Raw genomic sequence first — 55,301 nt, 5'->3', positions numbered from 1 at the left:
CGCAGCAATTGTGCCGCTGACGGGGTGATTTGGTCCGCCACTTTGGCGATCGCCTGTTTTGCTTCCTGGGTGCGGGCTTGTAATTGCTGCTCGGTGATCTGATCGTTGGCGACCATTTGTCGGACTTCATCGATCCAGGCCACGTACCCGGGCAGTTGCGTGCGGCAATGCCAGGCCAGGTGCTGTTTGAGGCGCTGGTTGAGCCAGGTCTTTTGCTGGCGGTCCATGTTCAGATAATCATTGAGCGACCATGGCACCAGCACGTCGAGGTTGCGATACGCCAGGTCGATGCGGCTGCAGGACAGCACCAGCAGGGTCGAGAGCACCAGCAGTAGCAAAGGGCGCAAGTACTTGGGCAGGCAGGCGTACATGAGCGGATCCTTGCAAAGGCTTGCATGTCTTTATAGAACAGCCTGAGCCCTCGGGGGTTCCTTTTACCGATGGGTAACCAACGGCAACCGGGCGGTTTTGTCGGTTCAGGTGTAGAATGCCGGCCTCGCAACGAGGATTTCCGGAAATGGCTTTAGTTGGGCGTTACAACAGTTTGCAAATCGTGAAACACACGGACTTCGGCCTGTACCTGGACGGCGGCGCGGATGGCGAAATCCTCCTGCCCAACCGTTACATTCCCAAGGACACGCCCACCGAAGTCGAAGATTGGCTGAACGTCTTCGTCTACCTGGACAGTGAAGACAAGCTGATCGCCACCACCGAGAAGACCAAGCTGCAGGTCGGTGAATTCGCCAGCCTCAAGGTCAAGGAAATCAACAGCATCGGCATTTTCCTCGATTGGGGTTTGCCCAAAGACCTGTTGATGCCGTATTCCGAAGAAAAGCGCCAGATGCGTCAGGGCGAGTACTGCGTGGTGCATGCCTACCTGGACAAGCGTACCCGCCGGATTACCGCCACTGCACGCCTGGACCGCTACCTGGACAAGGTGCCGGCCAACTACACGACCGGTCAGGAGGTGGATCTGCTGGTGGTCGAAGAAACCCCGATGGGCTTCAAGGCGATCATCAACAACAAGCACTGGGGCTTGATCCACAAGAACGAAGTGTTCAAGTTCCTGCGTTCGGGCAAGCAGGAGAAGGGCTACATCAAAGAGCTGCGCAGCGACGGCAAGATTGCCCTGAGCCTGCAGCCGATTGGTCAGGACCTGGCCAATAGCCTCAACGACAAGATCCTGGCCAAGCTCAAGGATGCCAACGGCGTACTGCCGGTCAGTGACAAGAGCGACCCGCAGTTGATCAGCGATCTGTTCGGGGTCAGCAAGGGCAACTTCAAGAAGGCCATCGGTGCCTTGTACAAGGATGGCCGTATTGTCATCCACGCTGACCGCATCGAACTGATCTGATCAGACTTGCCTGAAGCCTGCAAAACTCAGGTTTTCGCCACCTGGGCGCAGGTCCTGGAGCATTGAGTCGCGGTCAGCACTCAAGGCCAGGCTGATGGTCGAGCGCCGCTTGCCGGGGTGGCGCACTTCCATTTTCTCCAGATGGGCCTTGAGGAAGTTCACCGGCACCTTCAGGTGCTGCAACTCGTCGGTCTCGGGGCTGTGCAGTAGCAGGTTGACCCAGTCAGGCGTGTCTTTGCGCAGTACCAGCTTCACCGGCACATCAAACCACCACAGGCTGCGCTTGGTGTCGAGCACGGCAAACAGGGTGTTGTCGCTGGAAAGTACCGGCCTTTCCAGTTCCTGGTTGCGACGGGCAATGGCGGTGGGTTTGTCGAGTTTCATGCAGGTTCCTACGGGTGACGCTTGAAAGGTCGCTCATTGTGCTGGGATTGGCTGGAAACATAAAGCGGCACTGCGACGAGCGCTCGCTTGGGCGTTCAACAGGCAAATAATTGAAACTCTCGCCAACCGCCACAAGTCCACTGACTGTCGACTCTGACAGCCCGTTTTTCCCCTTCAGGAGAACTCCCATGAGTGGCACCAAAGATAAAGTCAAAGGCATGGCCAACGAAGCGGTTGGCACTATCAAGCAAGGCGTCGGTAAAGCCACCGACAATGAGCGGCTACGCGCCGAGGGTGAGCTGCAGGAACGCAAAGGTGAAGCCCAGCAAGTGGTCGGTAAGGTCAAGGATGCTGTGAAAAAGCCTTGATTGCTGTAGGCGTAGTGTAGCGACGGCCACTTGAGGTGGCCGTTGTGCTATCTGCAGCAATCAATCGTAACTTAGAGTCGAACGTCGTTTAGACTTTAGTGCAGACCTTTAATGAGGCGCCTTGCCCATGACCCTCAAGTGGCGAAAGGAGACGCTATGATTTTCCCTGACCTGCGCGGCTTGCCGTTGCATCGCGTGCTGGTGCGCACCGTCAAAGAATTTCTCGATGACGAAATGTCCACCTATGCCTCGGCATTGGCCTACCAGATGCTGTTCTCGCTGTTTCCGTTCCTGCTGTTCTTGATCGCGTTGATTGGTTTTTTGCACCTGCCTGACTTTTTCTCCTGGTTGCGCCTGCAGTCGGAACTGGTGTTGCCGCCCCAGGCCCTGGAGCAGGTCAACCCGGTGATCGATCAATTGCAACAATCCAAGGGCGGCTTGCTCTCAGTGGGTATCGTGATTGCCTTGTGGACCGCGTCGGCGGGTGTGCGGCTGATGATGAGCGCAATGAATGCGGCCTATGACGTGGTCGAAGGTCGGCCGGTGTGGAAGCGCATACCGTTGTCGGTCATTTATACCGTGGGTATCGCCGGCATGCTGCTGGCAGCGGCGGCATTGATGGTGCTGGGGCCGCAAGTCATGGAGTGGATTGCCTCGCAGATTGGTATGCAGGAATTTATCGTGACCTTGTGGACGGTATTGCGCTGGCCGGCAATCATTATTCTGATGATGGTCGCGGTGGCGTTGATTTATTACGTGATGCCGGATGTGAAACAGGAGTTTCGCTTTATTACTCCGGGCTCGGTATTGGCCGTGGTGGTGTGGATTATTGCCTCGTTGGGCTTTGGTTATTACGTCAAGACCTTCGCTGACTACAACGCCATGTATGGCAGTATCGGTGCGATTATTGTCTTGTTGTTATATTTTTATATTTCTGCTGCAGTGCTTTTGCTCGGCGCAGAAATGAATGCAGTGATTGAGCATATGTCCAACGAAGGCAAGAATCCTGGTGAAAAACAAGCCGGTGAACAGGTCGTTGAACATGAGAAACAACATGTGTCCGGGTTGGGCCGCGATCATTCGCACGATCACTCGGACGTGTCTGAAGATCAACCTGTGAGCCGTACATCCCATGATTCGTGACATCTTGAAAATGGGCGATGAACGCTTGTTGCGCATCGCCCCGCCGGTGCCGCCGCAGCTGATTGGCAGTGCTGAACTTGAACAATTGATTGCCGACATGTTCGAGACCATGCGCCATGTCGGTGGCGTGGGCCTGGCCGCGCCGCAGATTGGTGTTGATCTGCAGCTGGTGATTTTTGGCTTTGAACGCAGCGAGCGTTACCCGGACGCCGAACCAGTACCGCAAACCATACTGCTCAACCCGTTGATCACAGCATTAGGTACCGAAGTCGAAGACGGCTGGGAAGGTTGCCTGTCGGTGCCGGGCTTGCGCGGTGTGGTAGCGCGTTTCCGGCGAATTCGCTATGAAGGCATCGATCCGCAGGGGCAGGTGATTGACCGCCTCGCCGAGGGCTTTCATGCGCGGGTGGTGCAGCATGAGTGCGACCACTTGATCGGGCGCTTGTACCCTTCGCGCATCCATGACTTCAGCAAGTTCGGCTACACCGAGGTGCTGTTTCCAGGGTTGGACCCGGCCAGTGACGACTGAGGCCTGATCATTGCCAGCAGCGGCTTGTTGCGTTGGTAGCGGGCCAGGCGTTCGGCCAAGGCGGCGGGCAGGTCAGGGCAGGGCCTGAACCCTTGCTGTTGGTAAAAAAGTATCAAGTCGGGGTGGCAGAACAACCAGGTGGCCCCTTCGTTGCGTTGCACCGCGGCCTCAAGCAAGTGCCGGGCAATCTGTTGCCCTCGGCAACGTTCAGCCACCCATAGCCCGCTCAGCCAGTAGCCGTCGGCCACTGGGCTCAAGCACAACGCCGCGACGATTTCCTCAGCCCGAGCAACCCAGAGCTGCCCTTGAGCGGTCGCGCGCATGGGGGAACCCTGGCTTTTATAGAATTTGTTCAGCAGCGGCCGTTCGGCTTCGGATAGCAGACTGTAGCGTATTGTGTTCACGGAAAGCGTCCAGCAGAGGCTCTGGTCCGGGCTTTTACACCGACGCAAGGCGTCTGTCGAGGGAGACAGTTCTGGTCCATTGTTACGGTTTTGGTAACAGTGATTGTCCGGAGTAGGGATTTAACCCCGTCGGGCAACTTGTAAACTATGACTGTCCCCGCAAAAAATTAATAGTGGGACCGGTACTTCGTGTTATGTCGTAGTGTCTGATGTAACAACTTCTCCGCGCCATTCTCGGCCAATGAAGTCAATCGATTAGTTTGATTGCTTTGCAGGCTTATTTTTATGAAAAGTTTACTTGTCCTTGCGCTGGTGGGTGTTTCTTCTTTTGCCCTGGCAGATGAAGTTAAGGTGGCCAATACTCAACCAGTCACTGAGCAGTATGATTATTCGACTAACTTGGATATTGCCAAGGTCATCAGTTTGTCGACTATTCCGAATGTCTGTGAAGTGGTGCCAGCAACCATGGTGTATGAAGACCACCAAGGTCAGCGCCATACCCTTGAGTATCGCGCCATGGGTAATGGTTGCACCAACGGCTAAACGTCGCGTCTGTTCCAACAGCTGGTATCCCGCCTTATTGGCGTTCGCGCTCCAACAGCTGACGTTTACGCTCAACGCCCCAACGGTAACCCGAAAGGTTGCCGTCGCTGCGCACCACCCGATGACAAGGGATGGCCACCGCCAAGGCGTTGGCCGCACAGGCCTGAGCCACGGCGCGTACTGCTTTGGGTGAGCCAATCCGTTGCGCGATTTCGGCATAGCTGGCGGTGCTGCCAGCGGGAATGTTGCGTAACGCCTGCCAGACCCGCTCCTGAAAGGCTGTACCGCGCAGGTCCAGTGGCAAATCCAGACCTATCCCCGGTTCTTCGATCAAGCCCACCACCCTGGCCACCAGAGTTTCGAACTCAGCATCGCCGCCGAGCAAGTTGGCCTTGGGGAATTTGTCCTGCAGGTCGCGCAGCAATGTCTGCGGATCGTCGCCGAGCAGGATCGCGCAAATACCGCGGGCGCTTTGCGCGACGAGAATGGCACCCAAGGAACATTGGCCAATGGCAAAGCGGATATCGGTGTTGGCACCGCCATCGCGGTAAGCGCCAGGGGTCATACCCAAGCGCGCATTGCTCGATTCGTAAAAGCGGCTGTTGGAGTTGAACCCCGCTTCATACAGGGCGTCGGTGATGGTGCCGGAGTGCTGCAATTGATGACGAACCTTGCTTGCCCGGTGTGCAGAGGCATAGGCCTTGGGTGTAACCCCGGTGATCGCTTTGAATACGCGGTGAAAGTGGAACGGGCTCATGTTCAGTTGCTCCGCCAGTTGATTGAGGCTGAGCGTCGATTCGGCACTCTCGATCAACTGGCAGGCGCGGGTGACCTGGGCCCGATGCTGTTCGGCCAGCAATGTCTGGTCGGCCCCGCGGCGTTTGCTGGGGCGATAACCAGCGGCTTCAGCTTGCGCCGCAGTGTCGAACAACTCGACGTTGTCGATCCGTGGCAGGCGCGAGCTGCTGCTCGGTCGGCAGTACACGCCGGTGGTGCGTACGGCATAGACGAAGGCGTGGTCGGCAGCCGGGTCGCGGGCCAGAATCGCTTGCCAACGTGGGTCGGATTCGCTGATGCGGGGTTTGCCTTGGCTCATACCAGTCGTCTCATGCGCAGGATCAATGCGTTCAGGTTGCGGGGCAGGGTGCCTGAAAGAACTCCGGGTCTTGCGTTCAAACTCGCGAACTCGGCACCCGCCACAGGTACCAGGAAGCAATGGTGCGGTAAGGCCGCCAGGCATTGCCCAGCTCGGCCATCTTCCGGCGGGTGGGTTGGCTATCCAGCCCTTGCAGGCGCCGGTAGCCCTCGCGTACGCCAAAGTCATCGGCGGGCAGGATGTCCATACGTTCGAGGGTATAGATCAGTAGCATCTCAACCGTCCAGCGGCCGACACCACGCAAACTGACCAGACGCTCGATCAACTGCTCGTCATCCAGGCTCAGGGCCTCTTGATGGTCTGGTACCAAACCGTCCTGACGCGCCTTGGCGATGCCTTGGATAGTGGTCATCTTGCTGGCAGAGAATCCGCAGGCGCGCAGCTGTTCGGTCGACGTGGCCAAGACCTGTTCGGGGCTCGGGAAGTCCGTGCCAGGGTAAAGCGCGAGAAACCGCCCGAGAATCGCGTCGCCGGCCTTGACGTGCAGTTGCTGATAGGCGATGGCGCGCACCAGCGCTTGATACGGATCACGCTCGGGACGCGGCTGATGCAGGCACGGGCCAATGGCCTGTACATGGCTGGCCCATTTCGGGTCGAGCGCGGCGAGAAACTGCTCGGCCTGACGGAAAAACTCACTCATTGCACCTCCATGGCCTGGACCACGCGCTCCAGGGCCTGCTTCAGTTCTGCACGGCTGTTGGCAGCAGACAGGCTGATGCGCAGCGCTTGCACGTCGTTCTGTTTTACTGCAAATACATCAGCGGGGACTACCTCGACGGCAGTGGCCCGGCAGCGCTGCACCACGGATTGCGCCGGGATCGGGCAGCTTACCCAGATGTGCGGTGCAGGCTGCTGACCGAAGATCCGTTCACTGCCCAGCAGTTTGCGCGCCAGGCGCCAGCGTTGTTCAACTTCGGCACGTTGCCAGGCCAGGCGGCGGCTGGCGCTGCCATCGCTGATCCAGCGGCAGGCGATCTGCAGGTTCAGCGGCGACACCTGCCAGTGTGTGGCCTGGGCGTGCGGATCGATTTTGCTCAGCAGCGCGGGGTCAGCGACAATCCAGCCCAGGCGCAAACCAGCTGCAACGGTCTTCGACAGGCTGCTGATCAGCATTCCGTACGGGCCCAACAACGGCCACAAGGGCGGCTGGTCGGTCAGGGCGCCATACACATCATCTTCGATCAGCAGCAGGCCATGGCGATGCACCACTTCGGCAATGGCCTGCTGGCGCTCGCGACTCATGCAGGCGCCGGTAGGGTTCTGCAGGCTTGGCGTCAGGACCACAACCCGGGCGCCGGTTGCCCGTGCGACCCGATCCAGGTCGTCAGCGAGGACCCCTTGCCGGTCCTGGGCAATGCCGTGCAGGGGCAGGCGCAACTGGCGACAGGCGGCCTTGATGCCTGGCGCTGTCAAGGCTTCGACCAGCACCGGCTCGCCAGCCTGGCACAGCGACAGCAGCAAGCTGAACAGCGCTTGCTGGGCACCGCCACACAACAGCATTTGGCTTGCGTTCAGGTGCAGCCCGCGATTGCTCAGCCAGGCAGCACCTTGTAGGCGCGCCAACAGCAGCATGTCGGCGCTCAGGTAGTGCTCCAGGCTGCGCACCTCTCCATCCGCTAGCAGTGCCTGCAGGGTGGATTCGATGTCGTGGTTGTCGGGATCGATCACTGGCACATTGGTCGACAGGTCGATCAGTTGTGGTTGCAATGGCGTGTGCTTGAGCTGAAACAGCGTGGCTTCCTTGCTGCCCGCCAGCACATAAGTACCGCGACCCACCTCGCCGCTGACCAGATGCCGGGCGGCGGCCTCACGGTAAGCCTGCTGGGTGGTGCTGGGGTTGAGACCCAGCGCCCAGGCCAGACGCCGTTGTGGTGGCAGCCGTGCTCCGACCTGCAGTTCTCCACGCTCGATGGCCTGGGCAATGGCATCGACCAGGGCCAGGTAGCGGGGTTGTTTGGTGTCGGCGAGCGTAGGGGTCCACATTTATTGTCGGCCATGCAATATAAGGTTTTACCCATACAATGGCCCGGCGCTAGGATCAGGTCAAACCCATTGCTGCCGAGGTGATCCATGTTCGACCTGACTGCCCTGCGTGAAGCCGCTCATCTGGTACATGCCAGTGTGCCTGCCACTGCTCAGTATGCTTGGCCACGGCTGGCCGAGCGGCTGGGTTGCGAAGTCTGGGTCAAGCATGAGAACCATGCGCCGACCGGTGCCTTCAAGGTGCGTGGCGGCCTGCTGTATGTGCAGTGGCTGCTGGCACAAAAGCCACAGGTGCGCGGGCTGGTCACCGCCACCCGTGGCAATCATGGCCAGAGCATGGCCCTGGCGGCACGTAACGCCGGGCTGCCGATCATCATTGTTGTGCCGCACGGCAACTCTGAAGAGAAAAACGCGGCGATGCGAGCCCTTGGCGCAGAGTTGATCGAGCATGGCGCCGATTTTGACCAATCCCGAGAAGAGGCTGCGCGCCAGGCGCAACAACACAATTACGAAATGGTCCCCTCGTTCCACCCGCAGCTGGTGCGCGGGGTGGCCACTTATGCCCTGGAGCTGTTTGAAGCGGTTGCCGATCTTGACTGTGTCTACGTACCGATCGGCATGGGTTCGGGCATTTGCGGGCTGATCCAGGCGCGTAACCTGCTGGGCCTGCGCACCGAAATCGTTGGTGTGGTGTCCAGCGCTGCTGATGCCTTTGCCTTGAGCGTCGAGCAAGGCCACATCGTTACCACCGCCACGGCCAACACCTTCGCCGATGGCATGGCCTGCCGCCTGCCAGTGCCTGAAGCCTTCGAAATCATCCATCAGCACGCGGCGCGGATCGTGCGGGTCAGCGACGCGGAAATCGCCCAGGCCATGCGCATCTATCACGAAGATACCCACAACACCGCCGAAGGCGCGGGGGCGGCAGGCTTGGCCGCGTTGGTACAAGAGCGTGAGCGCCAGCACGGGCGCAAGGTAGCGGTGATCTTGAGTGGAGCCAACATTGATCGGCAGCGTTATGCGCAGATACTGGGTGTTTAGAGGGGCCGGCGAAGTTACCAGGAGCCGTGTGGCCCCAGAGCGCGAAGGGCAATTTCTTCCAATACAGCTCACATCATTCCCGCTTTAATAGCGCCTGCCCTCAATGCTGTGTATGGAACGCCCGATGCCTTTCTCCAACGGATTTCTCCTCAGTCTTTCCCTGTGCCTGGATATCGGCATTGCCAATATCGCCATGATCACCTTGGCCATGCAGCGCGGTTTTCTCCAGGGCTTCTGGCTAGGATTGGGTACCTGCGTCGGTGATCTGGTCTACGCCCTGGCGGCCTTGGCCGGGATGACGGTGCTGCTGCAGTTCGAAGCCGTGCGCTGGGTCTTGTGGCTGGGCGGATCGATGTTGCTGGTGTGGTTCGCGGTAAAGATGTTGCTGGCAGCCTGGCGCGGGGATGGGCAGGTGCAGCCAGGCGAGGTGGTCGTGGAATCGTCCTGGCGGGAGTTTCTGCGCGGGATCTTTCTGGCCATGTCGTCACCCAGTGCGATCCTCTGGTTTGCCGCAGTAGGCGGTGTGCTGATTTCCCGTTCCGGTGGCGGCAGCGTGATGGAGGCAAGTTTGTTCCTGTCCGGTTTCTTCGCCGCAGGGCTGCTCTGGTGTCTGTCTCTGTGCCTGATTGCCAGTCATGGCGGCCGGTTGCTGGGGCAGCGATTGCTGACCTGGTCCTATCTGCTTTCGGCGGCGATTTTCTGCTACTTCGCGGTGTACGTGATTGTTTCCGGTTACCGCGAGTTCATCCTCGCCCTACCGGCTGCCACCGCGGGTCTATAATCAGTCGGAGCACCCATGTGCAGGTGCCGTCAGGCCGGAGGATCTTTGAGATGAAAGGTCTTGATGCGAAAAAGATGGCCAAGAAGAAGCCGCTGAGAAGCGCCGATGAAAAGCGTGCCGCTAAACGCGCCAAGCGTTCAGCCGGCAGTGGCTTCCTTCCATGATATTGAGCGAGAGCCCCACCCGGGGCTCTTGTTTTATTCAGCCGCGCCGAAAAGTCGCTGAATACGCCTGCGGGGTGGTGCCCATCACCCGGCCAAAGGCATTGATGAAGTGGCTTTGGTCATAAAAGCCCAGGGCCAAGGCAACCTCCCTGGGGTGGGCACCTGCGCGCAACCGCCGGCGGGCTTCGATCAGGCGCAGCTGCATGTGGTACTGCAACGGTCCCAGGCCTGTGGCTTTCTTGAAACAGCGCACGAAGTGGAACTTGCTCATTTGCGCCGCTTGCGCCAGCTGATCCAGCGCCACACGCTCATGTAAGTGGCCGCGCATAAACGTCACACTGTGTTCAATGGCCGGTACCTGCTCGCCATTGGCCGCCGGCGCTTGTGCGAACAGTTCGGCCAGCAGCTGCAGCAACGCTGCTTCCTGTTCATCCTCGGTGGAGGCTGTGGCAAAGCCTACGATCGAGCGGTACAGCGCCGGTTGTTGCAACACCCCTTGTTCGAAGGTTGGACAACCCTGGGTGGGCCCCAGGTTGTTGTCACCGATAAATCGCTGCAAGGCGCTGACATCCAGGTGCAGGCTGATGTACTCGACACCTTGCGGGCCAAAGGTCGAGCCTTGCACTGCAAGTGGGTTGTACAGGGTCACGGCGCCGGGCGGTACTTCTAGCTCGTTACCATCCAGCCAGATGCGCTCGTGCCCGCACAGATTGGCACCTAGCACCAGCTCATCATGGGTGTGGCGGGCAAAGCTCGCGGCACTGGCACGCACCCAGGATGACTCGACCAGGCCGCAGCGGTGCAAAGGTTCGGCAATCAGGGCCATGGCTCGGTTCCGCATAAGCATAATTGCGACTACGCTAGCGGACGACCCCGCTGCCCTGCAATGCCTGGGTAGCTCAACGCATCATTGAATGAGGCAAAGGATATGTCTAACGCCAATCAGCAAGCACTCGAGCCCGCCCGTTATGAAAACGCTCAGGCCATTATCATCGCCGGTATTGGCGGGCGCTTTAGCCAGTCCACGACTGATGGGATTCCTGCGCTGTGGCAGCGCTTTGAACCTTACATCGGACGGGTGCCCGGACAAGTCCAGGAACACACTTACGGCGTGTGTTGTAACGCCGATGGCAAAGGCAATTTCGACTATATCGCCGGGGTCCAGGTGGCGAACGTCGAGGTGTTGCCCGCCGACTTTCAGCACGTTGAGCTCACGCCCCAGCGCTATGCGGTGTTCGAACACCATGGCAGCGTCGACACCCTTAAGGCGACCTTTCAGTCGATCTGGAACGATTGGCTGCCGACGTCTGGCGAGCGGGTTGCACAAGCGCCTGAATTCGAGCGCTATGGCAAGGATTTCAAGCCGTTTGACAGCCGTAGCGTGATGGAGATCTGGCTGCCGCTGGAGCGCCGCTAAGCACAACAGGAAAATATTGCGCAGCGGCTGTCGATTCCTCGCGCCGACATTCGACCATCTGTGAACGCGTCGATTTACTCGGCGCTATGTACCTGTCGAATTTCAGAGGACACGACCATGAGCAGTGCCGCCGAGAACGAAATCCGTCAACTCATCGAAGCCTGGATTCCCGCCGTCCGCGCCCGCGATATTCCCAAAATAACCGCACCTTACGCCGACGATATTCTCGCCTTCGATGCCATCAAAGAACTGCAGTTCAAAGGCAAGGCTGCCTACACCGCCCATTGGCAAAGCTGTATGGAGCATTGCCCCGGCGAGATGGTCTTCGAGATGGAGCAACTGCAGGTGCATGCCACGCCAGACCTGGCGTTTGCCCACTGGCTCAATCGTTGTGGCCCGCCGGTAGAAGAGGGCGGTGAGGATAAAAGCTGCTACATGCGCGCCACGGTCGGCTACCAGCGTATCGGCGGGCAATGGAAGGTGATTCACGAACATTGGTCAGCGCCTTTCGACATGGAAACCGGCGCCGCCCTGTTTTCGCTCAAGCCTTGAGCTGAAAGCGCCGTGGATTATGCCAATTCGCGCTTTCACCAACAGCGCGATCTACAGTCATAGTGAGCATCTGCTGTGGAGACGACAATGAAATACCTTTGCCTGGTCTACTGTGAAGAAGGTCTGCTGCACAGCTTGCCTGACAGCCCCGCCGACGCCGAATGTATGGCGTACGCCGAGTCGATCCAGGGCAGTGGCCGGATGCTCGCCGCCGAAGCGTTGAAACCGGTACAGACGGCTACCACGGTGCGCATGCGGGGTGGTCACATGAGCCTGACCGATGGTCCTTTTGCCGAAACCAAAGAGCAACTGGCCGGTTTCTATCTGGTCGATGCCCGCGACCTGAATGAAGCCTTGAACATTGCCAAGGGCATACCTGCCGCCAGGGTCGGCAGTGTTGAAGTGAGGCCGATCCGCGACTTGCAATCATGAACCGAAGGAGACCAACACATGAGCCTTCACCCGCCCGGGACTGTCCTGCATGAACTGGCCCTCACCCGCCTGATCGATGCGCCACGCAGCAAGGTTTTCAGGGCCTGGACCGAACCCGATTTGTTGGCGCAGTGGTGGGGGCCCAATGGCATGACCACACCCTTGTGCGAAATGCAGTTGTGGGTGGGGGGCTTGTTTCGCACGGTGATGCGCGCACCTGACGGCACCGAATACCCCAATCAGGGTGTATTCCTGGAAATTGTTGCTCCGGCGCGAATTGTCTTCACCGATGCCTTCGGGCCGGGTTGGGTACCTTCGAATCGAGCCTTTATGACTGCGGTGGTGACCTTCGAGGATGTCCAGGGCAAGACCCAGTACAGCGCACGTGCCTGGCATTGGAATGCCGCAGATTGCTTGGCCCATGAAGAAATGGGCTTTTATCGCGGTTGGGGGGAAAGCCTGGATCGCCTGGTGGCATTGGTTACCACCCAGATGCCAGGCTGATGACCACGCAGGTTCAGGTGCAGGCCGAGGTCGAGTCGGTCTACAAGCATGAGTCGCGACGTATCCTGGCGACGCTGATTCGCTTGCTGGGTGATTTCGACCTGGCCGAGGAAGCCATGCATGAAGCGTTTTTTGTTGCAGTGGAGCGTTGGCAGCGCGACGGCATCCCTGCCAATCCGCGGGCCTGGCTGGTGTCTGCCGGACGCTTCAAGGCCATCGATAGCTTGCGTCGGCGTGCCCGTTTCGACCGCTCACAGGGGCAATTGATGGTGGCGCTGCAAGCTCAGCAGGAGGATGACGTGAAAGACGAGGAGCTGGAAGATGATCGCCTGCGCCTGATCTTCACCTGTTGTCACCCGGCACTGGCTGCCGATGCCCAGGTACCACTGACGTTGCGTGAAGTCTGCGACCTGACCACCGAGGAAATCGCCCGGGCATTCCTGCAGAGCCCGGCGACCATTGCCCAACGCATCGTCCGCGCCAAGGCCAAGATCCGCGATGCGCGGATTCCCTATCAGGTACCGTCGCTGGGCGAATTGCCCGAACGCCTGGACAGCGTATTGCGCGTTATCTATCTGGTCTTTAACGAGGGCTATTCAGCGTCGACGGGCGACCTGCTGATGCGCAATGATCTGAGCGACGAGGCGATCCGTCTGGGGCGTTTGTTGCAGCAATTGCTGCCTGACCCGGAGGTGCTGGGTTTACTCGCCTTGATGCTGTTACAGGCCTCGCGCCAGGCGGCGCGCAGCGATGAAAAGGGCGAACTGATCGTGCTCGATGAGCAAGACCGTAGCTTGTGGAATCGCCAGTTGATTGCTGAAGGTAGCCATCTGGTGCAACAGGCTTTGCGCAGCCAGCAATTCGGGGTGTACAGCCTGCAGGCAGCGATCGCTGCGGTGCATGCCGAAGCGGCCAGTGCGCAAGAGACCGATTGGCAGGAGATTGTCGGTTTGTACGACGTCTTGCTGCGTGGCTGGCCTTCACCGGTGGTGGAGCTCAATCGCGCAGCGGCGCTGGCGCGTCGCGATGGACCCCAGGCAGGATTGCTGGCGGTCGAGGCGATTCTGGCGCGCGGTCAGTTGCTGGACTATCACCTGGCTCATGCCGCCCGTGCCGAGCTGTGTCGGCAGTTGGGGCGGCGCGAACAGGCGCGAGAGGCGTACCAAACCGCTTGGGGGCTGACCTCGCAAGGTGCCGAACGACGTTACATCGAGCGGCGCCTGAGCGAGCTGTAAGCCTTAACCGATGGTGATCGGTGGCGGGCTCACCAGTTCAACGGTCTGCTGTTTACGCGGGGCGAGGATCTCAGCCTCGCCATCGACTACCAGCTCATCGTTCTGGTTGAACACACGGGTGGCGATGCGCACCCTGAACTTTGGCAATTTCTCGAGGATTTCCAGGCGCACGGTCAGGGTGTCACCGATCTTGACCGGCTTCTGAAAGCTCATCTGCTGACCCAGATAAATGGTGCCTGGCCCTGGCAGTTCGCAGGCCACCGCAGCACTGATCAGCGCACCGCTGAACATACCGTGGGCGATGCGCTCCTTGAACATGCTCTTGGCGGCGAACTCGGCATCCAGGTGCACCGGGTTATGGTCACCGGACATGGCAGCAAACAGCTGGATGTCACGTTCTTCGACGGTCTTGCTGAAACTGGCGGTCTGGCCGACTTCAAGGGCTTCGTAGGGCGTGTTGGTGACCTGGGTCATCGATTCGGTTCCTGCTGGGGGCGGGGGCGGCCGTCACTCGCTGCGGGCAGGGCGGCCAAGGGCCAGGGCCTGCTCCAACCAGTCGATGATTGCGGCCGTGACCTCGTCACGGTTGGTTTCATTGAGCAGTTCATGTCGTGCGTTAGGGTACAGCTGCAACTGAACATGCTGGTTGCCGGCCAGGCGCAAAGCACCGGCCAGATCCTTGAGACGTTTGCCGGCACTGACCGGATCACATTCACCGCCCATCACCAGGATTGGCAGGTTAGGATCGATCTGTTTGAGGTTGGCCGGCAGGCTGATTTGCTCAAGGCCCATCAATAGATCAATCCACAAGCGGTTGCTGCAGCGAAAGCCGCACAGCGGGTCGGCCACGTAGCGGTCGACCTCGGCGTTGTCGCGGCTGAGCCAGTCGAAGGCAGTGCGGGTTGGTTTGAAGGCCTTGTTGAACGAGCCAAACGACAACCACTCGATCAGCGCACTGTGGCCCAGAGGCCCCTGGCGCCAGGCCTCGAAGCGGGCAATCACGCAGGCCGTGCGGTACAGCGCCGGTGGCTGGAAGTTCGAACCGCTGAGAATCGCCCCTTGCAGGCTGGCACCGTGGTGCATCAGGTAGGCCTGGGCAATATAGCTGCCCATGCTGTGACCGAAGAGGAATACGGGCGTGCCGGGGAATTGCTGGCCAATGTGTTGGCTGAGCAGTCCCAGGTCGTTGACCACCGCGCTCCAGCCATCGCGCCTGGCGAACAGGCCAAGGGTGCCGAGCTCGGCGGTGCGGCCATGGCCGCGCTGGTCGTGGGCAATCAGTGCATAGCCGGCCGCGCTCAACGCTTCGCCCAGGCGCTGGTAGCGCCCGGCATGCTCGGCCATGCCGTGGGCCAGCAGTACCACCGCTTTGATCGGCGTGCTGGGCAGCCATTGGTAGACATACAGGCTGCAGTGATCGCTGGCCGGTAGCCAGAACGCATCGTGGTGCATGGCGAGTCCTTGTGCGCACAGAGTGTCGAGTCAGCTCAGTGTATAACCCACACGTGCGATTGCAGGGCAGCGACAAACAAGATTCATAATGTAAATGACAGCCCTTGGCATATTTGCCACCTGCGGCATACCTGCTAACGTCGGCACAACACCTCCTTCGCCAAGCAGGGATAGGGGGCCGGAACGGCTCAGGTATGAGGACAAGAATAAATGCAGGCTGATTTCTGGAATGACAAGCGCCCCGCAGGCGTGCCTTCGAATATTGACATGAATGCTTACAAGTCTGTTGTCGAAGTCTTCGAACGCTCGTGCAAGAAATTTGCTGACCGCCCGGCGTTCAGCAACCTTGGGGTGACCCTGAGCTACGCCGAACTGGAACGTCACTCGGCGGCCTTTGCCGCCTATCTGCAGCAACACACCGACTTGGTGCCTGGCGACCGTATCGCGGTGCAAATGCCCAATGTGCTGCAGTATCCGATCGCGGTGTTCGGCGCCCTGCGTGCTGGGCTGATCGTGGTCAATACCAATCCGCTGTACACCGCCCGGGAAATGCGCCATCAGTTCAAGGACTCCGGTGCCCGTGCGCTGGTGTACCTGAACATGTTCGGCAAATTGGTACAGGAAGTTCTGCCCGATACCAACCTTGAATTTCTCATCGAAGCGAAGATGGGCGACATGCTGCCGGCGGCCAAGGGCTGGCTGGTCAATACCATCGTGGCCAAGGTCAAGAAGATGGTCCCGGACTATCAGCTGCCTCAGGCCGTACCGTTCAAGGCCGCGCTCAGCCAAGGGCGTGGGGTGGTGCCCAAGCAGGTGGCGCTGGGCCTCGATGATATTGCCGTGTTGCAGTACACCGGCGGTACCACGGGCCTTGCCAAAGGCGCGATGCTGACCCATGGCAACCTGGTCGCCAACATGCTCCAGGTGCTGGCGTGCTTCTCTCAGCATGGCGATGACGGCCAGCGCCTGATCAAAGAAGGGCAGGAGGTGATGATTGCACCACTGCCGCTCTACCATATCTATGCTTTTACCGCCAATTGCATGTGCATGATGGTGACTGGCAACCACAACGTACTGATCACCAACCCCCGTGACATTCCCGGCTTTATCAAAGAGCTGAAGAAGTGGAAATTCTCCGGGTTGCTCGGCCTGAACACTTTGTTCGTCGCGCTGATGAATCACCCTGAATTCAAGAACCTGGATTTCTCTGCGCTGAAAGTCACCAACTCCGGTGGCACCGCCTTGGTCACCGCCACCGCTGAGCGCTGGGAAAGCCTGACGGGTTGTCGCATTGTCGAAGGCTATGGCCTGACTGAAACCTCGCCGGTTGCCAGCACTAACCCGTATGGCAAGTTGGCGCGCCTGGGGACCGTGGGTATTCCGGTGCCGGAAACGGCGTTCAAGGTCATCGATGATGAAGGTCACGAGCTGGCGATGGGGGAGCGTGGCGAGCTGTGTATCAAAGGCCCGCAAGTGATGAAAGGCTACTGGCAGCATCCGCAAGCCACCGCCGAGTCGCTCGATAGCGAGGGCTGGTTCAAGACCGGTGACATCGCCGTGATCGACCCAGACGGCTTTACCCGGATAGTCGATCGCAAGAAAGACATGATCATTGTTTCGGGTTTCAACGTGTACCCGAACGAGATCGAAGAGGTGGTCATGGGGCATCCGCAGGTGGCCAACTGCGCAGTGATCGGCATCCCGGACGAACGCTCCGGTGAAGCGGTGAAACTCTTTGTAGTGCCGCGTGAAGGCGGGGTCAGCCTGGAAGAGCTCAAGGCCTACTGCAAAGCCAACTTCACCGGCTACAAAGTGCCCAAGCACATCGTCTTGCGCGACTCGTTGCCGATGACCGCGGTGGGCAAGATTCTGCGCCGGGAACTGCGCGATATCGCCTGACGGCTGGGGCAGGCGATACGCCGCAAGCTGCAAGATGTGCAAGCCTGAACAACGTGCTCAGCTTGCAGCTTGCAGCTTGAAACTCGCCGCTTTAGTCTTTTTACTCTAAAAATGACTATTAAATGATCAAGAGTCACTTTTGTGACTGTTTGGGCTGCTTTGGCTCTAGGCGACCCTTGGCAAAGCTGCTACTCTCGGCCCGCTTCTGATTATCTGTTTGCAATAAACCGTAATCTTATATCAATAATAATCGCATCGACTGCGGTGAAGAATTCGCTGGTGCTGGAGGAGTGGGCTTCCATGATCGAAAATTTTTGGAAGGATAAGTACCCAGCCGGGGTTGCGGCGCAAATCAACCCCGACGAGTACCCGAATATCCAGGCAGTATTGAAACAGTCCTGCCAACGCTTTGCTGACAAACCAGCCTTTAGCAACCTGGGCAAAACCATTACCTACGGCCAGTTGTATGAGTTGTCGGGGGCCTTTGCCGCCTACCTGCAAAATCATACCGACCTGCAGCCCGGCGATCGCATCGCCGTGCAACTGCCCAACCTGCTGCAGTACCCGGTGGCGGTCTTTGGCGCCTTGCGTGCAGGCCTGATCGTGGTGAACACCAACCCGCTGTATACCGCACGGGAAATGGAGCACCAGTTCAATGATGCCGGCGCCAAAGCGCTGGTGTGCCTGGCCAACATGGCGCACCTGGCGGAAAAGGTAGTGCCCAAGACCCAGATCAAGCACGTTATTGTCACCGAAGTGGCCGATATGCTGCCACCGGTAAAACGCCTGTTGATTAACAGCGTGATCAAGTACGTGAAGAAAATGGTCCCGGCCTATCACTTGCCCAAGGCCCTGAAGTTCAACGACGTGTTGAGCAAAGGTGCTGGCCAGCCGGTGAAGGATGCCAGCCCCGACAGCAATGATGTTGCCGTGTTGCAGTACACCGGCGGCACCACCGGGGTGGCCAAGGGCGCCATGCTCACCCACCGTAACCTGGTGGCCAATATGCTGCAGTGCCGGGCGCTGATGGGCTCCAACCTCAATGAAGGTTGCGAAATTCTGATCACCCCGTTGCCGCTGTATCACATCTATGCCTTCACCTTTCATTGCATGGCAATGATGCTGATCGGCAACCATAACATCCTGATCAGCAACCCGCGCGACTTGTCGGCGATGGTCAAGGAGTTGTCGAAGTGGAAGTTCAGCGGCTTTGTCGGCTTGAATACCTTGTTCGTTGCCCTGTGCAACAACGAAGCGTTCCGCAAGCTGGATTTCTCGGCGCTGAAAATCACCTTGTCCGGTGGCATGGCCTTGCAGTTGAGTGTCGCCGAGCGCTGGAAAGCGGTAACCGGTTGCGCGATCTGCGAAGGTTACGGGATGACCGAAACCAGCCCGGTAGCGACCGTCAACCCGGCCACGCATAATCAGATCGGGACCATTGGCATTCCGGTGCCTTCGACCCTGTGCAAGATCGTTGATGACGCGGGTATCGAGCTGGCGCTGGGCGAGGTCGGTGAGTTGTGCGTCAAAGGCCCACAGGTAATGAAGGGCTACTGGCAGCGTCAGGATGCTACCAGCGAAATCCTCGACAGCGAAGGCTGGTTGAAGACCGGTGACATCGCTTTCATCCAGCCTGATGGCTACATGCGCATTGTCGACCGCAAGAAGGACATGATTCTGGTGTCCGGCTTCAACGTCTATCCCAACGAGCTTGAAGACGTACTGGCAGCGCTGCCAGGTGTACTGCAGTGTGCGGCCATTGGCGTGCCTGACGAGAAGTCCGGTGAAGTGATCAAGCTGTTTATCGTCGCCCGACCGGGTGTGACGTTGACCAAAGAGCAGGTGATGGAGCACATGCGTGCCAATGTCACCGGCTACAAGGTGCCGCGTTACATTGAGTTCCGTGATGCGTTGCCGACCACCAACGTTGGCAAGATCCTGCGTCGCGAACTGCGTGATGAAGAGCTGAAAAAGTTGGGTCTGAAAAAGATCGCCTGATAGTTGTCGGGGCGGATTCACCGGGACGTCGGACCGGTGAATCTGCCCCAGCGACTTCAGCGCAGCTTTTCAAGCATCTGGTAGTACCACATCCCCGCCGCCAATATCGGATTGCCCAGCACATCGCCCATGGGCACCTTGATGTGTTTGCAGCCGGCAAAGGTATCGAATTTCTCCAGCGTTCCGGTCAGGGCTTCGGCCATGATTTCGCCCATGATGTGGCTGGTGGCAATGCCGTGCCCGGAGTAGCCCTGGCAGTACCAGACATTGTCAGAAAGCTTGCCCAGCTGCGGAATTCGATTGACCACAATACCCATGGCACAACTCCACTGGAACTCGATCGGCACGCCCTTGAGTGCCGGGAACGTGCGCTCGATGCACGGGCGTAGTTCGCCTGCGATATCCCGCGAATCACGGCCTGAATAGTTGGCGCCACCGCCAAACAACAAGCGCCCATCCGCCGTCAGGCGGTAATAGTCGAGGACAAAGCGGCAGTCATACACCGCCAGGTCCTGAGGGTTGATCTGCGCGGCCAGATCGCCCAGTGGCGCGGTGGTGACGATGCCACCCATGGCCGGGAAGATTTTGCCTTTGAGCTGAGGCTTTTCCAGTTTGTGATAGACGTCACCGGCCAACAGAATCTGCTTGGCTTCAACCCGACCCTGAGCGGTGACAATTGCCGGCTGATCGCCATGGATAATCTCCAGCACCTCGGAGTTTTCGAAGATCAACGCCCCCAGGCTGTGCGCCGCGCGCGCTTCGCCTAGGCACAGGTTGAGCGGGTGCAGGTGCAGGTTGCGCAGGTTCTTCAAGGCGCCCAGGTACAGTGGGCTCTGCAGGTGTTCGGCCATGGCCTTTTGGTCGAGCAGTTGCACCTGATCGCCCATGCCCCGGCGCTGCGCCTCAGCTTCGAAGGCTTGCAGTTCACCCATGTGTGAGGCTTTCATCGCCGCATGCAGGTGACCGCGCTTGAGGTCGCAGGCAATGCCGTAGCGTTCGACCCGTTGTTCGATTATCTGATGCCCGCGCCAGCGCAAATGCCAGATGAAGTCATCGACGTCTTCGCCAAGCTTTTCGCGCATCTGTTTACGCATGGCTTCGTCACCCGACAGGCTGCCGGTGACCTGGCCGCCATTGCGCCCGCTGGCGCCCCAACCAATCCGGTTGGTCTCGACAATAGCGACCTTCAGGCCGCGTTCAGCCAGCTCGACGGCGCTGGCGACACCGGTAAAACCACCGCCGATGATTGCGACGTCGACCTTGACCGTGCCTTTGAGCGTCGGGTACTGGGTGGTGTCGTTAAGGCTGGCGGTGTAGTAGGAGGCACTGCGTAGGGCAGTGCTGGCGTTCACGGCTGCGTTCATAAAAAGTCCTTGGCGCAAAAATAAAAGGGATCAGGCCTGGGTCAGGTACCAGCGCCAGTCCTGTTCGCCGACTTCGGCCATGAACTGTCGGTACTCGGCACGTTTGACCGCCAGGTAGACACCAAGGAAGGCTTCACCGAAGGCTTCACGCGCCCACTCTGAGCTTTCCAGGGCCTTGAGCGAGGTGAGCCAGTCGGTGGGCAGCAGTTCCTTGGCCTGGGCGTAGCCGTTGCCTTCGATCGGCGCACCTGGGTCGAGCTGCTGGCGGATGCCGTGGTGGATACCGGCGAGGATCGCCGCTGCCGCCAGGTAAGGGTTGGCATCGGCGCCGCAAATACGGTGTTCGATATGTCGGCTGTTGGCCGGGCCGCCGGGAACGCGCAGGCTCACGGTGCGGTTGTCGACGCCCCAGGTCGGTGCCAGGGGCGCATAACTGTTGGCCTGAAAGCGCCGGTAGGAGTTGGCGTTGGGGCAGAAAAGCAGCAACGAATCGAGCAGGTGTTTGAGCATGCCGGCTACCGACTGGCGCAGCAGCGGCGTGCCGGCCTTGTCGTCACTGGCGTAGAGGTTGTTGCCCTGGGCATCGGCCAGGCTCACGTGCATGTGCATGCCGGTCCCGGCCAGATGGTCGAAGGGCTTGGCCATGAAACAGGCCTGCATACCGTGCTTGTGTGCTACACCTTTGACCAGGCGCTTGTAGCGCACGGCCTGGTCCATCGCCAGCAAGGCATCGCCATGCTCCAGGGTGATTTCAACCTGGCCGGGGGCGTATTCGGAAATGGCGGTGCGCGCCGGGATGCCTTGGGCCTTGCAGGCGCTATAGAGATCGGCGAGGAACGGTTCGATCTGTTCCAGCTCGCGCAAGCCATAGACCTGGGTGCCACGCGGACGTCCGCCGTCACTGTCCAGCGCCGGTTGCGGGTGCCCTTGATGGTCGCGTTGCTGATCGAGCAGGTAAAACTCCAGTTCGCAGGCCATGACCGGGTGATAGCCCTCGGCCTTGAGCGCATCGATGACCTTGACCAGCAGGTGGCGCGGGTCAGCGATGGTCGCTGGCATGCCTTCGGTCGGGTGCATGCTCACTTGCAGCGCCGCGGTCGGAATCTGCCGCCAGGGCAAACGCACCAGGCTGTTTTCCAGCGGATAGGCACGGCAGTCGATATCACCGACGTCCCAGACCAAGCCGGAGTTTTCGACATCGTCACCATTGAGGGTCAGGCCGAGAATGGTGCTGGGCAGAGGCCGACCGCTTTCATACACGGCCAGCAACTCTTCGCGGTGCAACAGCTTGCCGCGCGGCACACCGTTGGCGTCGAGGATGAACAGCTCGATCATCTCGATGTCAGGGTTGGCAGCCAGAAACGTTCGGGCCTGTTCGATGGGGGCAAAGTGCATGATGTTCTCGCTCGCGCCTGCAGGCGCACAGGACTGTCTGTGCCAAAGGGCGACAGTCATCGACAAGGAAGGTCGGCTAAAGCTTAGCCGTACGGTTCAGTGCAGAACGAGAAAGGCGTCAGGTGGGCGGGCATGGCGGCAATGCCACAAGGCCCAGAAGGCGAGAATTACGTGAACCAGCGGGTTTTCCCCAGAGCGAGCCCGCACCTTCGGGAACGAAGGGCGCAACAGCGGGCGGGGCAAGCACAGGGGCGAAGTCATGGCTGGATACTCCCATGCCAGCGAAGGTTCATTAAATCAGCCTTTGTATACCTTCAGATTGCTCACGACTAAACAATCATCTGGCGAGCAGCAGCCGTGCCGAGGCGGGGCAAATCTGCGACAATCGCAGCCCTTTATATGCCGATCATGAAAAAGCAGGCTCACCTGCACGACTAAAAAGCCCCCATGACTGACCACGCTATCGATCAACTGCTGAAAAACCTCGACCACGCCATGATTGCCGAGCGTCATCGCTTACGGCGGCAGTTGCATGAACTGCGCAAGCGCCCGGACGAGGCCAAGCTGGCCCAGTGGGTCGAGAAAGTCCAGGCGTCATGCGCCCAGGTCACCGCGCGCAAGCTCAGTGTGCCGAGCATCCGCTACGACGACAGCTTGCCGATTGCCGCCAAGCGTGATGAGATCAAAAAGGTGCTGGCCGAGCATCAGGTACTGATCATCGCCGGTGAAACCGGTTCGGGTAAAACCACCCAGTTGCCGAAGATCTGCCTGGAACTGGGGCGCGGCCAACATGGCCTGATTGCCCATACCCAGCCACGGCGTATTGCCGCGCGTAGCGTCGCCACACGCGTGGCTGAAGAAATCGGCACGCCGTTGGGGGCGCTGGTCGGTTACCAGGTGCGTTTCGAGGATCAGAGCGACGCCAACACCCTGGTCAAGCTGATGACTGACGGTATCCTCCTGGCCGAAACCCAGCATGACCGTTTTCTTGAGCGCTACGACACCATCATCGTCGACGAAGCCCACGAACGCAGCCTCAACATCGACTTCCTGCTCGGGTACCTGAAGACCCTGCTGCCACGGCGTCCGGACCTCAAGGTCATCATCACCTCGGCGACCATTGACCTGGAGCGTTTCTCCAAACACTTCAACGATGCACCGATCATCGAAGTGTCGGGTCGCACCTACCCGGTGGAAACCTGGTACCGGCCACTGACCAGCGAGCAGGACGAAGAGGGCAACCGGGTTGAGGATGACCTGACGGTGGATCAGGCGATTCTCGCCACCCTCGACGAAATTGCCGCCTTCGAGCGCAGCGAACGCAAGAGCCCTGGTGACGTGCTGGTGTTTCTCCCCGGTGAGCGCGAGATTCGCGACGCTGCCGACATGCTGCGTAAGGCGCAACTGCGTCACACCGAAATTTTGCCGCTGTATGCGCGGCTGTCACCGGCTGAGCAGCAGAAGATTTTCCAGTCCCATCCGGGGCGCCGTGTCGTGCTGGCGACCAACGTGGCGGAAACCTCATTGACAGTACCGGGGATTCGCTACGTGATCGACAGCGGCACTGCGCGGATCAGCCGCTATAGCTACCGTGCCAAAGTCCAGCGCCTGCCGATCGAGGCGGTCTCCCAAGCCAGTGCCAATCAGCGTAAAGGTCGTTGTGGCCGGGTCGAACCGGGCATTTGTGTGCGCCTGTACAGTGAAGAAGACTTCAATGCGCGGCCAGCATTTACCGACCCAGAGATTCTGCGCACCAACCTGGCGGCGGTGATCCTGCAGATGCTGCACCTGCGCCTGGGAGAGATCGATGCCTTCCCGTTTATCGAACCACCGGATGGCAAGGCGATCAGCGACGGCTTCAACCTGTTGCAGGAGCTTTCGGCGGTCAACCGCGAGAACCAGTTGACTCCGCTCGGGCGTCAGCTGGCGCGCTTGCCGGTCGACCCGCGGCTGGGGCGCATGCTGCTCGAAGGTGCCAAACAGGGCAGCCTCAATGAACTGTTGATCGTCGCCAGCGCCTTGTCGGTGCAAGATCCACGCGAGCGGCCACCAGAGCGTCAGCAAGCCGCCGATCAGGCCCATGCCCAGTGGAAAGATGCCGACTCGGACTTCGCCGCGCTGGTCAGTCTGTGGCGAGGTTTCGAGGAGCAGCGCCAGGCCCTGACCGCCAGCCCGCTGCGTAACTGGTGCCGGAAGAACTTCCTCAACTACCTGCGCCTGCGTGAGTGGCGAGATGCCCATCGGCAGTTGAGCCTGATCTGCCGTGACCTGCAGTTGAGCATCAATAAAGAACCAGCGGACTACCCGAAACTGCACAAGGCGATTCTTTCCGGGCTGCTCAGCCAGATCGGCCAGAAGAGCGAAGACGGCGACTACCTGGGCGCCCGTCAGCGGCGCTTCTGGGTGCATCCGTCTTCGGGGTTGGGCAAGAAGCGTCCGCAATGGATCATGACGGCCGAGCTGGTTGAAACCACCAAACTCTATGCGCGCATGGTGGCCAAAATCGAGCCCGACTGGATCGAGCCACTGGCCACACACCTGATCAAGAAGAACCATTTCGAGCCACATTGGGAGAAGAAGCGCGGACAGGTGGTGGCCTATGAACAGATAACCCTGTTTGGCCTGATCGTGGTCGGTCGTCGCCCGGTGCATTTCGGCCCGATCGACCCGGTGATGTCCCGTGAACTGTTCATCCGCGAGGCGCTGGTTGGCGGAGAGATCCAGTCCAAGGCCAAGTGCCTGAGCGCCAACCGGCGCTTGCTTGAACAACTCGATGAGCTTGAAGCCAAGGCTCGGCGTCGTGACATCCTTGCCGATGAAGAGACCTTGTACGGTTTCTACGAAGCGCGCTTGCCAGCAGAGATCCACCAGACGGCGACCTTCGACAGTTGGTACCGGGTCAACAGCCAGAAAGACCCGCAACTGCTGATCATGCGCGAGGAAGACGTGCTGGCCCGCGAAGCCAGTGAAGTGACCGCCGCGCAGTACCCGGACACCCTGCGCCTGGGCGATTTGAGCCTGGTCTTGAGTTACCACTTTGAGCCCAACCATCCGCGTGATGGGGTTACCGTGCGGGTGCCCGCGCCGTTGCTGCCAAGCCTGCCGGGCGAACGCCTGGGGTGGCTGGTGCCGGGCTTGCTCGAAGCCAAATGCATTGCCCTGGTGCGCAACCTGCCCAAGGCGCTGCGCAAGAACTTCGTACCGGTTCCGGACTTCGTCAAGGCCGCCTTGCAGCGTATGACCTTCGCCGAGGGCTCGCTGCCGCAGGCTTTGGGGCGTGAACTGCTGCGCATGACCGGGGCACGGGTCAGCGATGAAGCCTGGGCCGAGGCCGCCGTCCAGGTGGACAATCACCTGAAGATGAACCTGGAAGTGGTCGATGGTCAGGGTAAGTTCCTCGGTGAAGGTCGCGACCTGACCGAGCTGACCGCACGCTTCGTCGCCGCCAGCCAAGCCGCATTGGCAGTGGCGCAAACCGAAAAAACTCAGCAACCGGTGCAGGCCAAGGCCTTTGCCCAGGTTGCCGAGACGGTCCAGCAGAAGATTGCCGGGCTGTCGATGACGGTGTACCCGGCGCTGGTTGAGGAAAACGGCACGGTCAAGGAGGGGCGATTCTCGACCCAGGCCGAGGCCGAATTCCAGCATCGACGCGCCTTGCAGCGCCTGCTCCTGCAACAACTGGCCGAACCGGCTAAGTTCCTGCGTGGCAAGCTCCCCGGTTTGACCGAGCTGGGGCTGCTGTACCGCGAGCTGGGGCGGGTCGAAGCGTTGGTCGAGGACATCCTCCTGGCCAGCCTCGACAGCTGCATTCTTGAAGGAGAAAGCACCTTGCCTCGCGAGGGTGCCGGCCTGGCTTCACTGGCTGAGCGCAAACGTGGCAGCTGGACCGAGCACGCCGAGCGCCTGGCTCGCCTGACCCTGGAAATTCTCAAGCTCTGGCATGGCCTGCAAAAGCGCTTCAAGGGCAAGATCGACCTGGCCCAGGCAGTGGCACTCAACGACATCAAGCAGCAATTGAGCAACCTTGTGTATACCGGCTTCGTCCGGGAAACCCCGGGGGTATGGCTCAAGGAACTGCCGCGCTACCTCAAGGCGATTGAGCTGCGCCTGGAGAAACTGGGTTCGCAACTGCAGAAGGACCGGGTCTGGAGCGGGGAGCTAAGCAATCTGTGGGCGCAATACAAGGCGCGTGCCGACAAGCACGTCCAGGAAGGCAAGCGTGACGAACAGCTGATGCTCTACCGCTGGTGGCTGGAGGAGTACCGAGTCTCGCTGTTTGCTCAACAGCTGGGCACCAAAGTGCCGGTTTCTGACAAAAGACTCAGCAAGCAGTGGGCTCAGGTAGAAGCCTAAACCCCTGTAGTTGTGGCACACTTGGCCGATGTTCGCTGCTGTCGCGCCTAACTTGCCGACAGTAGCTAATCGAGTAAATCTCCCTGCAGGTGTCGTGCTTGCAGGGTATATGGCGCGCAAGAGTTGGTACGTCCGTGCCAGCTGACCGAATGGAACAGGCCGTTGCCCGGGGGGCAACGGCCCCTGAACAGAGGAACGACCGTGCATAACGTCGTCATCAGCGGCACCGGCCTGTACACTCCGGCCAACAGCATCTCCAACGAAGAGCTGGTGGAATCCTTCAATGCTTATGTGCAGCAGTTCAATGCTGACAACGCCGAGGCCATCGAGCGTGGTGACGTGGAGGCGCTGTCCGAATCGAGCGCCGCCTTTATCGAGAAGGCCTCGGGCATCAAGAGCCGCTTTGTCATGGACAAGGACGGTATCCTCGATCCGCAGCGCATGAAGCCACGCTTGCCTGAGCGCTCCAACGATGAACCGTCGATTCTCTGCCAGATGGCCGTGGCGGCGGCCGAACAAGCGCTGCAACGCGCCGGTCGTACCGCAGCTGATGTCGATGCAGTGATCGTTGCTTGCTCCAACCTGCAGCGCCCGTACCCGGCGATTGCCATCGAAGTGCAACAGGCCCTGGGTATCAACGGCTTTGGCTTCGACATGAACGTCGCCTGTTCCTCGGCCACCTTTGGTATCCAGACAGCCTGCAACAGCGTGCAACTGGGGCAGGCCCGCGCCGTCCTGGTGATCAGCCCGGAGATCTGTACCGGTCATCTGAACTTCCGTGACCGTGACAGCCATTTCATTTTTGGCGATGCCGCCACTGCCGTGCTGGTGGAGCGTGCCGACCTGGCCACTTCGGCGCATCAGTTCGATGTCGTCAGCACCAAGCTGCTGACCCAGTTCTCCAACAACATCCGCAACAACTTCGGCTTCCTCAACCGCGCTGCCGAAGAGGGTATTGGTGCACCGGACAAGCTCTTCGTTCAGGAAGGTCGCAAGGTGTTCCGTGAGGTTTGCCCGATGGTTGCTGAGCTGATTGCCCAGCATCTGGCCGAAAACAGCATCGAAGTCAGTGATGTCAAACGCTTCTGGCTGCACCAGGCCAACCTGAGCATGAACCACCTGATCGTCAAGAAACTGCTCGGTCGTGATGCCCTGGAAGAAGAAGCCCCAGTGATTCTCGACAGCTACGCCAACACCAGTTCGGCGGGTTCGGTGATTGCCCTGCACAAGCACCAGGATGACCTGGCCAAAGGCTCGTTGGGCGTGCTCAGCTCCTTCGGTGCCGGTTATTCGATCGGTAGCGTGATCCTGCGCAAGCGCTGAGTGCGGCTGTAACAACCGCTCACCTCGACGTCCATCGAGCAGGTTAAGGATGAGGTAGTGATGTCGGTCGATTTCGAAGCACGTTTGCTTGAACGTCTGTTGCACGGTGATCAGCAGGCGTTCCAGGAACTGGTGACCACGTACCAGGGCGCTATGCGCGCTGTGGCCTATGCCGTCCTTGGCAGTCGCCAGGCCGATGAAGCCGTACAGGATGCCTGGCTGGCCGTGGTGCGCGGCTTGCCGGGCTTTCAGCGGCGCTCAAGTCTCAAGACCTGGCTGCTGACCATTACCGCTAATGCCGCCAAGAATCGCTACAAGCAGAACCGCCGCGAGGTGCTGCTGGATGATCTGCCAGGCCCGCATGGCAGTGTCGGTGATGAGCGTTTCGCTGGCGACGGCCATTGGTTGCTGGCGCCTTCGTCCTGGCACGAAGACTCTCCTGAAGCACTGCTCAGCCAGGATGAGTTGCGCGAATGCCTGGAGCACACCTTGCTCAGCCTGTCGCAGTTGCAGAGCAGCGTGCTGATCTTGCGTGAGCGCCAGGGGCTGGAGTTGGAAGAGATCTGTAATCTTCTTGATATCTCGCTCTCCAATGTCCGCGTGCTGTTGCACCGAGCAAGGCTGAAGGTCTTTGCCACCCTGGAACACTTCGAGGAAACCGGCCAATGCTGAGCTGCAAGGAACTGGTCGCCCGCTCCAGCGACTACCTGGACGGTCAATTGACGCTGGGTGAAAAGTTGCTGGCCCGCCAGCACCTGTTGTTCTGTAAAAACTGTCGACGCTTCATCAGGCAGATGCGCCTGACCCAAGTGACGATCAAGGCGTTGCCTGAAGCGCCGGTAGACGATGTTGACGAAATCGTCCAGCGCATGACGGCCGCCCGACGACCTCACGACACGCCCTGAAAAACAGCTTGGAAGGCCCTGCAACGGGGCTTTCCTGCTTATTCGCATTCGAAGTAAAAAGTTCCCCTGTCATAAAACATTTATCTAAAAGCCACTGATCTGACATAACCCCCCGCCAAGATTCCTCCCCAGCACAAGCGGCCTGAGTCGCGTGTTTTTCCAACATTATCAAGACCATAAAGTAGGGGAGCTTCTTCGATGATCCGTAAGCACTTCGCAGGTTTCGCAGCCAGCGCCTTGGCCATGGCCGTAACCGCCCAGGCTTTCGCGGGTACCGTGACTACCGACGGCGCCGATATCGTAGTCAAGACCAAAGGTGGCCTCGAGGTCGCTACCACTGACAAGGAGTTCAGCTTCAAGCTGGGCGGACGCATCCAGGCTGACTACAGCAGTTTTGACGGTTTCTACACCAACAATGGTGATAGCGCGGATGCCGGTTACTTCCGCCGTGCCTACCTGGAACTGGGAGGGGTGATGTACAAGGATTGGGCGTACGCAATCGCCTATGACTTCTCGCACAACTCCGGCGGTGACAACCGTTCCGAAGATGGTTACTTCGATGAAGCTTCGTTGGCCTACAACGGTTTCAATCCGGTTTCGATCAAGGTCGGCCGTTTCGACCCTGAGTTCGGTCTGGAAAAAGCCACCAGCTCCAAGTGGGTAACCGCTCAAGAGCGTACCGCTGCCTACGACCTGGTTGATTGGACCAACTCGCACAACGGTGGCATGGGCCTGCAGGCATCGGGTAACGCCGGTGACTCGCTGTACGGTTCGGTCGGTGTATTCGCCAAAGACGCAACCAACCAGGATGAAGATGGCGATAGCACCAAGCAGTTCAACCTGCGCGGTGTCTTCGCGCCGATGCACGAAGCGGGCAACGTTCTGCACTTTGGTCTCAACTACGCTCAGCGTGACCTCTCCGACACCGCCTTCGACGGCCGTATCCGCAGCCGCCTGGGTATGCGTGGGGTGAGCACCGACGGTGGTCAGGATGCCGGCAGTAACGGCAACCGCCTGGTCCTGGGTGGCGCCAACAACACCCCGGCCGGTGCCTTCGACACTGATAAGGCCTGGAACGTGGAAGCTGCCTGGGCCATGGGCCCGTTCTCGGTACAGGGTGAATACATCAAGCGTGACACCCAGGCCGATGACGCGGCCTATACCGACATCAAGTCTGAAGGCTACTACGGCCAACTGGCCTACACCCTCACGGGTGAGGCGCGTGGCTACAAGCTGGGCAAGTTCGATGCGATCAAACCGCAGAACAAGCAGATTGGTGCTTGGGAAGTGTTCTACCGCTACGATCATCTGAGCACCGACGACGACAACGGCGTGTTTGCTGATGTTGATGACGTCGAAGCCAAGGTGCACAACGTTGGTGTCAACTGGTACGCCAATGAATCGATCAAGCTCAGCGGTGTGTACGTTAAAACCAAGGTCGACAATGCCGAGAACGCTGCCGGCGACGACAGCGGTGACGGCTTTGTCATGCGCGCGCAGTACGTGTTCTAAGCAGTACCGCTCCTCATCCGTTAGATCTTCAGCCTCGCTTTGCGGGGCTTTTTTTTGCCTGCGCGAAGGGGCAGACTGCGCGCATGCCAATCCTAATTCTGCAACAGCTTGCCGACCTCGATGCCACCACCTGGGATGCCCTAGTGGCGGCAGAACAACCGTTCTTGCGTCACGCCTTTCTGAGCAGCCTGGAAGACAGCGGCAGCGTCAGCCGGCACACCGGCTGGACACCTGCGCATCGGCTGTTGACCGACAGCAGTGGCCACCTGCGTGCAGCGCTGCCTGCCTATGTGAAGACTCATTCATTTGGCGAGTATGTGTTCGACCACGGCTGGGCTGACGCCTGCGAGCGGGCAGGTATTGCCTACTATCCCAAGCTCCTTTGCGCGGTGCCGTTCTCACCGGTGACCGGTCCGCGTTTACTTGGCAATCCGCAGGACGCAGCCGAGCTGGTTGATCAGCTTAGCGCCGAGTTGTTAGAGCAAGGACTGTCGGGTGCGCATATCAACTTCACCGACGAGGCTAGCGATGCGATTATGCGCGGCCGCGAAGGCTGGATGGAGCGCTTGGGTTGCCAGTTTCATTGGCGCAATCAGGGCTATCGGGATTTCCAGGACTTTCTCGACAACCTCAGTTCACGCAAGCGTAAGCAAATGCGCAAGGAGCGTGAGCAGGTGGTGGGGCAGGGCATCGAGTTTCGTTGGTATCGCGGTGATGAGTTGAGCGAGGCGCAGTGGGATTTCGTGTTCGCCTGCTATGCCAACACCTATGTAATACGCCGTCGTGCACCTTATCTGACCCGGTCATTTTTCAGTTTGCTGGCTGAGCGTATGCCGAGCGCCATTCGTGTGGTCATGGCCCGGCAGGCGGGTCGCGATGTAGCGATGGCGTTCAGTCTGGTCGGCGGTGACAGTTTGTATGGCCGTTACTGGGGGTGCCTGGATGAATTTGACAGGTTGCATTTCGAGACCTGTTTCTACCAGGGGATGGACTTTGCCATTGCTGAGGGTTTGCAGCGTTTTGATGCCGGGGCACAGGGCGAGCACAAGTTGATTCGTGGCTTTGAGCCGGTGATCACTCGCTCCTGGCATTACCTGTTGCACCCGGGTTTACGTAGGGCGGTGGCAGAGTTTCTTGAGCAGGAGCGGGCAGGGGTGTTGGCGTATGCCGAAGAGGCGCATACGGCATTGCCTTATCGGCAAGCTTGAGCGCGCTATCGCCGACCTTGCCGGCGATCAGCTCACCCCGTACTCAGTCAATCCCGACAAACCCGCCAGTCTGGTGATGCCAAAGCCGTGCATACAACCCCTGATGCGCCAACAGTTCAGCATGGCTGCCCATCTCGGCAATCCGGCCTTTCTCCAGCACCACCAAACGATCCATACGGGCAATGGTCGAGAGCCGGTGGGCGATAGCGATCACCGTCTTGCCCTGCATCAGTGTCTCGAGGCTTTCCTGGATCGCCGCTTCGACCTCTGAGTCCAGCGCCGAGGTGGCCTCGTCCATGATCAGGATCGGCGCGTTCTTGAGCAGCACCCGGGCGATGGCAATGCGCTGGCGCTGGCCACCCGAAAGCTTGACTCCGCGCTCACCGACATGGGCATCAAATCCAGTGCGCCCCTGTGCATCGGACAACTGAGGGATGAACTCGTCGGCACGGGCCCGGCGTACCGCCTCGCAAAGTTCCTCTTCGTTGGCATCCGGCCGTCCATACAACAGATTCTCGCGAATCGAACGGTGCAGCAGCGAGGTGTCCTGGGTGATCATGCCGATCTGCGCGCGCAGGCTGGCTTGAGTGACTTGGGCAATGTCCTGGGCATCGATCAGGATGCGCCCACTTTCCAGGTCGTACAGGCGCAGCAGCAGGTTGACCAGGGTCGATTTGCCGGCACCTGACGGGCCAATCAGGCCGATTTTCTCTCCGGGGCGGATGTCCAGGTCCAGGTCATCGATGATCCGGCTGCTTTTACCATAGTGAAAGCCAACGTTCTCGAACTTCACCGCACCGCGTTCGACGTTGAGCTGCGGGGCGTGAGGGCGGTCAGTGACGCTAACCGGCTGGGCAATGGTTTGCAGGCCATCCTGAACCATGCCGATGTTTTCGAAGATGCCGTTGACCACCCACATGATCCAGCCGGACATGTTGACGATACGAATGACCAGCCCGGTGGCCAGGGCAATGGCACCTACGCTGATCAGTGACTGGGTCCACAGCCACAGCGCCAGGCCGGTGGTGGTGACGATCAGCAAGCCGTTGAGGCTGGTGATGACCACGTCCATGCTGGTGATTACACGGGAGGCGAGCTGGGTCTTTTCGGTCTGTTCGCTGATGGCTTCGCGCGCGTATTGCTGCTCGAAGTCGGTGTGGGCAAAGAGTTTCAGGGTGGCAATGTTGGTGTAGCCATCGACGATGCGCCCCATGAGCTTGGAGCGCGCATCCGAAGAAATCACTGCACGGGCTTTGACCCGCGGCACGAAGTAGTAGAGCGCGCCGATGTAACAGAGGATCCAGCTGATCAGTGGCAGCATCAGGCGCCAGTCGGCCTCGGCAAACAGCACCAGCGAACTGATCGCATAGATCAGCACATGCCACAGTGCGTCCACCGCCTGCACGGCTGAGTCACGCAGCGAGTTGCCGGTCTGCATAATGCGTTGGGCAATGCGCCCGGCGAAATCGCTCTGGAAAAAATTCAGGCTCTGCTTGAGCACATAAGTGTGGTTTTGCCAGCGGATCATGCTGGTCATGCCGGGGCTGATGGTCTGGTGTACCAGCAGGTCGTGCAAGCCAACGAACACCGGGCGCAGGAACAGCGCCACTACCAGCATCCAGATCAGTTCGCCAGCATGTTCGCTGAAGAAATGAATGTTGGGCGTGCCCTGGGCCAGATCGATGATCCGGCTCAGGTAACTGAATAGTGCCACTTCGATCAGCGCGCCGATCAGGCCGACCACCAGCAGCGCGGCAAAGCTGGGCCAAACCTGGCGCAGGTAGTACAGGTAGAACGGCAGCACCGTCGTCGGAGGCGACGCACTGGGTGCTTCACGAAAGATATCGATCAGCTTTTCGAAACGGCGATACAACATGAAAAGGGCAACTCCTGTTTGCTGCGACCCTAAGGCCTTGGTTCACGTCCCTGTGAAACCTTGGGTCAGTCGACGCGTTTGGCCGACTTGATGAGCACTGGGTCAACCGGCACATCGCGCATGCCTTTCTTGACCGTAGTAGGCGAATTGACGATCTGATCGACCACGTCCATGCCTTTGACCACTTTGGCAAATACTGCGTAACCGGCGTCACGACCCGGATCGAGGAAGGCGTTGTCCGCAACGTTGATGAAGAACTGGCTGGTGGCCGAGTTGGGGTTGGACGTACGCGCCATCGACAGTGTGCCGCGGACGTTTTTCAGGCCGTTGCTGGCTTCGTTGCGGATCGGATCCTTGGTTGGCTTTTGCACCATCTGCTTGGTGAAACCGCCACCCTGGGCCATGAAGCCTGGGATCACGCGGTGGAAAATGGTGTTGTTGTAGAAGCCGCTATCCACATACTCGAGGAAGTTCTTGCTGCTAATCGGCGCCTTGACCGGGTCCAGTTCCACTTCGATCTGGCCGAAGCTGGTGTCGAACAATACGTGTGGTGCTTTTTCGGCAGCCATCAGGCTGGTGGCGAAAACGACCGAGCAGGTGGCGAGCAGGAGTTTTTTCAGCATGGGCTCAATGTTCCTTGAGAGGTAGTGGACGCCGCCAGAAAGTGCAGCAGCGTCTGATTGAAAATTTGAGGTTGATCCAGGGGCGTAGCGTGCCGGGAATCTTCGATGACCGCCAGTCGCGCCTGAGGAATCAGGCGCACGTAGCGCTCCTTGAGGTCTACCGGGGTGTAATCATGGTCGGCGCTGATGACCAGCGTAGGACAGCGGATCTGCCCCAGGCGTTCGCTGACGCCCCAACCGGCAATGGCATCGAAGCTGGCCAGGTAAGCGCGTTTGTCGTTTTTCGCCCAGCGCTCAGCCATCTTGCGGCGCAGGTCGGCTTGCTCGGGCTTAGGAAACAAGCGGGCGGCCAGGCCTTTGCCGATAGCTTCAAGACTTAACAGGCGCGCCATGGTCCAGCGCTGAGCCCAAAAGATCCACTCCTGGCGGGTTCGACGTTTGACCTGCGGGGCACTGTTGACGATGCACAGGCTGCGTAACCATTCGGGATGATCAACGGCGAACTGAAAGCCGACCATGCCCCCCATGGATAGGCCAACCAGATGCACCGGGCCGCTTTGCAGTTGTTCGAGCAGGGCTAGCAGGTCGGCGCTGAAACCTTGAATGCTATAGCGCTCGCGGGGTTTGTCAGAGCGGCCATGACCGCGGATGTCCATGAGGATCACCCGGTAGTGGCGGGCAAGTGTCGGCACCTGCATTTCCCAGTCCTGGCAGCTCGAACCCAATCCATGCAACAGCACCAGGGGCTCACCCTGGCCATATTCCTCGTAATGCAACGAGCAACCTTCGTGTTCGAAATAGGCCATGGGGTGATTCCTGTCAGGCTTGGGCGGGAGCGGCGAAGGGCACGTCCAGCGGTGCGGTATCGAAGTTGCGCAACAAATCGATAAGAATCTGCGTGGCCGGGCCCAAGGGTTTGTCCTTGTTGGAGTAAAGGTAGAACAGTGGATGGCGACTGCCACCCTGATCCAGCGGCAGAGGCTTGAGCACGCCTTCGCGCAGTTCGCGTTCAATCAGGTGGCGCGGCAGCCAGGCAAAACCCAGGCCGCTGCTGACGAAGGTGGCGGCGGTGGCCAGGCTACCGACTGTCCAGCGCTGCTCGGCGCCGAGCCAGCCTACATCGAGGGGTTGCGCGCGGCCCGAGTCACGAATGACCACTTGCAGTTGGCTTTCCAGGTCCTGGAAGCTCAGTTCGCGGCCCAATCGATGCAGGCTGTGCTCGGGATGGGCCACCGCGACGAACTCCACCGAGCTAAGCTCGGTACCCAGATAGCCGGAAATGTTGAAGCCGCTGATCGCCAGGTCCGCGATGCCTTCCTGAAGTACCTCTTCAACACCGGACAGCACCTCTTCGCGCAGACGTACCCGGCAGCCACGGCTCTGCGGCATGAATGCACTCAAGGCGCGCACCAGGCGGGCGTTGGGGTAGGCGGCGTCGACCACCAGGCGCACTTCAGCTTCCCAGCCTTGTTCCATGTGATGGGCCAGGTCTTCCAGCTGGCTGGCCTGCTTGACCAATTGCCGCGAGCGACGCAGCAGGACGTTACCGGCATCTGTCAGCACCGCCTTGCGCCCGTCGATGCGCAGCAGCGGTACGCCCAATTGATCCTGCATGCGCGCCACGGTATAGCTCACCGACGATTGCGAGCGGTGCAGCGCTTCGGCCGCCTGGGCAAATCCACCGTGATCGACCACTGCTTGCAGGGTCCGCCACTGATCCAGGGTAACGCGCGGCGCTTTCATCTTCGGCTCCTGTTGTCCTAAGCTGGCGCTCTTTCATGGAGAGCGTCGTATGAAGAAATGTTGTGCTGTATTGCTGGCCCTGCTTCCGCTCACGGCGCTGGCCTACCCCATTGAGGTGGAAAAGCAACTCGACGGCGTCAAGCTTGACTACACCACCTATGACACCGACCGTGATATGGGCTCGATTACCTTGAACAATTACGGTGAAGTACCCGCGCAATGCAAAGTGAGGTTCCAAAACGGTCCGGAAGCCCCCAGGGTGCGTCGCGTGCAGGTGGCGGCCAAGCAGAGCAAGGATGTCACCGCCAAGTTCAACCGCGAGATCATCAAGCTGCGGATCAAATTGGACTGCAAGCCGGAATAAGCACCGGCTACGTGTTGATGTTAGTGAAGCGACACAATAAAACAAATTTACTGATGGATTACAGCGAAATTTTACGCTTTTTAATCGATCCTTCACTGTTTAGTCTTACCTCCATCGACTTACCGCATTCGCCGATGGAGGCAACCCCATGTCCCGTGTACTCGTTATCGAAAGCAGCGCCCGCCAGCAGGATTCGATCTCCCGGCAACTGACCCGTGACTTTGTCAGCCAGTGGCAAGTCGCCCACCCTGACGACCAGATCACGCTGCGCGATCTGGCCGTCAACCCGGTACCGCACCTGGATGCCAACCTGCTTGGTGGCTGGATGAAGCCCGAAGACCAGCGCAATGCAGACGAGCTGCAGGCCCTGGCCCGCTCCAATGAACTGACCGATGAAGTGTTGGCCGCTGATGTGCTGGTGCTGGCCGCGCCGATGTACAACTTCACCATTCCAAGCACCTTGAAAGCCTGGCTCGATCACGTGCTGCGCGCCGGTGTCACCTTCAAGTACACCGAAACCGGCCCGCAGGGGCTGCTCACCGGCAAGAAGGCCTACATGCTCACCGCCCGCGGCGGCATCCATGCTGGCGCCACCACGGATCATCAGGAACCCTACCTGCGTCAGGTGATGGCGTTCATTGGTATCCACGACGTGACCTTCATTCACGCCGAAGGCTTGAATCTGGGCGGTGACTTCCACGAGAAGGGCTTGAACCAGGCTAAGGCTCAGCTGGCCGCAGTGGCCTGAGCCGCCCCTTGAATTTTCCCGTCTGACACCTGTTGCTCCTTTGGGTGTACCTGCCCGGTCTGCATAGCGCATGGCCGGGCTTTTTTGTGCCCCGAGCTAACCCTGCGGGTTGCACGCCCGTCTTGTTCGTTACAGTTGCCGGGTATATCGCGAACCGCTAATGTCGCGGCCTCTAGAACAAGGGGCAAACATGGGCTATTTATTGATCGTCGCGCTGATCCAGGCGTTTTCCTTCAGCCTGATTGGCGAGTACCTGGCCGGGCACGTCGACAGCTATTTCGCCGTGTTGGCACGGGTACTGCTGGCCGGCCTGGTGTTTTTGCCCTTGACCCGCTGGCGCCAGGTCGAGCCGCGTTTCATGCGCTCGATGCTGCTGATCGGTGCGCTGCAATATGGCATCACCTATGTCTGCCTGTACCTGAGTTTCAGGGTGCTGACTGTGCCGGAAGTGCTGCTGTTCACTATTCTCACGCCGTTGCACGTGACCTTGATCGAAGATGCCCTGAACCGGCGTTTCAACCCTTGGGCACTGGTGGCCGCACTGGTTGCGGTCGCAGGGGCGGCAGTCATTCGTTTCGACAGCATCAGCCCGGACTTCTTTATCGGCTTCTTGCTGCTGCAACTGGCCAACTTTACCTATGCCGCCGGCCAAGTGCTGTACCGTCACCTGATCGCGCGCAACCCCAGTGACCTGCCGCACTACCGGCGCTTTGGCTACTTCTACCTGGGCGCCTTGTTGGTGGTGTTGCCCGCGTTCCTGGCGTTCGGCAACCCCCAGCACCTGCCCAGCACCGACGTGCAATGGCTGGTGCTGCTGTTCCTTGGGCTATGCCCGACGGCATTGGGCTTGTACTGGTGGAACAAGGGCGCGTGCCTGGTGTCCGGCGCGACCCTGGCGGTGATGAACAACCTGCATGTGCCGGTGGGGCTGCTGCTCAACTTGCTGATCTGGAATCAGCACGAGCCCCTGGGCAGGTTGTTCATCGGCGGGGCGATTATCCTGGCTTCACTATGGCTCGGTCGTCTCGGCAGTCAGCGTCCGTTGCTGCTGGGGCAGGCTCGCCGGTAGCAGCCCGGCGCGCAGGTCGGTGCCGCTGGGTTGTTGGTACAGGCTCAGGCCAAACTCCGGCATCACTGCCAGCAGGTAGTCGAAGATGTCACCCTGGATCCGCTCGTAATCACCCCATGCGGTGGTCCGGGTGAAGCAGTAGATTTCCAGCGGGATGCCTTGAGCGGTGGTCTGCATCTGACGGACCATGCAGGTCATGTTCGGCTGGATTTCCGCGTGACTCTTCAGGTAGGCCAGGGCATAGGCGCGGAAGGTACCGATGTTGGTCATGCGCCGACGGTTGGCGGACAACTCGGCGACATTACCCTGAGCCTCGTTCCAGGCTTTGAGTTCGCTGCGCTTGCGGGCGATGTAGTCGGTCAGCAGGTGAACCTGGCCCAGGCGCTGTTCTTCGTTGTCAGTCAGGAACCGTACACCGCCAGCGTCGATATACAGGCTGCGTTTGATCCGCCGCCCGCCTGATTGCTGCATGCCACGCCAGTTCTTGAACGATTCGGACATCAAGCGCCAGGTGGGGATCGAGACGATGGTCTTGTCGAAGTTCTGCACCTTGACCGTGTGCAAGGTGATATCCACCACGTCGCCGTCGGCGCCGACTTGCGGCATCTCGATCCAGTCACCGACCCGCAGCATATCGTTGCTGGTCAGTTGCACACTGGCGACGAACGACAGCAGGGTGTCCTTGTACACCAACAGAATCACCGCCGACATGGCACCCAAGCCTGACAGCAGCAACAGCGGCGAGCGGTCGATCAGGGTGGCGACGATGATGATTGCGCCAAAGATGAACAAGACCATCTTCGCCAGCTGCACATAGCCTTTGATCGAGCGGGTGCGGGCGTGTTCGGTGCGTGCGTAGATGTCCAGCAAGGCATCGAGCAGGGCGCTGACGGCCAGGACCAGGAACAGGATGGTGAAGGCCAGCGCCACGTTGCCAAGGAAATGCTGGCTGGTGGCATTGAGCTCCGGAACCAGTTTCAGGCCGAACTGCACCACCAGTGACGGCGTCATTTGCGCCAGGCGGTGGAAAACCTTGTTATTCAGGAGGTCGTTGAGCCAATGCACAGCCGGCTGTCGGCTCAGCAGCTTGACCGCGTGAAGGATCAGAAAACGTGCCACCCGCCCGAGCACCAGCGCGATGACCAGCAGAACGCCCAGCCCAAGGCCTGCGTGCAGCACGGGATGTTGATCGAGGGTGCCCCAGAGATCGAGGGCGTTTTGCCAGAACTGTTCAATAGCCATGCGGTAGTTGACGTGTCCGATTTGAAAGTGAGGGGTTATTAGAGCGCGGAAAGGTGCATCAATGCCAAAAGAAATTCGGCGTTAGCCTCGGAAAACGTTACCCTATACGGCTGAATTTCTGCACATGCCCGAGGTACACCCGTGTTTTCCCAATTCGCCCTGCACGAACGCCTGCTCAAAGCCGTTGCTGCATTGAACTTCGAAGAGCCGACTCCGGTGCAGGCGGCCGCCATTCCCCTGGCGTTGCAGGGGCGTGACCTGCGGGTGACGGCGAAAACCGGGAGTGGCAAAACCGCTGCCTTCGTACTGCCTGTGCTCAACCGCCTGGTCGACCTGAAGCAGAAACGGGTCGAGATCCGCGCCTTGGTGTTGCTGCCAACCCGTGAGCTGGCTCAGCAGACCCTGAAGGAAATCGAGCGTTTTGCCCAGTTCACCTTCATCAAGGCCGGGATGATCACCGGCGGTGAAGACTTCAAGGAACAGGCCGCCATGCTGCGCAAGGTGCCGGACATCCTGGTCGGCACCCCAGGCCGTATGCTTGAGCAGCTCAATGCCGGCAACCTGAAGCTTGAGCATGTACAAGTGGTTGTCCTCGACGAAGCTGATCGTATGCTCGACATGGGTTTCTCCGAAGACGTCGAGCGTCTGTGCGGCGAGTGCCCGAACCGCGAGCAAACCCTGCTGTTCTCCGCCACCACCGGCGGCGCCGGCCTGCGCGACATGATCGGCAAGGTGCTCAAAGATCCGGAACACCTGATGCTCAACACCGTCAGCCAGCTCAACGACGGTACCCGTCAGCAGATCATTACCGCTGACCACAACCAGCACAAAGAACAGATCATCCAGTGGCTGCTGGCCAACGAGACCTACCAGAAGGCGATCATCTTCACCAATACGCGGGTCATGGCAGACCGCATCTACGGTCACCTGGTGGCCAAGGACATCAAAGCCTTCGTCTTGCACGGTGACAAGGACCAGAAAGACCGCAAGCTGGCTATCGAGCGCCTGAAGCAGGGCGGCGCCAAGGTGCTGGTGGCCACCGATGTCGCGGCCCGTGGCCTGGACGTTGACGGCCTGGATCTGGTGATCAACTTCGACATGCCGCGCAGCGGCGACGAATACGTGCACCGTATTGGCCGCACTGGCCGTGCCGGTAACGAAGGCCTGGCGGTGTCGCTGATCTGCCACGGCGACTGGAACCTGATGTCGAGTATCGAGCGCTACCTGAAGCAGAGCTTCGAGCGCCGGGTGATCAAAGAAGTTAAAGGCACCTACACCGGGCCGAAGAAGGTCAAGGCCTCTGGTAAGGCTGCCGGCGTGAAGAAGAAAAAGGCTGACAAGAAGGGCGACAAGAAAGTCGTGGCCAAGCGCAAGCCAACAGCCAAACCGAAGCCTAACGCACCGTTGGCCAGCGCTGATGGTCTGGCGCCGCTCAAGCGCCGCAAGCCGGCTCCAACTGCCGAGTAAGGTTATGCATTGATGGCGCCCATTCGGGCGTCATCGCCGATTTAAACCTTCTTCTCTGCTGTCCGCAGTTCCTGCAGGCGCTTGTCGATCAGTTGGCATTTGTCCGGCAGGTCTTTGCTGGCGCTGTCGAGCTTCATGTCTTGCAACTCGTCATTGATCTCTTTGGCCTTCTGCGGATTTTGTTCCGTCAGTCGTGTGACTTCCTTGGCCAATTCTTCACGTTTCTGTGTGGCTTCCTCAAGGGTGCATGCCCAGCTGGGCAGGGCTAGCAGCAGGCTGGCGGCGGCAGCGATGTTCAATAGGGTCTTCATGGTTGCGGCTCCCGTGGCATTCGTCTGCGGTTGAGGGCGAAAGCCCCGGCAAAGTTCAGTCGAACCGCAGCGTCTGGCGCCGGTCACAACCTTACACACCCTTAGCTGAGGTCATGCCGATGATCACCTACGACTGGGACCTGATCGAGCGCCTGCTGCACGAAGTGCAGAACAGTGCCGGTCACAGCTTCACCCCGCGCCCCTATGCCGAACAGCATGCCGCTGCGCTGGCCGCCAAGGGCGAGCCGGTACCGGAGCTGGATCACCTGAAAACCCGTGCCTGTGAATACGAGAAGCTGCTGTTCGACCGTGGTTTCATTGAAAGCCGGCCTGAGGATCAGGGCGGCAATGGCGAGAACTTTGTGCTGACCGCCCGCGGTTCGCGCCTGCTCAGCCTGATCGACAGTAGCATTCCGGGCAACGATCACCCGCGCCAGGTGCTCGATGAGCAGGAGGATGCGCTCGACCAAGTGACATTCGACCAGTTGGCATCGAGGCCGCAAATTGCCTGATGGCAACACAAGGCTGGTAATGAGTCCCTGCAGCCGCTGATAATCGGCGTTGGATCCACTGCTGCCGAGACGCTGCCATGCCGTTAGCTGATAGCGGGTGCCCGCAATGAGCGCCACCCGTCGCAATACCGATGCTTTTGCCCTGCAAGTAATGCTGGTGCTGTGCCTGATCTGGGGCATACAGCAAGTGATGATCAAGTTGGCTGCTGCCGATATTGCACCGGTGATGCAGCAGGCCTTGCGGTCCGGCATGGCGGCAGTGCTGGTTGGCCTGCTGATCTGTTGGCGTGGCGGCTGGGATCAAGTCCCGCATACCTGGAAAGGCGGTCTGCTGGCGGGTGCGCTGTTCGGTGTGGAGTTTTTGTTCATCGCTGAAGGCCTGAAGCTGACATCGGCGGCGCATATGTCGGTGTTCCTCTATACCGCACCGGTGTTTACCGCCCTGGGCCTGCACTGGCTGCTGCCCAGCGAGCGCTTACGGCCATTGCAATGGCTGGGCATTGTGCTGGCCTTTGGTGGCATCGCCTATGCCTTTGCTGGCGGTGGGGCATTCGCGCAGATGGACAGTCGCATGCTCCTGGGGGATGCCTTTGGGGTGTTGGCCGGCCTGGCCTGGGGAGCAACCACGGTAGTGGTGCGAAGCTCGCGGCTGTCGGAGGCTCCAGCGACCTTGACGTTGTTCTATCAACTGGCTGTCGGCTTCGTCGGGTTGTTGCTGATCGCCACCCTCAGTGGTCAGGTCACCCAAGTGCACTTCACCCCGGTATCGATTGGCAGCCTGTTGTTTCAGGGGCTGATCGTGTCGTTCTTCAGTTACCTGACCTGGTTCTGGTTGCTGCGGCGCTACCTGGCTTCGAACCTGGCGGTGTTTTCCTTCATCACACCCTTGTTCGGGGTGACCTTTGGCGTGCTGTTGCTGGATGAGCCGCTGAGCCTGAACTTTGTTCTCGGCGCGGTGATGGTGCTGCTGGGGGTGACTCTGGTCAGTGCTGAGCAGTGGGTGCGCCGACGTTTGCGCAGCCTGCTCGGTTAGCCTGCTGGCATCCTGGTTTACACCGTGCCTGGATTGAACTGCAACAAGGGGAAACAGTTACACCGACAGGAGGGGGTAGTCAGGGCTTGATCAAGATCAAACTTGCCCCCAACTTGTAGTCCATGAGCATGCGTAAAGTACGACATAGGACTATGATCTGTATGAAGCATCGCAGGATTGAAACGCCGTGCAGGCTGACCCGTAAGGGGGAGTTATGACAAATAATCTGTTCAACTGGCTTCATGACTTGGCTGCGGCCTTGGGCTTGATTCCACCACCGTTGCAGCCGGTGCCGATCCCTACCGATGAGGAACAGCGCAAGCGCCAGCCACGTCGCTAGGCGCCTCGCCAGGGCCGCCGCATCAGGGTGATGCGACGGCCAGCATTGGCCTTGATTAGGCCAGGTTTACTGCACCCGCCGGACGGCGAGACATCAGGCTTACCACAACAAAGCTGACCAGCGCGATCGTCAGGCTGTAGTAGATCGGGGTGTTGGCATCCATCCCGTCTTTGAGCATGAATACCAATGCCGTGACAAAGCCCAGAGTCATGCTGGTGATTGCCCCGGCAGTGGTCGCCCGCTTCCAGTAAATAGCACCGATCAACGGCACCAGCATACCGCCGACCAACAGGTTATAGGCCAGGGTCAGGGCGCTGATCACGTCTTCGACCACCAGGGCGATACCCAGTACGCAGATACCGGTGAGCAAGGTGAACAGACGGTTGATCGCCAGGCTCGACTGCTTGCCACCCCGCAACTTGGGCAGCAGGTCTTCGGTGAGTACAGTCGAGGCTGCCAGCAGGCCAGCACTGGCTGTGGACATCATCGCGGCCAGTGCCGCAGCAATCACCAGGCCGCGGATACCATCAGGCAGGGCGGATTTGACGATCGCGGCAAAGGCGTTGTTGGCGTTGGCCAGATCCGGCAGCAGCACGTGGGCCGCCATACCGATCACCGCACACACCAGACCGTAGATCACGCAATAGATACCTGCAGTGGTACCGGCGCGCTTGGCGACTTTCTCGTCACGGGCGGTGAACACCCGTTGCCAGATGTCCTGGCCGATGAGGATGCCGAAGAAGTAAATCAGGAAGTAGGTGATGATGGTGTCCCAGCCGATGGTGGTCAGGCTGAAGCTCGACGCCGGCAGCTTGGCAACCAATTCGTCCCAGCCGCCCACGCGGTACAGGCAGATTGGCAGCAGGACAAACATCAGGCCAACGGTCTTGATCACGAACTGAACGATGTCGGTGAGGGTCAGCGACCACATGCCACCGATGGTCGAGTACACGACGACAACGCCACCACCAAGCAGGATCGCGGCCCAGAACTGCATCTCGAACAGTACTTGCAGGACGGTGCCGATAGCCAGAGTCGAGGTCACGGCGATCATCAGCGCGTAGGCCAGCATGATGACGGCGCTGGCCTGACGGGCCATGGGGTTGTAGCGCTGTTCGAGCACTTGGGTCACGGTGAAGATCTTCAACCGCAGCAGGGGTTTGGCCAGGAACAGGTTCAGGGCAATGATGCCCAGGCCCAGCGCCGCGCACAGCCAGAAGCCGGAGATACCGTGGACGTAACCCAGTTTTACCGTACCCACAGTCGAGGCGCCGCCCAGTACCGTGGCGGCCATGGTGCCCATATACAGGTTGGGGCCCAGGTTACGTCCGGCCACCAAATAGTCTTCATGGGTTTTTGCCCGGCGCATGCCGTAGTAGCCAAGTGCAAGCATGCCGGCCGCGTAGATCAAGACAACGAATAAGTCTAAGGCCATGGGGGTCTCCGATTATCTTTATTATGGTGAGATCGATCCTGGCGCCAGGCAAGCCTGGCACCGGTCATTCGTCTACTGCACGGTTCGCGTGTGCGACCCGGCGAACATGGCTCCTGCCTCGTTGTAGCTCCTGGTGCCTGTCGGTCAGCGGCGAGCAACGCCCGGCAAGACACAGAGCATTTCGTACAGCAGGTTGGCACCGAGCAACGAGGTGTTGCCGGTGGTGTCGTAAGGGGGCGAGACTTCTACCAGGTCGCAACCGATCAGGTCCAGGCCCTGGCAGCCACGGATGATTTCCATTGCCTGGATGGTGGTCAGGCCACCGATTTCAGGGGTGCCGGTGCCTGGCGCCCAGGCCGGGTCGATACCATCGATGTCGAAGCTCAAGTACACAGGGCCACCGCCGACTTTTTCGCGCACTTCAGCCATCAGCGGCTCAAGGGATTTGTGCCAGCATTCTTCAGCCTGGACTACACGGAAGCCCTGCTTGCGGCTCCAGTTGAAGTCCTCAGCGGTATAGCCCTGGGCGCGCAAGCCGATCTGCACCACGCGGTCGCAATCCAGCAGGCCTTCTTCCACTGCGCGGCGGAAAGTGGTGCCGTGGGCGATCTTCTCACCGAACATGTGATCGTTGACATCCGCGTGGGCATCGATGTGCACCAGGCCGACCTTGCCGTGCTTCTTGTGGATCGCCCGCAGGATCGGCAGGGTAATGGTGTGGTCGCCACCCATGGTCATAGGGATGACGTTGTGTTCGAGGATTTCGTCGTAGGCTTCTTCGATGATGCGCACAGCGTCAAGCAGGTTGAAGGTGTTGATCGCCACGTCACCGATATCGGCTACCGACATCGAATCGAAGGGGGCGGCGCCAGTGGCCATGTTGTAGGGACGGATCATCACCGACTCGGCACGGATCTGCCGTGGGCCGAAACGGGTGCCGGAGCGCAGCGAGGTACCGATGTCCAGGGGGATGCCGATGAAGGCCGCATCGAGGCCTTCGGCGCTTTGCAGGTGAGGGAGACGGAGCATGGTGGCGATGCCGCCGAAGCGCGGCATTTCGTTGCCGCCCAGTGGTTGGTGCAGAATCTTGTCCACGGTCGGGCCTCATCGATTCGATTGTTTTAGTTGTTAGAACCTGTCTGGCTGGCGTGGAGAACACAAAAAATGCCAGCAAGCAGGTGCATTGCGGCAGAGTCTGCAAAAGGTAGTGGGCAAAAAGAATCGCTACAGACAAATACTTAGTTCAGGTTTTTCTAAACTAACGGCAGGGAACTGGTTAGACTTTTGCCATTCGCCGCCTTTCGGACCCCATAGACCATGGCTTCTGCACTGCCTGACCTGAAACTCCTGCGCATTTTTGTCAGCGTTGTGCGCCACCAGGGCTTCGCCAACGCCCAGCGCGAACTCAACCTCTCGACCTCAGCCATCAGCACTTACATGAGCCAGCTGGAAGGGGCGCTGGGTATCGTCCTCTGCCACCGCGGACGAGGGGGCTTCAGCCTGACCAGCAAGGGTGAGCTGTTCCATCAGGAAACCCTGCGCCTGCTGGCGGAAATGGATGGCTTCGAGCAGTACGCCGCAGCGCTCAAGGGTGAGCTGCGCGGAACGCTTAACCTGGGCGTGATCGACTCGACCGTAGGCGATCGGGCCTTGCCGCTGGCCGAGGCCATTGGTGCCTATAGCCAGGAACACCCGGCGGTGCACCTGCACCTCTCGGTTTCGAGCCCTTATGAACTGCAATTGGGGGTCCAGGACAATCGCCTGGACCTGGCCATCGGCGCGTTTTCCACACGCATGAGCGGGCTGGTCTATCAACCGTTGTACCGTGAACAACACTGGTTGTACTGCAGCAACCGCCATCCGCTGTATCACGAGCGACGCATTCCCGAGCAGGTCATCACTCAGCAGCGTATGGTCGGGCGCGGTTACTGGAGTCAGGCCGAACTGGCCCGCCACGGCTTCAAACACAGTGCGGCGACAGTGGAAAGCATGGAGGCACAACTGATTCTGGTGTTGTCCGGTGCCTACATCGGCTACCTGCCAGAACACTATGCCCAGGCCTGGGCCGACAAGGGCGATTTACGCGTGTTGTCACCGGCGACTTTTGGCTATCAGGCGCCGTTTTCGATGATCATTCGTCGCGGACGAAATCGTGAACCGTTGATTCAGACCTTCCGCGATTTGCTCAAGGCGCAGCTCACACCTACATGAACGAACGCTTGCCTGGAAAATTTAATCAGCGCTGAATATTTTTCGGGAAAGCCGCTCACAATGCTGCATGTGCTCTGCTAAACCTTACTGACTTGGCTGATGAACTATGCGGCTTGGTCACGCGTTTCACTCACTGAATCTTTTTGTCTCTCCCACAGGGAAGTGGGCTTTTTGCGGGAATGCTGTGGCACACTTCATTTGCCCAGGAGAACCCGATGTCCAGAATTCAATGTGAGCGCTGCCTGCGCCCACAAGCCCATTGCCTTTGCCCGTTGATCCCGTCTCTCGCCAGCCGCACCCGGGTGCTGTTATTGCAGCATCCCAGCGAAGTGCGCCATGCCCTCAATACCGCGAAACTGGCTGCGTTGGGCCTGCGCAATGCACAGTTGCGGGTGGGTGAGACATTCGACGATCTGGCACCATTGATTGAAGTGCCGGGGTATCGCAGTGCCTTGTTGTTTCCGGGTGAAGATGCCCGGCCGCTGGCTGCTTATACCAAGGACCCTGACCAACGTCCGTGGTTGCTGGTGGTGCCGGATGGCACCTGGCGCAAGGCGAGCAAGTTGCTGCACTGCAATCCGTTGCTGGCGGCTTTGCCGCGGGTGACGCTGGCGCAGGTGCTGCCCTCGCGTTACCGCTTGCGCAAGGCCCCGGCTGAAGGGGCGTTGTCGACCTTGGAGGCGGTGGTGCAGGCCTTGAATGTGCTGGAGGCGCCAGCCTGTTTCGATGGCTTGTTAACGCCATTCGACGCGTTGATCGAGGGTCAGATTGCGGCGATGGGGCGCGAAACCTACGAACGTAATCATGTGCGTCCGATCGCCGACAAGGCCGCCCCCCCACAGTGATTGATGTTGATTTCCAGATGCTCGGGTCAGCCCAGCGGACTCATCGCTCACGCATGGCTTCAGTTCGCGCCTTGAGCACCGGCTTGAGCAAGTAATCAAGCACGCTCTTGTGCCCGGTGATGATGTCCACCGTGGCGGTCATGCCAGGAATGATCAGCAACGGCTTGTTGTCGCCCCCCAGATGATTTTTGTCGGTGCGCACCTGGATCAGGTAAAAGGCATTGCCTTTGTCGTCGGTTACGGTGTCGGCGCTGATCAGCTCCAGCTTGGCTTTGAGCCCGCCATAAATGGTGTAGTCGTAAGCACTGAACTTGACCATCGCCGCCTGGCCCGGGTGCAGGAACGCCACGTCCTGTGGGCGCACCTTGGCTTCGATCAGCAGGTTGTCCTCCAACGGCACGATCTCCAGCAGGTCGCTGCCCGGCTGGACTACGCCGCCAATGGTGTTGACCTTGAGCAGCTTGATGATGCCATGCACTGGCGAGACCACCGTGGTACGCGAGACTCGGTCATCGATGGCGATGCTGGAGGCGGTGATTTTCGACAGGTCAGTTCGTTTTTCGTTGAGTTCCTTGGCGGCTTCCGAGCGAAAGCCTGCTTCCGATTCTTCGATCTTGCTCTTGATCTCTGCCACGGCCGCCTCGGCGCGGGGAATCGCCAGGGTGGTGGCATTCAGCGAACCACGGGCCTCCACCGTGCTGCGTTTGAGGCGCAGAATTTCCACCGGTGAGATCGCCCCGGTGCCCACCAGCGGTGTTGACATATTCAGTTCCTGCTGCAGCAAACCCAGCGCCGAGCGGTATTGCTCGGCCTTGGAGCGAAACTCGGCAAGCTCCTGGGTTTTCTGCCGCAGTTGTTCATTGAGCGTCTGTTTCTCGCTGGTCAGGCGCCGTTGCCGGGATTGATACAACGACAACTCGTCTTCAGCCACTTGTGGCGCCTTGCTGCGCACCGCTTCAGAGACCTGGAAGGGTCGCCCCTCCGCTTCGGCTGAAAGGCGTTCGACCTGAGCGGTGAGGGCATAGCGATCAGCTTCACTTTCACCCTTGTTGGATTGGAAACGGGTGTCATCCAGGCGCAGCAAGGTATCGCCCTTGTTGACCATTTGCCCTTCGCGGACAAAAATTTCAGTGACGATGCCGCCTTCCAGGTTCTGGATTACCTGAACCTTGCTCGACGGAATGGCCTTGCCTTCACCCATGGTGACTTCGTCCAGCACGGCAAGCCAGGCCCAGAGCAGGGCCGTCAGCAGCAAGGCGGCAGTCAGCCACACAGTGATGCGCGACAGGCGCGGCGAATCCTGCAAGGTGGCACCGGCCACATCCGGCATGAAGTCGCGCTCGGCGGTCTTGCCGAAACTCTGCAAGTAACTGCTCAGGCCTTGACCGATGGACATGACGGGACCCCCTAGATGGCCGTACCAACCCGGCCTTTGCGCAATGCATCGATAACCGCTTCTTTTGGCCCATCGGCCACTACCTTGCCGTTGTCCAGGACCAGTAGACGGTCAACCAGACTGAGCATCGAGGTCCGGTGCGTGACCAGCAGCAGCGTCTTGCCTTCAACCCAGCCATGCAGGCGCTGGCGCAGCTGGTCTTCGCTGGCGTTGTCCATGTGACTGGTGGGTTCGTCGAGAAGCATGATCGGCGGTTCCAGGAGCATCGCCCGGGCGAGCAACACCGCCTGGCGCTGACCACCGGAAAGCAGCTGGCCACGCTCGCCCACGGGGCGCTCGAAGCCTTGTGGATGCTGGCGCGCCAGCTCACTGACGCCCGTCAGTTCGGCGACTTCAAGCATGCGCGCATCGCTGACATAGCGCGCGCCGAGGGTGAGGTTGTCACGCAGGCTGCCAGCCAGCAGCGGCAGGTCGTGGGCCACGTAGCCGACCTGGTTGCGCAAGTCGGCGATGTCGAGTTGGCGCAGATCGAGATTGTCGAGCAGGATCTGCCCGTCATCCGGGGCGTAAAAGCCCATCAACAGCCGCGCCAGGGTGCTTTTGCCCGAGCCGCTGCGGCCGATGATGCCGATACGCTCGCCAGGCTTGACGCTGAAACTCACCGCATTGAGGGCTGCGGCGTTCTGTCCGGCATAGCGAAAGCTGACATGGCTGACATCAATGGCGCCGCGCAGCTGGGTGCGCTCCAAGGGCTGCTGGCCGGTTTGGCGCTCCTGCGGCAAGGCCATCAGCGCGTCGGTGCTGCGCATGGTCAACTGCGCCTGCTGATAGCGGGTGATCAGCCCGGCGATCTGCCCCAGTGGGGCCAGCACCCGACTGCCGAGCATATAGCTGGCGACCAGGGCACCGACGCTGAGGTTGCCGGCAATGATGCTGTAGACCCCGGCGACAATAGTGGCCATGCCGCAGAACTGTTGAATGAACAGCGTGCCGTTGGTGGCCAGTGCCGACAGGTTGCGTGCGTGGGCGTCGAGGCGGGTGAGGGCACCGTGGGTGGTTTCCCACTGGTACTGGCGTTCGCTCTCGGCACTGCAGGCTTTGAGGGTTTCCAGGCCTCCGAGGGTTTCGATCAGCAAGGCCTGGCGCACCGCGCCGAGGGTCAGGCTTTTTTGCACGGTGTCGCGTAGCCGTATCTGGATGAACAGGGCAAAGAGGATGGTGATCGGAAAGGCAACCAGCGGAATCACCACCAGCCAGCCGCCGAGCAGGCCGATCACCAGCAGCATCAGCACCACGAACGGCAGGTCGATGACACTGGTCAGGGTCACTGCGGTGAGAAATTCGCGCAGCCCCTGAAAGTCATGGATGCTTTGTGCAAATCCGCCGACGGTCGCCGGTCGGGCTTTCATCGACATGCCGGTGATGCGCTCGAACAGCGTCGCCGAGAGGATCAGATCAGTCTTCTTTCCCGCTTGATCCAGCAGGTGCGCGCGGACCACGCGCAGAATCAACTCGAACAGGGTGCCGACCAACAAGCCGATCACCAGTACCCACAGGGTCGAGATCGCTTGGTTGGGCACCACTCTGTCGTAGGTCTGCATGACGAACAGCGGCACCATCAAACCGAGCAGGTTGATCAACAGGCTGGCCAGTACGGCATCGCTGTACAGCCAACGCGACTGCTTGAGCGTATCGCGAAACCAGGCATTGACCCGTGGCATCAACGGCGTGCGCAGGTCTTCAAGCTCATGCCGGGGGCGGGCGAACAATGCTTCACCGCTGTAGGCCTCAAGCAGTTCTTCGCGACTGACCCACTGCTCGCCACCTTCTGCTTCGCTGGGCAGGATCAGCGCCTGGCCGTCTTCGCCCCAACGCCGCAGTACCGCGCAACGGCCTTCCTTGAGCAGCAATAGCACTGGCAGGTTGAGCTTGGAGATTGCCGTCAGTTCCCGGCGCAGTACCCGTGCCTGCAAACCGGCGCGGGCGGCAGCCCGTGGCAGCAGGTCGAGGCTCAGGCGTTGCTGGGCCAAGGGCAGACCGGCGCTCAGGCCAGCGCGGCTGACTGTGCAACCATGCAGCTTGCAGAGGATCAACAAGCCATCGAGTAACGGATCATCGAAACTCAGGCGCGGATCCGCTGCCGAGCTCGCAGGTTGCATGCTGGTCACAATGGCCTACTCCTGCCGCGGATAGAGGGCTTAGCGCATGTCGGGCAAACGTGCTTCGCTCCTCACTTCAGTCTTGGCGATGGCCTCAGGCGGCAGCGAGATGCGCTGCTTGTTCAGCAGCTCACCCATGTTGGCCATCACCCGGTACATCGAGAATTCTTCGATGTAGCGCACCTCGGTGTAGCGGCGGTTGGCGTTGTACAGCTCGTTTTCACTGTCGAGCAGGTCGAGCAGGGTTCGTTGACCGAGGCCGAACTGGTCCTGGTAGGCGGCGCGCACGCGGGTGGTGGTGTCGGCGTATTCGCGGGCAGTCGGGGTCTGCTTGCGGGCGTTGGTCATGGCGTTCCACGACAGTGCCAGGTCCTCGTTGAGGGTGCGCAGGGCATTGTTGCGAATGTCCATCGCCTGGTTGATCTTGTGTGCATCGGATTGCAGGCGGGCCTTGTCGCTGCCGCCACGGAACAAGTTGTAACTAAGCTCGACGCCGGCTTGCCAGTCGTTGTTGTCGTGACCGACCTGGCCGGCGGTGTTGTTGTTGGCGCCAGTGGCCAACACAGCATCCAGGCGCGGATAGAACGGTGACTTGGCCACTTCGTACTGCTGCTCGGCTGCTTGCACATCAGCTTGAGCCGACTTCAGGTAGGGGTTGTGTTCGAGCATGTCCTGACGCGCATCGATCAGGCTTTGCGGCATTTCTCCCTTGATCGTCACCGGCGTTTCCAGCTCGTCAGGGACGCGACCGATGACACTGTAGAAGTTGGCTTCGGCATCGGCCAGGTCGACTTCGGCGGTGTACAGGTTGTTTTCTGCCAGGGCACGACGGGCGGTGGACTGATCAAGGTCGGCAGTACTGCCGACACCACGCTCGCTGCGCAAGCCGATCTGGTCGTTGACGCGCAGGTGGGCCTGCAGGTTGTTCTTGGCCAGGGTCACCAGCTCACGGCGTTTGAGCACTTCCAGGTACACCTCGATGGCACGTAGACCGATGCTCTGGGCAGTGGCCTGGGTGTAGTAGGCGCGGGAGTTGACCACCGCTTCGGTACGCCCGACTTCGTTTGAGGTGCTGAATCCGTCAAACAGCATCTGCCGCAAGCGCAGGTCGGACTGGGTGTAATTCAGCGTTTCGGTGTTGTGATTGCGTGTGCCGTCGGCATTGAAGCCGCGGGTATTGGTGTTGTCCGATTTTTGCCGCCCATAGCCGGCAATCAGGTCGACGCGTGGGTACCAACCGCCCTTGGCAACGTTGACGTCTTCGTCGGCAGACAAGCGATTGTTGCGGCTGGCATTGATCTCAGGATGTTGGTCCACGGCGCTTTGTACAGCTTCCGTAATCGACATCGCCTGAGCATTGGCGCATGCCATGGCCAAAAGAATTGCACTGGTGATGGGGGTCAAAACGCGCATGGGGTACTTCTCCCTGATCTCTAATTTATGTGTTGCTGTCGTCATAAAATTGACGAACTTTTAAGGTCAAACCGTTTCAGGCTTGTAACAACAGAGCTAAGAACATTTATAGGGCGAGCTAAGAAGAATTTTTCATAAGAGTTATGCGAAAAAAAACTTATGCGGTCTAAGGAATCCACGACATTGTTCATATCAGGCGACCCATTGATTCAGGTCTGGGGTGCATTTTTCGGGCGCCAGAAAAAGTTCAATTTTTTTTGCGGCAAAGGGCACGGATGTAGCGGAGGGGATGGAGAAAGAGCGTAGATTGGCGACAAATTTTTGGCAGATGCCAAATAGCCACTGCGGTTTTTCACGTTCACCGAGTGCGAGCACAGCGAAGGTGTTGATTTCATTGAAATCCACCGGCGCTTGCAGCGCTTTCCGGGTATTGGTCCAAGGCAAGCGCTGCGGGCCGACCACGCGAGATTCAGAGTGCTTTTCTGCGAAAAACCGTTCCGCAGCGGAGGAAAGCGCTCATGGCCAAGTTAATCGGTATTGTCAGCAAAGTAGTCGGAGAGGTCTTTGCCGTCGCCACTGACGGCACACGTCGGGCGCTGAGCGAAGGTGACCGGCTGTTTGCCGGCGAGCAATTGCAGACAGGCTCAGCTGGTGCCGTTGCCGTTCATCTGCAAAACGGTGCCGAATTGACTCTGGGCCGCGACAGCAGCCTGGCACTTTCACCGCAGTTGCTCGATAACCAGGCGCCGCATGTCGATGCACCTGAAGCACTCACCCCAAGTCAGGCACAACTGACCGATGTCGAGAAACTCCAGCAAGCCATCGCAGCTGGTGCCGACCCGAGTCAGGAAGCCGATCCGACTGCGGCCGGCCCTGGCAGTGGCGGGGCCCCGGGGGCGCTGGGTGGTGGTCACTCTTTCGTTCTGCTCAATGAAGTGGCTGGGCGGGTCGCGCCAGAGATTGGCTTCCCGACGGCGGGTTTCAATGGCTTTGCAGAGTTGCGCGACCTTGATCTCGGCGACCTGAATAACAACAATGAGCTGCCACCGCCGCCACTGGTGCCGCCGGTGGTAGATAACCCGGTCACCCTCGAAGGCCTGCAGGTACAAGGCGGTGAGTTGTCGCTGAACGAAGCCAATTTGCCCCAAGGCTCGACCAACACCCCGGCGGCGTTAACCCAAACCGGCAGTTTTACCGTGGTAGCACCGGATGGGGTATTCAACCTCAACGTTGGTGGCATCAACATCGTCACCGCGGGGGCTGTGACCGGAGTTGGCCAATCGATCACCACCGGCCTTGGCAACGTGCTGACCATCACCGGTTACGATGCGGCGACCGGAGTGGTCAGCTACAGCTACACCTTGACCGGTGCTGAAACGCACCCGAGCGGTGACGGTGCCAACGGGCTGGGTGAGAGCATCAGCGTCTCGGTCAGTGATACCGATGGTGATGTCGCCAGTGGCTCGCTGGATATCAATGTTATTGACGACACACCGCAGGCAGTGGATGACAGCAATGCTCTCAGTGCCAGCGAGAATCAGCTGACGCTGACCGGCAATGTGTTGAGCAATGATGTGCAAGGTGCGGATCGGATCGCCTCCGGGCCGATCACCGCCGGCACCTTCACTGGCACCTACGGCACACTGGTGTTGGCCGCCGACGGCTCTTACACCTATACGCTGAACAGTGCTGATCCGGATTTCATTAAGCTGCACGGTGGTGGCAGTGGTATCGAGACCTTCACTTACACCCTCAAGGATGCCGACGGCGACACCAGTACCGCCAACCTGGTGCTCAATGTCACCAACATCGATGACCCGGTGGTTATTGGCGGATTGAGTATCAATGGTGGAGCACTGACCTTTTACGAGAAAAACCTCGCTGACGGCAGCAGCCCAGATGCGGCGGCGCTGAGCCGTAGCGGCACCTTCAAAGTCAGCGCTGCCGATGGCCTGCAATCACTGACTGTTGGCGGGATCAACCTGATCAGCAATGGCGTAGCCGTCACTTCTCCACAAACTACCACCACCGGTCTCGGTAACAAGCTGTCTATTACCTATAACCCGCTCACCGGGGAGGTGTCCTTCAGCTTTACCCTGCAAGGCCGCGAAGGTCATGCCAGTGGTGATGGCATCAACAACATGAGCGAAACGCTGGCGGTCACTGCCGCCGACGCCGATGGCCGCAGTGCCAGCCTTAACGTCAACGTCACGATTGTCGATGATGTGCCGACGGCAGTTGCCGACACCAATGCGGTCACGGCTACCGAGAACCATCTGACCTTGACAGGCAACGTCCTGACTAACGATATCCAGGGTGCAGACCGTATCGCGAGTGGGCCGATAACGCCGCAGACCATTGAGGGTATCTACGGCAAATTGGTACTCGCTGCGGACGGTTCCTACACCTACACCCTGAACTCAGCTGATCCAGACTTCGTCAGTCTGCATGGTGGCGGCACCGGCATCGAGACGTTTACCTACACCCTCAAAGATTCTGATGGCGACAGCAGCACAGCGACGTTGAAGCTCAATGTTAACAACCTCAATGACCCAATCACTCTCAACGGCCTGAATGTTGAAGGCGGCGAACTGACGGTCTACGAGAAAAATCTTGGCGATGGCAGCAACCCTAATGGGCCCGCATTGACCCAGGGCGGTAGCTTCACGGTGACGGCGCCCGATGGCCTGCAAACCTTGACCGTCGGTGGCATTACCGTCGTCAGTGGCGGCAACGCGGTGGGCTTCCCGCAATCTGCCACCACGCCTGAAGGCAACACCCTGACCATTACCGGCTATAACGCCAGCACGGGCGTGGTGACTTACACCTACACGCTGCTCGACAACGAATCGCATAGCACTGGTGATGGCACCACCCTGAGCGAGAACTTTGCAGTAGTCGCCACTGACACCGATGGCAGCACAGCCAACGGCACGATCAATGTGAATATCGTCGATGATGCGCCGCAAGCTTTCAACGATACCAACAGCACCACCGCCACCGAGCATCAGTTGACCCTAACCGGTAACGTGCTGACTAACGACACCCAAGGCGCCGACCGCATCGCCAGTGGACCGATCACACCGCAGTCCATCGAGGGCACCTACGGCAAGCT

The 55,301-nt window shown here is 59.6% G+C and carries 54 protein-coding genes (1 of these 54 running past the window's edge); 30 read left to right on the top strand and 24 right to left on the bottom strand.

The window, feature by feature from the left end:
* Positions 1-371: the 5' end (the start) of a DUF6279 family lipoprotein gene (locus tag ACQRAX_RS05550; RefSeq protein WP_412038059.1), read on the bottom strand. The gene continues 499 nt to the left of window position 1, outside the view; only the first 371 of its 870 coding nucleotides appear in the window; the start codon lies at positions 369-371; the stop codon falls past the left edge of the window.
* Between the two features lie 146 nt (positions 372-517).
* On the opposite strand from ACQRAX_RS05550, the gene ACQRAX_RS05545 reads away from it, so the two are divergent.
* The gene (locus tag ACQRAX_RS05545) at positions 518-1,354 is read left to right on the top strand and encodes a CvfB family protein (RefSeq protein ID WP_412038060.1); all 837 of its coding nucleotides are present in this window, start codon (positions 518-520) and stop codon (positions 1,352-1,354) included.
* Here the strand turns inward: ACQRAX_RS05545 and ACQRAX_RS05540 are convergent, their stop codons facing one another.
* Positions 1,355-1,738 carry a hypothetical protein gene (locus tag ACQRAX_RS05540; RefSeq protein ID WP_412038061.1) on the bottom strand — a complete coding sequence of 128 codons (384 nt, stop codon included), beginning with the start codon at positions 1,736-1,738 and terminating at the stop codon, positions 1,355-1,357.
* Between the two features lie 188 nt (positions 1,739-1,926).
* On the opposite strand from ACQRAX_RS05540, the gene ACQRAX_RS05535 reads away from it, so the two are divergent.
* The 3 genes from ACQRAX_RS05535 to def all read left to right on the top strand — a co-directional run bounded on the left by ACQRAX_RS05535 (position 1,927) and on the right by def (position 3,778).
* On the top strand, positions 1,927-2,106 hold the full coding sequence (locus tag ACQRAX_RS05535; RefSeq protein WP_412038062.1) for a CsbD family protein: 180 nt from the start codon (positions 1,927-1,929) through the stop codon (positions 2,104-2,106).
* Between the two features lie 156 nt (positions 2,107-2,262).
* Positions 2,263-3,249 (top strand): YihY/virulence factor BrkB family protein, encoded by a 987-nt coding sequence (locus ACQRAX_RS05530; RefSeq protein ID WP_412038063.1) that lies wholly within the window; start codon positions 2,263-2,265, stop codon positions 3,247-3,249.
* Positions 3,239-3,778, top strand: coding sequence for a peptide deformylase (gene def / locus ACQRAX_RS05525; RefSeq protein ID WP_412038064.1), 540 nt, complete (start codon positions 3,239-3,241; stop codon positions 3,776-3,778). The genes ACQRAX_RS05530 and def overlap by 11 nt, the downstream gene beginning before the upstream one ends.
* Here def and ACQRAX_RS05520 read toward each other — a convergent pair.
* Entirely contained in the window at positions 3,730-4,101 is a 372-nt protein-coding gene (locus ACQRAX_RS05520; RefSeq protein ID WP_412038430.1) for a GNAT family N-acetyltransferase, read from the bottom strand. The genes def and ACQRAX_RS05520 overlap by 49 nt on opposite strands.
* Before the next feature lie 366 nt (positions 4,102-4,467).
* Here ACQRAX_RS05520 and ACQRAX_RS05515 point away from each other — a divergent pair, with 366 nt between their 5' ends.
* Positions 4,468-4,725, top strand: coding sequence for a DUF2790 domain-containing protein (locus ACQRAX_RS05515; RefSeq protein ID WP_412038065.1), 258 nt, complete (start codon positions 4,468-4,470; stop codon positions 4,723-4,725).
* Between the two features lie 34 nt (positions 4,726-4,759).
* Here the strand turns inward: ACQRAX_RS05515 and ada are convergent, their stop codons facing one another.
* The 3 genes from ada to ACQRAX_RS05500 form a co-directional block, all read right to left on the bottom strand.
* A complete protein-coding gene (ada, locus tag ACQRAX_RS05510) occupies positions 4,760-5,821 on the bottom strand; it encodes a bifunctional DNA-binding transcriptional regulator/O6-methylguanine-DNA methyltransferase Ada (protein ID WP_412038066.1) in 1,062 nt (353 codons plus the stop codon).
* 76 nt (positions 5,822-5,897) lie between these two features.
* Entirely contained in the window at positions 5,898-6,521 is a 624-nt protein-coding gene (locus ACQRAX_RS05505) for a DNA-3-methyladenine glycosylase family protein (protein ID WP_412038067.1), read from the bottom strand.
* A complete protein-coding gene (locus ACQRAX_RS05500) occupies positions 6,518-7,864 on the bottom strand; it encodes a PLP-dependent aminotransferase family protein (RefSeq protein WP_412038068.1) in 1,347 nt (448 codons plus the stop codon). The genes ACQRAX_RS05505 and ACQRAX_RS05500 overlap by 4 nt, the downstream gene beginning before the upstream one ends.
* Before the next feature lie 87 nt (positions 7,865-7,951).
* Here ACQRAX_RS05500 and ACQRAX_RS05495 point away from each other — a divergent pair, with 87 nt between their 5' ends.
* Complete coding sequence (locus tag ACQRAX_RS05495) at positions 7,952-8,905, top strand: threonine dehydratase (RefSeq protein ID WP_412038069.1); 954 nt, start codon at positions 7,952-7,954, stop codon at positions 8,903-8,905.
* A gap of 124 nt (positions 8,906-9,029) precedes the next feature.
* A complete protein-coding gene (locus ACQRAX_RS05490) occupies positions 9,030-9,686 on the top strand; it encodes a LysE family translocator (RefSeq protein ID WP_412038070.1) in 657 nt (218 codons plus the stop codon).
* A gap of 201 nt (positions 9,687-9,887) precedes the next feature.
* Here the strand turns inward: ACQRAX_RS05490 and ACQRAX_RS05485 are convergent, their stop codons facing one another.
* Entirely contained in the window at positions 9,888-10,676 is a 789-nt protein-coding gene (locus ACQRAX_RS05485; protein ID WP_412038071.1) for a helix-turn-helix domain-containing protein, read from the bottom strand.
* Between the two features lie 102 nt (positions 10,677-10,778).
* On the opposite strand from ACQRAX_RS05485, the gene ACQRAX_RS05480 reads away from it, so the two are divergent.
* The 5 genes from ACQRAX_RS05480 to ACQRAX_RS05460 all read left to right on the top strand — a co-directional run bounded on the left by ACQRAX_RS05480 (position 10,779) and on the right by ACQRAX_RS05460 (position 13,990).
* Positions 10,779-11,267, top strand: coding sequence for a GyrI-like domain-containing protein (locus ACQRAX_RS05480; protein ID WP_412038072.1), 489 nt, complete (start codon positions 10,779-10,781; stop codon positions 11,265-11,267).
* 117 nt (positions 11,268-11,384) lie between these two features.
* Positions 11,385-11,819 carry a YybH family protein gene (locus ACQRAX_RS05475; RefSeq protein WP_412038073.1) on the top strand — a complete coding sequence of 145 codons (435 nt, stop codon included), beginning with the start codon at positions 11,385-11,387 and terminating at the stop codon, positions 11,817-11,819.
* A gap of 87 nt (positions 11,820-11,906) precedes the next feature.
* Positions 11,907-12,251 carry a YciI family protein gene (locus ACQRAX_RS05470; protein WP_412038074.1) on the top strand — a complete coding sequence of 115 codons (345 nt, stop codon included), beginning with the start codon at positions 11,907-11,909 and terminating at the stop codon, positions 12,249-12,251.
* An 18-nt stretch (positions 12,252-12,269) separates the two neighbouring features.
* Positions 12,270-12,755, top strand: a complete 486-nt coding sequence (locus ACQRAX_RS05465; RefSeq protein WP_412038075.1) for an SRPBCC family protein — start codon at positions 12,270-12,272, stop codon at positions 12,753-12,755.
* Positions 12,755-13,990 (top strand): RNA polymerase sigma factor, encoded by a 1,236-nt coding sequence (locus ACQRAX_RS05460; protein ID WP_412038076.1) that lies wholly within the window; start codon positions 12,755-12,757, stop codon positions 13,988-13,990. The genes ACQRAX_RS05465 and ACQRAX_RS05460 overlap by 1 nt, the downstream gene beginning before the upstream one ends.
* Before the next feature lie 3 nt (positions 13,991-13,993).
* Here ACQRAX_RS05460 and ACQRAX_RS05455 read toward each other — a convergent pair whose 3' ends face one another.
* On the bottom strand, positions 13,994-14,464 hold the full coding sequence (locus ACQRAX_RS05455) for a MaoC family dehydratase (RefSeq protein WP_412038077.1): 471 nt from the start codon (positions 14,462-14,464) through the stop codon (positions 13,994-13,996).
* Positions 14,465-14,497: 33 nt separating this feature from the next.
* Positions 14,498-15,442, bottom strand: coding sequence for an alpha/beta hydrolase (locus ACQRAX_RS05450; protein ID WP_412038078.1), 945 nt, complete (start codon positions 15,440-15,442; stop codon positions 14,498-14,500).
* Positions 15,443-15,652: 210 nt separating this feature from the next.
* Here ACQRAX_RS05450 and fadD2 point away from each other — a divergent pair, with 210 nt between their 5' ends.
* Both fadD2 and fadD1 read left to right on the top strand, forming a co-directional pair.
* Positions 15,653-17,341 carry a long-chain-fatty-acid--CoA ligase FadD2 gene (gene fadD2, locus ACQRAX_RS05445; RefSeq protein ID WP_412038079.1) on the top strand — a complete coding sequence of 563 codons (1,689 nt, stop codon included), beginning with the start codon at positions 15,653-15,655 and terminating at the stop codon, positions 17,339-17,341.
* A gap of 300 nt (positions 17,342-17,641) precedes the next feature.
* A complete protein-coding gene (gene fadD1, locus ACQRAX_RS05440; RefSeq protein ID WP_412038080.1) occupies positions 17,642-19,339 on the top strand; it encodes a long-chain-fatty-acid--CoA ligase FadD1 in 1,698 nt (565 codons plus the stop codon).
* Between the two features lie 56 nt (positions 19,340-19,395).
* On the opposite strand, the gene ACQRAX_RS05435 is transcribed toward fadD1, so the two are convergent.
* From ACQRAX_RS05435 to ACQRAX_RS05425, 3 genes are all read right to left on the bottom strand, one after another.
* A complete protein-coding gene (locus ACQRAX_RS05435) occupies positions 19,396-20,703 on the bottom strand; it encodes an NAD(P)/FAD-dependent oxidoreductase (protein ID WP_412038081.1) in 1,308 nt (435 codons plus the stop codon).
* Positions 20,704-20,733: 30 nt separating this feature from the next.
* Complete coding sequence (locus ACQRAX_RS05430) at positions 20,734-22,098, bottom strand: glutamine synthetase family protein (protein WP_412038082.1); 1,365 nt, start codon at positions 22,096-22,098, stop codon at positions 20,734-20,736.
* A 96-nt stretch (positions 22,099-22,194) separates the two neighbouring features.
* Complete coding sequence (locus ACQRAX_RS05425) at positions 22,195-22,359, bottom strand: hypothetical protein (protein ID WP_427867729.1); 165 nt, start codon at positions 22,357-22,359, stop codon at positions 22,195-22,197.
* Between the two features lie 186 nt (positions 22,360-22,545).
* On the opposite strand from ACQRAX_RS05425, the gene hrpA reads away from it, so the two are divergent.
* The 6 genes from hrpA (at position 22,546) to ACQRAX_RS05395 (ending at position 31,399) form a co-directional block, all read left to right on the top strand.
* Positions 22,546-26,451: an ATP-dependent RNA helicase HrpA gene (hrpA, locus tag ACQRAX_RS05420; RefSeq protein WP_412038083.1), complete on the top strand. Its 3,906-nt coding sequence runs from the start codon at positions 22,546-22,548 to the stop codon at positions 26,449-26,451.
* 201 nt (positions 26,452-26,652) lie between these two features.
* A complete protein-coding gene (locus ACQRAX_RS05415; protein ID WP_412038084.1) occupies positions 26,653-27,774 on the top strand; it encodes a beta-ketoacyl-ACP synthase III in 1,122 nt (373 codons plus the stop codon).
* A gap of 60 nt (positions 27,775-27,834) precedes the next feature.
* On the top strand, positions 27,835-28,446 hold the full coding sequence (locus ACQRAX_RS05410) for an RNA polymerase sigma factor (protein WP_412038085.1): 612 nt from the start codon (positions 27,835-27,837) through the stop codon (positions 28,444-28,446).
* On the top strand, positions 28,440-28,679 hold the full coding sequence (locus ACQRAX_RS05405) for a zf-HC2 domain-containing protein (protein ID WP_412038086.1): 240 nt from the start codon (positions 28,440-28,442) through the stop codon (positions 28,677-28,679). The genes ACQRAX_RS05410 and ACQRAX_RS05405 overlap by 7 nt, the downstream gene beginning before the upstream one ends.
* A 198-nt stretch (positions 28,680-28,877) precedes the next feature.
* Positions 28,878-30,191: an OprO/OprP family phosphate-selective porin gene (locus tag ACQRAX_RS05400; protein WP_412038087.1), complete on the top strand. Its 1,314-nt coding sequence runs from the start codon at positions 28,878-28,880 to the stop codon at positions 30,189-30,191.
* A gap of 83 nt (positions 30,192-30,274) precedes the next feature.
* Positions 30,275-31,399 (top strand): GNAT family N-acetyltransferase, encoded by a 1,125-nt coding sequence (locus ACQRAX_RS05395; protein ID WP_412038088.1) that lies wholly within the window; start codon positions 30,275-30,277, stop codon positions 31,397-31,399.
* A 43-nt stretch (positions 31,400-31,442) separates the two neighbouring features.
* Here ACQRAX_RS05395 and ACQRAX_RS05390 read toward each other — a convergent pair whose 3' ends face one another.
* The 4 genes from ACQRAX_RS05390 to ACQRAX_RS05375 all read right to left on the bottom strand — a co-directional run bounded on the left by ACQRAX_RS05390 (position 31,443) and on the right by ACQRAX_RS05375 (position 35,641).
* Positions 31,443-33,275 (bottom strand): ABC transporter ATP-binding protein, encoded by a 1,833-nt coding sequence (locus tag ACQRAX_RS05390; protein WP_412038089.1) that lies wholly within the window; start codon positions 33,273-33,275, stop codon positions 31,443-31,445.
* Positions 33,276-33,340: 65 nt separating this feature from the next.
* Positions 33,341-33,898: a peptidylprolyl isomerase gene (locus ACQRAX_RS05385; RefSeq protein WP_412038090.1), complete on the bottom strand. Its 558-nt coding sequence runs from the start codon at positions 33,896-33,898 to the stop codon at positions 33,341-33,343.
* Entirely contained in the window at positions 33,892-34,704 is an 813-nt protein-coding gene (locus ACQRAX_RS05380) for an alpha/beta fold hydrolase (RefSeq protein WP_412038091.1), read from the bottom strand. The genes ACQRAX_RS05385 and ACQRAX_RS05380 overlap by 7 nt, the downstream gene beginning before the upstream one ends.
* A gap of 13 nt (positions 34,705-34,717) precedes the next feature.
* A complete protein-coding gene (locus tag ACQRAX_RS05375) occupies positions 34,718-35,641 on the bottom strand; it encodes a LysR family transcriptional regulator (RefSeq protein ID WP_412038092.1) in 924 nt (307 codons plus the stop codon).
* A 49-nt stretch (positions 35,642-35,690) separates the two neighbouring features.
* Here ACQRAX_RS05375 and ACQRAX_RS05370 point away from each other — a divergent pair, with 49 nt between their 5' ends.
* From ACQRAX_RS05370 to ACQRAX_RS05360, 3 genes are all read left to right on the top strand, one after another.
* The gene (locus tag ACQRAX_RS05370) at positions 35,691-36,005 is read left to right on the top strand and encodes a 3-phosphoglycerate kinase (RefSeq protein WP_412038093.1); all 315 of its coding nucleotides are present in this window, start codon (positions 35,691-35,693) and stop codon (positions 36,003-36,005) included.
* Between the two features lie 148 nt (positions 36,006-36,153).
* The gene (locus tag ACQRAX_RS05365) at positions 36,154-36,753 is read left to right on the top strand and encodes an FMN-dependent NADH-azoreductase (protein ID WP_412038094.1); all 600 of its coding nucleotides are present in this window, start codon (positions 36,154-36,156) and stop codon (positions 36,751-36,753) included.
* Positions 36,754-36,943: 190 nt separating this feature from the next.
* The gene (locus tag ACQRAX_RS05360; RefSeq protein ID WP_412038095.1) at positions 36,944-37,822 is read left to right on the top strand and encodes a carboxylate/amino acid/amine transporter; all 879 of its coding nucleotides are present in this window, start codon (positions 36,944-36,946) and stop codon (positions 37,820-37,822) included.
* On the opposite strand, the gene ACQRAX_RS05355 is transcribed toward ACQRAX_RS05360, so the two are convergent.
* Positions 37,763-39,064, bottom strand: a complete 1,302-nt coding sequence (locus tag ACQRAX_RS05355; protein ID WP_412038096.1) for a mechanosensitive ion channel family protein — start codon at positions 39,062-39,064, stop codon at positions 37,763-37,765. The two genes, ACQRAX_RS05360 and ACQRAX_RS05355, sit on opposite strands and share 60 nt — an antisense overlap.
* Before the next feature lie 141 nt (positions 39,065-39,205).
* On the opposite strand from ACQRAX_RS05355, the gene ACQRAX_RS05350 reads away from it, so the two are divergent.
* Positions 39,206-40,531, top strand: coding sequence for a DEAD/DEAH box helicase (locus tag ACQRAX_RS05350; RefSeq protein ID WP_412038097.1), 1,326 nt, complete (start codon positions 39,206-39,208; stop codon positions 40,529-40,531).
* Positions 40,532-40,572: 41 nt separating this feature from the next.
* On the opposite strand, the gene ACQRAX_RS05345 is transcribed toward ACQRAX_RS05350, so the two are convergent.
* A complete protein-coding gene (locus ACQRAX_RS05345) occupies positions 40,573-40,842 on the bottom strand; it encodes a hypothetical protein (protein ID WP_412038098.1) in 270 nt (89 codons plus the stop codon).
* A gap of 119 nt (positions 40,843-40,961) precedes the next feature.
* On the opposite strand from ACQRAX_RS05345, the gene ACQRAX_RS05340 reads away from it, so the two are divergent.
* The 3 genes from ACQRAX_RS05340 to ACQRAX_RS05330 all read left to right on the top strand — a co-directional run bounded on the left by ACQRAX_RS05340 (position 40,962) and on the right by ACQRAX_RS05330 (position 42,727).
* Positions 40,962-41,354: a transcriptional regulator gene (locus ACQRAX_RS05340; protein ID WP_412038099.1), complete on the top strand. Its 393-nt coding sequence runs from the start codon at positions 40,962-40,964 to the stop codon at positions 41,352-41,354.
* 106 nt (positions 41,355-41,460) lie between these two features.
* Positions 41,461-42,387, top strand: coding sequence for a DMT family transporter (locus ACQRAX_RS05335; protein WP_412038100.1), 927 nt, complete (start codon positions 41,461-41,463; stop codon positions 42,385-42,387).
* A gap of 214 nt (positions 42,388-42,601) precedes the next feature.
* On the top strand, positions 42,602-42,727 hold the full coding sequence (locus ACQRAX_RS05330) for a PA1414 family protein (protein WP_412038101.1): 126 nt from the start codon (positions 42,602-42,604) through the stop codon (positions 42,725-42,727).
* A 55-nt stretch (positions 42,728-42,782) separates the two neighbouring features.
* On the opposite strand, the gene ACQRAX_RS05325 is transcribed toward ACQRAX_RS05330, so the two are convergent.
* Together ACQRAX_RS05325 and speB are read right to left on the bottom strand one after the other, a co-directional pair.
* The gene (locus ACQRAX_RS05325) at positions 42,783-44,162 is read right to left on the bottom strand and encodes a sodium:solute symporter (protein ID WP_412038102.1); all 1,380 of its coding nucleotides are present in this window, start codon (positions 44,160-44,162) and stop codon (positions 42,783-42,785) included.
* Between the two features lie 144 nt (positions 44,163-44,306).
* A complete protein-coding gene (gene speB, locus ACQRAX_RS05320) occupies positions 44,307-45,257 on the bottom strand; it encodes an agmatinase (protein WP_045187509.1) in 951 nt (316 codons plus the stop codon).
* Between the two features lie 222 nt (positions 45,258-45,479).
* Here speB and ACQRAX_RS05315 point away from each other — a divergent pair, with 222 nt between their 5' ends.
* Both ACQRAX_RS05315 and ACQRAX_RS05310 read left to right on the top strand, forming a co-directional pair.
* On the top strand, positions 45,480-46,373 hold the full coding sequence (locus ACQRAX_RS05315) for a LysR family transcriptional regulator (RefSeq protein ID WP_412038103.1): 894 nt from the start codon (positions 45,480-45,482) through the stop codon (positions 46,371-46,373).
* 215 nt (positions 46,374-46,588) lie between these two features.
* The gene (locus ACQRAX_RS05310; protein WP_412038104.1) at positions 46,589-47,218 is read left to right on the top strand and encodes a tRNA-uridine aminocarboxypropyltransferase; all 630 of its coding nucleotides are present in this window, start codon (positions 46,589-46,591) and stop codon (positions 47,216-47,218) included.
* 40 nt (positions 47,219-47,258) lie between these two features.
* Here ACQRAX_RS05310 and ACQRAX_RS05305 read toward each other — a convergent pair whose 3' ends face one another.
* The 4 genes from ACQRAX_RS05305 to ACQRAX_RS05290 form a co-directional block, all read right to left on the bottom strand.
* Positions 47,259-48,614 carry an HlyD family type I secretion periplasmic adaptor subunit gene (locus ACQRAX_RS05305; protein WP_412038105.1) on the bottom strand — a complete coding sequence of 452 codons (1,356 nt, stop codon included), beginning with the start codon at positions 48,612-48,614 and terminating at the stop codon, positions 47,259-47,261.
* An 11-nt stretch (positions 48,615-48,625) separates the two neighbouring features.
* A complete protein-coding gene (locus ACQRAX_RS05300; RefSeq protein WP_412038431.1) occupies positions 48,626-50,773 on the bottom strand; it encodes a type I secretion system permease/ATPase in 2,148 nt (715 codons plus the stop codon).
* 39 nt (positions 50,774-50,812) lie between these two features.
* A complete protein-coding gene (locus tag ACQRAX_RS05295; RefSeq protein ID WP_412038106.1) occupies positions 50,813-52,186 on the bottom strand; it encodes a TolC family outer membrane protein in 1,374 nt (457 codons plus the stop codon).
* 192 nt (positions 52,187-52,378) lie between these two features.
* On the bottom strand, positions 52,379-52,648 hold the full coding sequence (locus ACQRAX_RS05290) for a hypothetical protein (protein ID WP_412038107.1): 270 nt from the start codon (positions 52,646-52,648) through the stop codon (positions 52,379-52,381).
* A gap of 56 nt (positions 52,649-52,704) precedes the next feature.
* Here ACQRAX_RS05290 and ACQRAX_RS05285 point away from each other — a divergent pair.
* On the top strand, positions 52,705-55,301 hold a 2,597-nt coding region (locus ACQRAX_RS05285), incomplete at its 3' end, for a retention module-containing protein (protein WP_427867728.1).

It is taken from the genome of Pseudomonas sp. UM16, assembly GCF_050312595.1.
Classification (GTDB): Bacteria; Pseudomonadota; Gammaproteobacteria; order Pseudomonadales; family Pseudomonadaceae; genus Aquipseudomonas.
The sequence above is the reverse complement of the archived record's forward strand: the minus strand, read 5'-3'. Positions and strand labels throughout refer to the sequence as shown.

What these genes read in the sequence shown, in the direction of transcription:
- ACQRAX_RS05545 (WP_412038060.1), top strand. Translation starts at nt 518, where the DNA reads ATGGCTTTAGTTGGGCGTTACAACAGTTTGCAAATCGTGAAACACACG.
- ACQRAX_RS05540 (WP_412038061.1), bottom strand. Translation starts at nt 1,738, where the DNA reads ATGAAACTCGACAAACCCACCGCCATTGCCCGTCGCAACCAGGAACTG.
- ACQRAX_RS05535 (WP_412038062.1), top strand. Translation starts at nt 1,927, where the DNA reads ATGAGTGGCACCAAAGATAAAGTCAAAGGCATGGCCAACGAAGCGGTT.
- ACQRAX_RS05530 (WP_412038063.1), top strand. Translation starts at nt 2,263, where the DNA reads ATGATTTTCCCTGACCTGCGCGGCTTGCCGTTGCATCGCGTGCTGGTG.
- def (WP_412038064.1), top strand. Translation starts at nt 3,239, where the DNA reads ATGATTCGTGACATCTTGAAAATGGGCGATGAACGCTTGTTGCGCATC.
- ACQRAX_RS05520 (WP_412038430.1), bottom strand. Translation starts at nt 4,101, where the DNA reads ATGCGCGCGACCGCTCAAGGGCAGCTCTGGGTTGCTCGGGCTGAGGAA.
- ACQRAX_RS05515 (WP_412038065.1), top strand. Translation starts at nt 4,468, where the DNA reads ATGAAAAGTTTACTTGTCCTTGCGCTGGTGGGTGTTTCTTCTTTTGCC.
- ada (WP_412038066.1), bottom strand. Translation starts at nt 5,821, where the DNA reads ATGAGCCAAGGCAAACCCCGCATCAGCGAATCCGACCCACGTTGGCAA.
- ACQRAX_RS05505 (WP_412038067.1), bottom strand. Translation starts at nt 6,521, where the DNA reads ATGAGTGAGTTTTTCCGTCAGGCCGAGCAGTTTCTCGCCGCGCTCGAC.
- ACQRAX_RS05500 (WP_412038068.1), bottom strand. Translation starts at nt 7,864, where the DNA reads ATGTGGACCCCTACGCTCGCCGACACCAAACAACCCCGCTACCTGGCC.
- ACQRAX_RS05495 (WP_412038069.1), top strand. Translation starts at nt 7,952, where the DNA reads ATGTTCGACCTGACTGCCCTGCGTGAAGCCGCTCATCTGGTACATGCC.
- ACQRAX_RS05490 (WP_412038070.1), top strand. Translation starts at nt 9,030, where the DNA reads ATGCCTTTCTCCAACGGATTTCTCCTCAGTCTTTCCCTGTGCCTGGAT.
- ACQRAX_RS05485 (WP_412038071.1), bottom strand. Translation starts at nt 10,676, where the DNA reads ATGGCCCTGATTGCCGAACCTTTGCACCGCTGCGGCCTGGTCGAGTCA.
- ACQRAX_RS05480 (WP_412038072.1), top strand. Translation starts at nt 10,779, where the DNA reads ATGTCTAACGCCAATCAGCAAGCACTCGAGCCCGCCCGTTATGAAAAC.
- ACQRAX_RS05475 (WP_412038073.1), top strand. Translation starts at nt 11,385, where the DNA reads ATGAGCAGTGCCGCCGAGAACGAAATCCGTCAACTCATCGAAGCCTGG.
- ACQRAX_RS05470 (WP_412038074.1), top strand. Translation starts at nt 11,907, where the DNA reads ATGAAATACCTTTGCCTGGTCTACTGTGAAGAAGGTCTGCTGCACAGC.
- ACQRAX_RS05465 (WP_412038075.1), top strand. Translation starts at nt 12,270, where the DNA reads ATGAGCCTTCACCCGCCCGGGACTGTCCTGCATGAACTGGCCCTCACC.
- ACQRAX_RS05460 (WP_412038076.1), top strand. Translation starts at nt 12,755, where the DNA reads ATGACCACGCAGGTTCAGGTGCAGGCCGAGGTCGAGTCGGTCTACAAG.
- ACQRAX_RS05455 (WP_412038077.1), bottom strand. Translation starts at nt 14,464, where the DNA reads ATGACCCAGGTCACCAACACGCCCTACGAAGCCCTTGAAGTCGGCCAG.
- ACQRAX_RS05450 (WP_412038078.1), bottom strand. Translation starts at nt 15,442, where the DNA reads ATGCACCACGATGCGTTCTGGCTACCGGCCAGCGATCACTGCAGCCTG.
- fadD2 (WP_412038079.1), top strand. Translation starts at nt 15,653, where the DNA reads ATGCAGGCTGATTTCTGGAATGACAAGCGCCCCGCAGGCGTGCCTTCG.
- fadD1 (WP_412038080.1), top strand. Translation starts at nt 17,642, where the DNA reads ATGATCGAAAATTTTTGGAAGGATAAGTACCCAGCCGGGGTTGCGGCG.
- ACQRAX_RS05435 (WP_412038081.1), bottom strand. Translation starts at nt 20,703, where the DNA reads ATGAACGCAGCCGTGAACGCCAGCACTGCCCTACGCAGTGCCTCCTAC.
- ACQRAX_RS05430 (WP_412038082.1), bottom strand. Translation starts at nt 22,098, where the DNA reads ATGCACTTTGCCCCCATCGAACAGGCCCGAACGTTTCTGGCTGCCAAC.
- ACQRAX_RS05425 (WP_427867729.1), bottom strand. Translation starts at nt 22,359, where the DNA reads ATGACTTCGCCCCTGTGCTTGCCCCGCCCGCTGTTGCGCCCTTCGTTC.
- hrpA (WP_412038083.1), top strand. Translation starts at nt 22,546, where the DNA reads ATGACTGACCACGCTATCGATCAACTGCTGAAAAACCTCGACCACGCC.
- ACQRAX_RS05410 (WP_412038085.1), top strand. Translation starts at nt 27,835, where the DNA reads ATGTCGGTCGATTTCGAAGCACGTTTGCTTGAACGTCTGTTGCACGGT.
- ACQRAX_RS05405 (WP_412038086.1), top strand. Translation starts at nt 28,440, where the DNA reads ATGCTGAGCTGCAAGGAACTGGTCGCCCGCTCCAGCGACTACCTGGAC.
- ACQRAX_RS05400 (WP_412038087.1), top strand. Translation starts at nt 28,878, where the DNA reads ATGATCCGTAAGCACTTCGCAGGTTTCGCAGCCAGCGCCTTGGCCATG.
- ACQRAX_RS05395 (WP_412038088.1), top strand. Translation starts at nt 30,275, where the DNA reads ATGCCAATCCTAATTCTGCAACAGCTTGCCGACCTCGATGCCACCACC.
- ACQRAX_RS05390 (WP_412038089.1), bottom strand. Translation starts at nt 33,275, where the DNA reads ATGTTGTATCGCCGTTTCGAAAAGCTGATCGATATCTTTCGTGAAGCA.
- ACQRAX_RS05385 (WP_412038090.1), bottom strand. Translation starts at nt 33,898, where the DNA reads ATGCTGAAAAAACTCCTGCTCGCCACCTGCTCGGTCGTTTTCGCCACC.
- ACQRAX_RS05380 (WP_412038091.1), bottom strand. Translation starts at nt 34,704, where the DNA reads ATGGCCTATTTCGAACACGAAGGTTGCTCGTTGCATTACGAGGAATAT.
- ACQRAX_RS05375 (WP_412038092.1), bottom strand. Translation starts at nt 35,641, where the DNA reads ATGAAAGCGCCGCGCGTTACCCTGGATCAGTGGCGGACCCTGCAAGCA.
- ACQRAX_RS05370 (WP_412038093.1), top strand. Translation starts at nt 35,691, where the DNA reads ATGAAGAAATGTTGTGCTGTATTGCTGGCCCTGCTTCCGCTCACGGCG.
- ACQRAX_RS05365 (WP_412038094.1), top strand. Translation starts at nt 36,154, where the DNA reads ATGTCCCGTGTACTCGTTATCGAAAGCAGCGCCCGCCAGCAGGATTCG.
- ACQRAX_RS05360 (WP_412038095.1), top strand. Translation starts at nt 36,944, where the DNA reads ATGGGCTATTTATTGATCGTCGCGCTGATCCAGGCGTTTTCCTTCAGC.
- ACQRAX_RS05355 (WP_412038096.1), bottom strand. Translation starts at nt 39,064, where the DNA reads ATGGCTATTGAACAGTTCTGGCAAAACGCCCTCGATCTCTGGGGCACC.
- ACQRAX_RS05345 (WP_412038098.1), bottom strand. Translation starts at nt 40,842, where the DNA reads ATGAAGACCCTATTGAACATCGCTGCCGCCGCCAGCCTGCTGCTAGCC.
- ACQRAX_RS05340 (WP_412038099.1), top strand. Translation starts at nt 40,962, where the DNA reads ATGATCACCTACGACTGGGACCTGATCGAGCGCCTGCTGCACGAAGTG.
- ACQRAX_RS05335 (WP_412038100.1), top strand. Translation starts at nt 41,461, where the DNA reads ATGAGCGCCACCCGTCGCAATACCGATGCTTTTGCCCTGCAAGTAATG.
- ACQRAX_RS05330 (WP_412038101.1), top strand. Translation starts at nt 42,602, where the DNA reads ATGACAAATAATCTGTTCAACTGGCTTCATGACTTGGCTGCGGCCTTG.
- ACQRAX_RS05325 (WP_412038102.1), bottom strand. Translation starts at nt 44,162, where the DNA reads ATGGCCTTAGACTTATTCGTTGTCTTGATCTACGCGGCCGGCATGCTT.
- ACQRAX_RS05315 (WP_412038103.1), top strand. Translation starts at nt 45,480, where the DNA reads ATGGCTTCTGCACTGCCTGACCTGAAACTCCTGCGCATTTTTGTCAGC.
- ACQRAX_RS05310 (WP_412038104.1), top strand. Translation starts at nt 46,589, where the DNA reads ATGTCCAGAATTCAATGTGAGCGCTGCCTGCGCCCACAAGCCCATTGC.
- ACQRAX_RS05305 (WP_412038105.1), bottom strand. Translation starts at nt 48,614, where the DNA reads ATGTCCATCGGTCAAGGCCTGAGCAGTTACTTGCAGAGTTTCGGCAAG.
- ACQRAX_RS05300 (WP_412038431.1), bottom strand. Translation starts at nt 50,773, where the DNA reads ATGCAACCTGCGAGCTCGGCAGCGGATCCGCGCCTGAGTTTCGATGAT.
- ACQRAX_RS05295 (WP_412038106.1), bottom strand. Translation starts at nt 52,186, where the DNA reads ATGCGCGTTTTGACCCCCATCACCAGTGCAATTCTTTTGGCCATGGCA.